The organism is Nonomuraea sp. NPDC052129 (genome assembly GCF_040680095.1).
In the GTDB taxonomy this organism is placed as follows: domain Bacteria; phylum Actinomycetota; class Actinomycetes; order Streptosporangiales; family Streptosporangiaceae; genus Nonomuraea.
On sequence record NZ_JBFAVX010000024.1, the window covers coordinates 56778 to 114448 of the forward strand.

Sequence of the window (57671 nt, forward strand, 5' to 3'; positions counted from 1 at the left end):
CACTTCCACCGCGCCGAACTCGAACGAGCCGCGCGCATCGTGGCCGTGGTCTCCAAACTGTCCTCGGTGGTCGCCTCGCCCCGCTGACACGTATGCCCAGGTTTGTCCTCGGTGGTCGGCTCAGCCCCGCTGACACGTACGGCGAGGTTTGTCCGAGGGGACGCTTCTCCAACGCGCGTATCGTTGGCCCCGGCCGTGGCAACGCTGAGGAGGAGCCGGTGGATTTCGAGCTGAGCGACGAGCAGAGGGCCTTCCGGGAGACCCTGCGGGCCTTCGTCGACAAAGAGATCATGCCCGTCGCCATCGAGTGGGAGCACTCCGGGCGCTACCCCACGGAGATCGTCGACAAGATGAAGGCGATGGGGCTCTTCGGCCTCAGCGTGCCCGAGGAGTACGGCGGACTCGGGGCGGACATGGTGTCGTTCGCCCTGGTCTTCGAGGAGATCGCCCGGGGCTGGATGGGGGTCGCGGGCACCATCGGGTCTCACTCGCTGGCCTGCTGGATGATCGCTCGGCACGGCACCGAGGAGCAGAAGTCGCGCCATCTCCCGGATCTGGCGACCGGAGCCCGCCGTACCGGGATCGCGCTCACCGAGCCCGGGGCCGGGACGGATCTGCAGGGCATTCAGACCAGGGCAGTACGCGACGGCGACCACTATGTCGTGACCGGCACCAAGACGTGGATCACCAACGCCCGCCACGCCGATCCGTTGCCCGTGCTGGTGAAGACGTCCGTCACCGAACCCGCGCACAAGGGGATGTCGGTGCTGCTCGTCGATCCGGCGGCCGAGGGGTTCGGGGTCAGCCGGGATCTGCCCAAGCTCGGCTACAAGGGGACCGAGACGTGCGAGGTCGTGCTCGACGGTGTGCGCGTGCCCGTGGACGCGCTGCTCGGCGGGGTCGAGGGGCGCGGCATGCAGCAGGTGCTCGGCGGGCTGGAGATCGGGCGGATCAACATCGCCGCCCGCGCGGTCGGTGTCGCGCAGGCCGCCTACGACGCCGCGCTCGGCTACGCCCGCGAGCGCAACGCCTTCGGGCAGCCCATCGCCGACTTCCAGGCCGTACAGCTCAAGCTGGCCGACATGGCGACCGAGATCCAGGCGGCCCGGCTGCTGACGTACTGGGCGGCGTCCCAGGCCGACAGTGGGAAGCGGGTCGACATGGAGGCGGGGATGGCCAAATACTTCGCCTCCGAGGTGGCGTTGAAGGCGTCGCTGGAGTCGATGCGCATTCATGGTGGATATGGCTATTCGCAGGAGTTCGTGGTCGAGCGGCTCTACCGGGACGCGCCGCTGATGGCCATCGGCGAGGGCACCAACGACGTCCAGCGGCTGGTGATCGCCCGTTCGCTCGTCTCCGGCAAGAACCACGTCGGGTGGTGATGGCTCGGGGGCCGCGGTAGAGCACGCGACTTGTTGGGCAAATGAGGTGCTATGACCGGTCAGCACGATTCCACCTCTTCAGGCCTTTCACCCGAACCTGCGCATGGGCACGGACACGGACACGGTCATGGGCATGAGGGCGAGCGCGGGCGGGGTGGGATCAGAGGGCTGCTGGCGAAGGCCGGGCATGCCCTCGCGCCGCACAGTCACGACAGTGCCGACAAGACCGACGCCGCCCTGGAAGGCAGCAGTCGCGGGCTGCGCGTGCTGGCCGTCTCGTTCGGTGTGCTGCTGGTCACCGCCGCCGTCCAGGCCGTGATCGTTGTTATGTCCGGCTCCGTCGCGCTGCTCGGCGACACGCTGCACAACGTCGCCGACGCGCTCACGGCCGTTCCGCTCGCGATCGCGTTCTCGCTCGGCCGCCGGGCCGCCACCCGCCGCTTCACCTACGGGTACGGCAGGGCCGAGGACCTGGCCGGCATCGCCATCGTGCTGATCATCGCCGCCTCCGCCGTCCTGGCCGGGTACGAGGCGGTCACGCGGTTGCTCCACCCCCAGGACATGCGGGCCGTCGGGTGGGTGGCCGCGGCGGCCGTGGTCGGGTTCCTCGGCAACGAGTGGGTGGCGCGCTATCGGATCGGGGTCGGCAGGGAGATCGGCTCCGCCGCGCTGGTCGCCGACGGGCTGCACGCCAGGACCGACGGCTTCACCTCCCTCGCCGTGCTCATCGGCGCGGGCGGCGCGGCGCTGGGCTTCCCCCTCGCCGACCCGATCGTCGGCCTGCTCATCACCGTCGCCATCTGCTTCGTGCTGCGCGACGCCGCCCGTGAGATCTATCACCGGCTCATGGACGCCGTCGACCCGGCCATCGTCGACGAGGCCGAAGCCATCCTGGGCGGCGTCGAGGGAGTGGAACGCGTCGGCTCCGTACGGCTGCGCTGGATCGGCCACGCGCTGCACGCCGAGGTGGAGATCCTGGTGGGCCATGAACTCTCCCTCGTGGACGCGCACGCCGTGGCGGTGGCCGCCGAGCACCGCCTCATCCACGAGCTGCCCAGACTGCGCGCCGCCACCGTACACACCGACCCGCACGGCCCGGCGGGCGCCGACCATCACGCCCCGCTGACCAGCCATCGCTGACGACAGGGCATTACCGGTGCGGGTCAGGGTAGGTTTGGGCGGGTGTCGATCGCCCCCGCCACGACCACACCCACCACGGCCCCCGCCCCCGCGCGCCTCGCCTGGCTCGACGCCCTGCGCGGCATCGGGGCGCTCGCCGTGGTCGCCGAACACCTGCTGCCCTGGTTCCTGCCGGCGCTCCGGCCCTTTTGGTTCAGTCTCGGTGTCTACGGCATTCTGGTGTTCTTCCTGGTCAGCGGCTACATCATCCCGACGTCGCTGGAGCGGCACGGCGATGTGCGGACGTTCTGGGTCAGCCGCGCCTTCCGCCTCTACCCGCTCTACCTCGCCGTGGCCGCCCTGGTGCTGGCGGCGGCCTGGTGGGTGCCGGTACGCGCGGAGGTGCCCCGCGACGGCACGGCCGTGGCGGGGCACGCGACGATGCTGCTCGACGTGGTGGGCGTCGGGGGCGTGGCCGACACCATGTGGACGCTCTCGTACGAGATGGTGTTCTACCTGCTCGTCACCGCGCTGTTCGTGACCCGGCTGCATAAGCGGAGCGGGCTGTACGCGGTGCTGTTCGCGGCCGGTTCGGTGGTGGTCGGGCTGCTGGTCGGCGGGGCGCTGCTGAAGGGCGGTTGGGTCGCGTACGCCTCCGGGGCCGCCTTCTTCGCCGGGCTGGCGTGCGTGATCTCGGGCAGGTTCCGTACGGCGGCGGCGTGCGCGCTGGGCCTGATGGCGGTGGCGCTGCTGGTCCTCGGCAGCCGGGTGCCGTGGATGGGCGTGGCCGTGCTCGGCGTCATGTTCGCCGGGACCGCGATCCACCGCTGGGAACGCGGCACGGGCGGGCTGTGGCCGGTGGCGGTGACCGCCGGATTGGTCGCGCTGGCCCCGATCTGGGCGATCGAGGCGGGATGGTGGTGGGTCGAGCCGGACGTGTGGATCACCACGATCGCGCTGGCGGCGGCCACCTTCGCGGGAGGGATGGCGCTGCGGGGGCGGCGGGTGCCGCGGGTGCTGACCTGGCTCGGGCTGATCAGCTACTCGCTGTATTTGGTGCATCATCCGCTGCTGAAGTTCTTCGTGGAGGTGAGCGGGGATCTACGGCGGTCGCCGCTGCCGCTGCAACTCGGGATGGCTACCTTGGCCATGGTGCTGGTCCTGCTGGCCAGCGCCCTGGCTTACCGCTTCGTCGAGAAGCCGATGCAGTCGTTAGGCCGTCGGGTGTCCCGTCGCGCCGCCTAGGGCGGTTCGTCACACGACCGTCTCAATCCGTGTGACGGTCCGTGGTGGCTGATGTCCTTTTGGTGGGACACCCCCTTCGGGTGAGCGGAAGGAGACGGTCCGTCGTGGCTAGGTCCTATGGAGGGACAACCCCGTCCAGGGCGGCCAGCCGGCTGGTGTTCAAGGGGCCGTGACGCACCGCTGTGGCTGGTCCAGGGCTGTGATGATCTCCGGGTGGTGGGCCAGTGCCTGCCGTACGACGGGGTCCTCAGTCGTCAGGAACGCCAGGTGCCGGATGGCGTGGGCCACCACGTTCGCCACCTCGACGCGGCCGGGCGCGGGCGTGGCGGGTGCGTCGCCGGCGACGATCTCCAGCATGGGCAGGTCGATCGCGGGTAGCCAGGGCTCCGGGTCCGGGCAGACGGCGTACGTGAGCACGATCTCGCCCTCGGGGTGGCAGCGCCAACTCGTGGAGTGCACGACGGTGGACGGCGCGTCGGCCGGGATCCCGCTGACCCGCCGCGCGGCCTGGTCGGGGGTCTCTCCGGGGGCGGGTACGGCGGTGGCGTGCCGGTACGCCCACTCACTGTCGGTGTTCGCCCGTAGCATGAGCGTCTCGACCGAGACGACGTGTCTTCCCGTCACTCCCGACAATCTACTGCCAGCAGTATGCAGAAGCGAACTATTCGCAGAAGGCCGTAAGTGGGGAGGCGCGAAGAGAGAGGCGGACAGCCATGCCCGGGTTGCTGGTGCTCATGGGGTCGGGCGAGACGAGCCCGACCATGGTGGAGGTCCACCGCTCCGCCGCGCGGCGGCTGCGGCCGGGCGCGCGGGCCGTGCTCCTCGACACCCCCTACGCCTTCCAGGAGAACGCGGCCGACATCTCCGCCCGTGCCCGCCGCTACTTCGCCCGGAGTGTCGGCCTTGAGGTCGAGGTGGCGACCGGAGCGGCCGGAGCCGACTGGGTGTTCTCCGGCCCCGGCAGCCCGACCTACGCCCTCGATCAGTGGACGGCCGCGCCTACAGCGGGCGATCTGCGGGCCCGCGTCCGCGCCCGCCAGGGCGTGACCGTGCTGGCCTCGGCCGCCGCCTGCACGGCCGGACTCGCGACGGTGCCGGTCTACGAGATCTACAAGGTGGGCGCCGAGCCGCACTGGCGCGAGGGCCTTGACCTGCTGGCGGCGCTCGGCCTGCGGGCGGTCCTGATCCCGCACTTCGACAACGCCGAAGGCGGCACCCACGACACCCGCTACTGCTACCTGGGCGAGCGGCGGCTGTGCCGGATGGAGCGGGAGCTGCCGCCGGGCACGGCCGTTCTCGGCATCGACGAGCACACCGCGGTCGTCATCGACCTCGACGCCGAGACCGTCGAGGTGGCGGGCCGTGGCGGGCTGACCGTACGACGTCCCGGCTCGCAGGCGGTCCTGCCCGCGGGCACCCACATCGGTCTGGGGGAGGTCCGCCGCCTGGCCGAAGGCGGTCGCGTCACCGCCGCGCCGTCGCCCCGCCCCGCCGCCGTCCCCGCGCCGGCCCAGATCACGCTGGAGGAGACCATCCGCTCCTGCGAGCGGCGCTTCCAGCTCGCGGCGGCGGCGCCCGACCTGGGCGCCGCGGCCCGCGCCGTCCTCGACCTGGAGGCCGAGCTGGTCAAGTGGGCGGCCGACACCGAGGAGGACGCGGGCGGCGTCGAGGAGGCCCGGGAGCTCATGCGGCTGCTGATCGCCCGGCTCGCCGAAGTTGCCACCACCGCCGACCTGCGCGCCCTCGTCGAGGCCCTCCTAGCGCTCCGCGACGACCTGCGCAGGCAGGGCCGCTACGAGGTCGCCGACGCGCTGCGGGCGGCGATGCTCATCGGCGGCGTACTCGTCGAGGACACCCCTGACGGACCGCGGTGGACCACCTCGCGGTAACCGGCCTACTGTCGGGGCAGCAGGGACACCACCCTATGCCGATCCCCACCCAGGTGGTTCAGGCGATCGTCAGCCGGAGGAGCGGTGCCACGGTTGGGGCCTCGGGCAGGCCGCGGCCCGCTGTGACGAGGGCCGCTACGCGGTCGGGATCGAGCGCCCGCCCCGCGTTCGTGCGGAACTTCACCGCGAGCTCCTCCGGCGTCAGCGGATGTTCCGGGCCACCGCGTGAGGAGTCGACCCGGTGCTCCAGCACCGAGCCGTCGCGGCGCCGTACCCGCAGCACGGCCGCGAACGCGTGCGGGAAGATCTCCGTCGCCCGCTCGTCCGCCACGCAGCGCACCCGCTCGGCCAGCGCCAGCCGTTCGGGATCGAGGGCGGCGAAGTCGTCCAGTGACAGCCCCAGCCCGCCGCCGCCGTGCAGCGCCGCCGCGACCGTGTACGGTCCCGAGAACTTCGCGTGGTACGGCGACTCCGGCCTGACCTTGTCGGCCCGGGGCTCGGCGATGGTCCGCAGCACCGGAGCCGCGACCCCAAGCTCGACCTCCTCGATGTCGTCGGGGGACAGGCCGCCGGCCCGCAGGGCGAGGGCGCAGTCGATGGCCGGATGGGTGAAGTGGTTCGTCGGATACGGCTTGTAGACCGTACGCAGGAGTTCCCACCGCTCGCCCAGATCCGACAGCAGCGCCTCGGCGTCGAACCGGCCGTCCAGCCACGCCTGGAAGAAGCCGAACCGGCCCTCCAGCACCGTGGGCGGCCCCGTCAGCCCCTCCAGCGCGAGCACGGCCGCCGTGACGCCCGAGTGGGCCGCCCAGCCGCAGTGCACCCGCTTGATCGTGCCGCCCGTGCGGTTGGCCTCGAGGACGCCGGCGCCCATGCTGGCCGCCACCCCGACGGCGTGCGCGATGCCGGCGGCGTCCAGGTCGTACAGCAGCCCGGCCGCGACCGCCGCGCCGAGCGTGCCGCAGATCGAGGTGGCGTGCTGGCCCTTCTCGAAGAACAGCGAGTTGCCGGCCTCCGGCAGGTAGGAGGCCATGCCGAGCCGGTTGCACACCTCGACGCCGGCCGCGACGGCCGCGATCAGCCGCTCGCCGGAGGCGCCCGTGGCCTCCGCGGCGGCCAGCGCGGCGGGCACCACGGGAGCGCTCGGATGCAGTACGGACGGCAGATGCGTGTCGTCATAGTCGAGCGCGTGCGCCAGCGTGCCGTTGACCAGCGCCGCCGACGGCGCGGGCAGCCGGTCGCCGCTCCCGATCGCGGTCGACTCCCCGGCCCCCTGCCACCGTCGTACGGCCCGCAGCACGGCCGGGGCCGCGTCACCCGCCGGCTCCGCGTAGGCGGCCAGGCAGTTGCCGAGCACGTCGAGCACCCGGCCCGTCACGTCGTCGCGCACCTCGGCGGGGACGCCGCGATCACGGCAATCCACGGCGAATTCCGCGAGCCGCTGAACATGAGTGGTCATTTCCGCTCCCCGATCAGGCGATGACGGCGAGCGGGCGGACCGGGGCTCCCGTGGCGCCGACGATCGGCAGCGGGTTCAGCACCAGCAGGAACTCGCGGACCCCCGAGTCGAGCAGCTCGGCCAGCCGCATCGTCTCCACGATGTTGATGCCCGACTCCACCAGCATGATCCGGTGCACGGGGAGCGTGGCATGCCCGCGGCCCGCCGCGATGTGCTCGAAGGCGATGGTCTCGCCGCCCACCACGCGTGGCCGCCGCGCGGCCAGCCAGCGGCCGGCATCGGCGCCTGGACCCGGAACGCCGTTCCGCTGACCGACGAAATCGTCCCCCGACTCCCACAGCCGTGACCAGCCGGTCCCGACCAGTACGGCGTCGCCCGCGCGGATCTCCAGGTCTCCGGCGGCCCGCTCCAGATCGTCGGCGGTGACCTCGTAGCCGGCGGGCAGCGTGGCCACCCCGTGCACGGCGGCCACGTCGAGCAGCACGCACCGGCCCACGTACGGCTCGAACCCGTCGATGCCCATGGCGCTGAAGCCGTCGTGCGACATCACCTCGCCCGCCGGCCGTCCGCCGTACAGGAGGCCCTCCTGGGAGACGTGCGCGAGGGCGTCGACGTGCGTGCCGACGTGGCCGCCCGTGACGATGATCTCGTTGGCGGCCGAGCCGCCGTCGGTCCTGACCAGGTCGCCGTGCCGGCGTTCCAGCGCCATCCGGAACGGCGGGTGGTTGGGGGACTGCGGCATGCCCTTGCGCATCGGCTGCGCCAGGTCCAGGACGCGCGAGCCCTCCAGGGCCTTCCACAACGACGACATATCCGGTGGCTCCTTGTGTTCCAATAGTAGGAATGCTGTTCCCGACAGTACACATGATTCACCGGGGAAGGCCCACCATGCCCAGCCAGACCGCCGCCACCGTCGAACGGGCCGCCGACATCCTCGTCCGGTTCGCCGAGGCGGGCACCGACACACTCGGCGTGACCGAGCTCGCCGAGAGCCTCGGCATGTCGAAGGCGGCGGTGCACCGCGTGCTGGCCTCGTTCAGGAGCCGGGGGCTGGTCGTGCTCGACGAGGAGAGCAGGCGCTACTCGCTGGGGCTGACGGCGATGCGGCTCGGCCTGGCCTACCTCGACCGCATCGACGTACGGCGGCTGGCCGCGCCCGAACTGCCCGCCCTGTCGAGGCTGACCGGCGAGACCGCCACCTTGTCGATCAGGACCGGCGACACCCGCGTCTATATCGACCAGGCGACACCCGAGCGGGAGGTGATCATGTCGGTCTCACTGGGCGTGCCGTATCCGCTGCACGCGGGCGGGTCGTCCAAGGCGTTCCTGGCCTACCTCTCGGAAGAGGAGATCACCCGCTATCTCAGCCGATCACTGGAAGCCATGACGCCCGCCACCGTCACGGACACCGGCCGCCTGCGCACCGACCTGACGCTCATCCGCCGCCGCGGCTACGCGATGTCGATCGCCGAACGGCAGAGCGGCGCGGCCTCCGTGGCGGCCCCCATTCTCGACCACCACGGCCGGCCGGCGGCGGTCATCAGCGTGTGCGGCCCGGCCGACCGCTTCATGGCCGAAGCCAACGCCTGCGCCGCCGCCCTCCTGCGGACCACCGACCGCCTGTCCGCCGAACTGGGCCACCACTGACCGACCACAACGGGCCTTCGCTTCGCTCCGGGCGTTCTTTCTCCCGCCCGTTACCTGATTCGGTGGTTGGCCGTCTGATGCCCACCCGCCCAAAAGGACCTCCGCTTCGCTCCGGGCGTCCTCCCAGGTGGGCTGACGCCCGCCCCCTGAAGGGCCCTCGCTGCGCTCGGGCTGACTTCCCAAACACGCTTCGCCGGGTCGGCTGATTGGAGTGGGCTGCCCGTAGCGGCAACACCATCGAGACCAGCACCGACTCCTACCTCCTGTCCCAGACCCAATCGCGCCACCGACCCCCACCGCGCAAGCAGCGGAGCCGAATCGCCTGATCTCAGTGGTCTTCTAGCCGGTGACCCCTGGTTGGGCCGAGTCGGCCAAGGTTGCGACCAGTTTGAGGCCTTCGTCGGCGAAGAGGGATCCTGCCTGTTCTCCCTCGGCTCGCGTTTCTAGCAGGACCAGGCGGGAGGAACCATCGGGTTGGGGGACGAGGCGGACCTGCCGTATCTCGCTGGAGCCGACCTCCTGCAGGTCGGGGTGGATCGCCGTCGGGGTCCAGTTGATTTTCCACGCGCGGTCGAAATCGACGACCTCGAGGTGCGCGTCGTAGGAGTAGGGGACCGGCCCCTCGAGAGTGACGGAGAACATGGCGTCATAGGCGGCGGCCTGTCCGAAATTCCGGTTGGACTCGGGACGGACTCGGGTCTCCCGGATGGTGATCTTCTTGGCCTGGGAGCCCCTGGTGAAGGCGTCATAGATGCCGTCGAAGTCGCGAGGCGGTTCCAGTACCTGGGCTTTCATGGCGTTCAGGTCGCCGCGTTGCCAGGCCGTCAGGAACGCGGTCACCGTCTGCTGGGGCGAGCCTTCGGTGCGCATCGACAGGTAGACGGCAGCGCCCAGACCGAGGACGGTAGCCAGGGCTACGGCGATGGCGATCCCCGGCCGTCGCCAATATGGAGAAAATGCTGACATTATTGGTCAACTTTACTGGCGAGATGCGCTGTGGCCGCCCGAGTCGCGGCATGCGCACAAGACCCGCACTTATCGCCAGACGGCTTCAAAGCTCCCTGGCCAGATGCCGTGCGGAGTGACGCGGGTTTCGCGGCGGAAGGCGCGCAGCAGCTGGAGTCGGGGAAGGGCCGCCACACTCCCGGCTTGTTCGCCACGGTGAGCCTGCGGCCCTGCTCCGATGCCGTCCATCATGAGGGTGTCGTTGCCAGTGCCCTGCCGGCAGGCGATGACAACGTCGTGGAGGTCTTCGCCGACGCGGCCTACTCCACGGGTTCCTGCCGCCCTCAGGCCGTAACAACAGCGGATTCGCTAGAAGCGCCTGGCGACCTCGCGGGCGCGCTCGTCGGCCTGCTTCCGCTCCTCCTCGTACGACCCTGTCAGCGTCGGATGGTGGCGAATCTCCTGGACATCGCTGATCCCGGCCCAGCGCAACCACCCGTCGAAGAAGGTCGATTGGAAGTCACTCCCGAACTCGGCCCCGATCCCCGGCCCCCAGACCGAGCTGGTGTAGACGACAGCGGCCCGCTTCCCGCTCAGCAGATGCTGGTAGCCGGTCTCCGGATCCACCCCGAACACCATGCCCGGCTGGCTGACCACGTCGATGAACTGTTTGAGCTTGTACGGCACGCCCATGTTCCACATGGGCACGCTGAACAGATACCGATCGTAGGCATCGAACCGCTCGAACATCCGCACCGCCGCCTCCCAGGCCATCGCCTCCTCTCCTGCGGGCGCACCCCCTCCGAACACGGTCATCTTGGCCTTCGCCGCAGGTGGCCCGAACTCCGGCAAGCTCCCGTCCCACAGATCGAAGTGGTCAACCCGCCCTCCTGGATGCGTGGCGAGGTACTCCTCGGCAAAGGTCGAGGCGATGGCGAGCGAGATCGACTCCGCTCCTCTGGGGGAGGCGGAAATGTGCAGCAAACGGCTCATGATTGTCCCCTTCCGGACTGTGGTCCGCTTATGGGGAAGACAATACGGACCACGGTCCGGTTGGTCAAGCCGCGGGTCGTGCCCGGCCACGTGCGGGATCAGCGGCCGTCTCCCCGGAGGACTCTGCCCTTGCCTCAGCCCTCCTCGGTAGGCGGTTCCTCCTGCTCATATTGAATAAGGCGAGCGAGATACCCGTCGATCTCGGCAACGTATGGAGACCTGGCGCCGAACCTTGCCGCTCGCTCCTCGCGTATCTCCTGGAGCACCGATCGTGCTTCAGTGAAGTTGCGTGTCCGAGCGAGGAGTACGCCGATCTGAAGCCGAATCTCCTCGGTTCGAGGATCATCTTCTGCTGCGATCGGTGTCCAAACTGGCAGCAAGCTCTGGAACGCTGCGAGGGCTATCGTGTCCTCCCCCAGAAGTGACCGGCAAGTTGCCGCGTAGTAGCGGCATTCCAGGACGTCGGGATCGTTTTCCCCGTACAACTGGGTAAACGCCGCCCTCGCGGCTTCGAACTCACTGAGTGCACGCCGGTACGAGCCTGCCGTGAACAACACACCGGCCAACCGGATCCGCAGGTCCGCGGCCAGCTCCCGGTCTCCTCCACTGCGGGCGATCGCCTCGACGAGAAGATCGGTTGCCTCGGCGAACTGTTCGGCATCTGCGAGCTGAGCGGCCTGTTCTCTGATTTGCTCGGCCTCCGCAGGGGAGAGCGCCTCGCGCACAGCGGGGACCATTCGTGCTGGTCGCTGACGGGGTGTCGCCGACATGGGCCTGCTAAACGGCCGTGTCGGATCGAGGTCCGGTCGTGGCTGCGTACTCTTGCCAGAGATCGCGTACGGCAGCAGAGCATCGTAGACGGTCTCCGCATCGGGACGGGCGTCGGCGTCCTTGGCGAGCATTCGCAAGATCAACGCTTCGATCTGCGGCGGGACGTCGGAACGCAAGCCGGTGATCGCGGGCGGCGCGCTGTGGACGTGGTGATACCTGACATCGGGGCCCGACCCGAAAACAAGCTCTCCCGTCAGGAGTCCATGTAACACACAGCCCAATCCATAAACGTCGGTAGAGGGCCCGACGCCACTCGACAGGCATTGCTCAGGGGACATATAAGGAGGCGTGCCGATGGTCTGCCCCACCATGGTCAACCGTGTGTTCTCGCCGCCATCGAGGAGAGCCGCGATGCCGAAATCCAGCACTTTAACGATGCCACCCGTGGTGACGAACAAGTTGCGCGGCTTGATATCCCGGTGGACCACACCGATTCGGTGCACTTCAGCGAGCGTCGCCGCGCACTGCGCTCCGATCGCCGCCGCCCACGCGATCGCGGGTGGATGATCCAGGTAATCCTGCTCGCCGATCAGGTCGTGAACCTCGGCCCCGCTCAGCAGTTCCATCACTACGTAGAGTTGGCCCGAGTCCGGGTCCTCGCCAGCGTCGTGAACGGCAGGGATGCCCAGACAACTTAAGCTCGCGGAAGCCTTGACCTCGCGCAGGAACCGCTTGCGTGCGACTTCCGGATCCCCAAGGAGCGGATGCGGTTCCTTCATCAACTTGATCGCGACCCGCCGGTCCAGTACGGGGTCGTAACCCTTCCAGACCTCGCCCATGCCACCTTGGCCGATTGGCTCGTGCAACCGGTAACGGTGGGCGATATGCCGAGCATCGGTCATGCTTACCAGCCTGACGGTAGCGATCAGCTTCCAGCAAGCAGGAGATTACCCCTCTGATCGACCGTCTGCTGACATTTCGCCTGTATGGCGGAGCCTCCGTTCTGTTTCTCTGCGCACCGGTCGGCGAATCAGGTCATAGGCTTGTTTGCGGGCCACCTGAGTAAAGACCTCTTTGAATTCTGGATCTTCGCCGAAGAACCGTTTCACGAGCGTGTCGTTGGCCTCAGCACGTTCGCCGACCACCCGGCGCAGGTGCTTGTCGAAAACTTGGCCGAACTTGTCGAGGTCGTCGAGAACCAGCCCCGCCCGCTGGATCGCCTCGTTTTCCGCGAGCGCAATGACCTGCTGACCGAACCAGATCTGATCGCCGGTATCCAGATTCCAGCCGAACTTCTCGTTGATTTCGGCGATGACCTGTGAGAGCGGAACCTCTTCCTCCTCTCGTCCAGCGCCGCTGCCATCGGCCGAGAAGCTGGGCAGGAGTTGCGGGCCCTGAGGTTCGAGACTTACGTCCTGCTGACCAGCTTGGACGATCCGCAAGTGGGTCAGGTCAACTGGCCCAAGGTCAACCCCAGCTCCGGCATCGGGTCTGATCCGCGCCGCGAGATAGCGGGCGAACCGGTAGAGACTTTCGAGTTCCGGGTCCGGGAAGCCCGCCACCTGGGCGAGGTAGCTGTAGGCACGGACGAACTGGTCCAGGGCCTTGCGGAACTCCTCGGCCCGCTCCGGGTCCGTGGCCTCCACGTTGCGATAGCGGTCCCTGGCCGGCTCGGTCAGTCGATTGAGCAGTTCGTGTGCCTTCTCGATCTGTGCTCGGGTCGCTTCCGGTGCCTCGGACTCCACCTGAGCCCGGGCGAACGCCTCGATCTCCACGTCGTCGAGCAGTTGGTAGCCGCGTAGCTCCTGTTCGATCCGATAGAGCACGTTGACGTCCGCGGGCTGGGCGTTGGCCTCCTCGTAGTAACGCTGAAACGACTTCTGGATCCGATCGGCGTCGTTGGCGAAGTCGAGGACGAAAACGTCCTCCTTCAGTTTGAGCGGATGGGTCCGGTTCAGCCTGGACAGGGTCTGAACGGCGGCTACTCCTTCCAGCTTCTTGTCGATGTACATCGCGGTCAGCAAGGGCTGATCGAATCCGGTCTGGTACTTGTCCGCGACCACCAGGATGCGGTATTCAGCCTGATCCCGGGTGGCCGCGTGCTGGTCATCAGCCTTGACGTAGCCGAACCGGGTAGGCGTATCCCGATCGGAGAATCCGTTCAGCTTGCCTTCCGTGTAATCAGTTCCGTCGAGGGTGAGTGTGCCGGAGAAGGCCACAAGAGCACCACAGTCGGTGAATTCGCGGCGGTCAACGTAAGCACGGATGGCCTGGTACAGCCGCACGGCGTGCTTGCGATTGCCGGTCACGACCATGGCTTTGGAACGCCCGCCGAGCTGAAACCTGACATGGTCACGAAAGTGATCAACGATGACCTGCGCCTGCTGATCAAGCGCGGCCGGGTTGAGCTTGACCGCGCGCACCAGCGCAGCTCTGGCCTCCCGCGCGTCGACCGTCGGGTCCATGTCCAATTCGGCTTCGAGGGCGGCGTTACGCAGCCGGAAGTAGGTGTCGTAGGTGCTGTAGTTGCCGAGCACGTCCAGGATGAAGCCCTCGTCGATGGCCTGCCGCATCGAGTAGGTGTGGAACGGCTCCAACGTCCCTTCTGGAGACCTGGTGCCGAACAGATTGAGCGTCTTGTCCTTCGGGGTGGCGGTGAAAGCGAAGTACGACAAGTTGGGGTGGCGCCCGCGCTGAGCGGCCGCCGCCGTGAGCGGATCGTCTTCATCACCGTTGCCGCTGCCGAGCAGCCCCTTCACACCCTCGGCGGATTCGCCCGACTGCGAGGAGTGCGCCTCATCTACGATGATCGCGTAGCGCCGGTCATTGAGCCCCGACACTTTCTCCCTGACGAACTTGAACTTCTGCAGGGTAGTGATGACGATCCGTGCCGTCTGACCGGTCAGCGCCCTCGCGAGCTGGTCGGAGTCCTCATCAATGCGATCAACCACGCCGAGCACGTGGTCGAACTGGTGAATGGTGTCCTGGAGTTGCTTGTCCAGCACTCGCCGGTCGGTCATCACAATGACCTTGTCGAAGACCGGTTCGTTCGGCCCGATGCCCTTGGCCTGGGCTTCTGGGGCGATCAGCGCTGGCTCCGCCGGAGTGTGCAGCGACGACAAACGGTGCGCCAGCCAGGCGATCGAGTTCGACTTGCCTGACCCGGCGGAGTGCTCGACGAGGTAGTTATCACCGGCCCCATGGCGTGCCGCTTGATCCGCTAGTTCCCGTACGGCATGCCATTGGTGGAACCGAGGAAAGATCAGCGGTTTGCGATGGGCGTCTCCCCGCTTGGCCGCCGGCGCCCGGCCCTTCTTCAATCCTTCGTCTTCAACGTGCAGGAACCTCTGGAGTAGGTCGAGCCAGGCGTCCGGCTGCCAGACCTGCTCCCACAGATAGGACGTCCGGTAGCCGGCGGCCCCCTCGGCCAGCGGCGGATTGCCTGCCCCGCCGTACTTCCCCGGTCCCCGGCTGCCGGTGTTGAAGGGCAGGAACCGCGTCTTGTTCCCGGCCAAGCGCGTGGTGATGAACACCAGATCCTGGTCAACGGCGAAGTGCACAAGGGTACGGCGGGCGAACAGCAGTTCCTTGGGGTTTCGCTTCCGATACTGGTCCTTGGCGTGTCCGACATTGCTTGCCGTGCCGCCGTTCTTCAACTCGGCGGTGGCCACCGGAATGCCGTTGAGAAACAGCGCCAAGTCCGGGGCCTGCATCACATCGGTGGCCGAAAAGCGCAGCTGTCGCGTGACCGTCAGCCGGTTCCCGGAGTACTCCTTCAGCGCGTCGTCCGCCAGCGTGTGGCTCGGCCGGAAGTAGGCGAGCATGATCCGCACGCTTTGGTCTTTGACTCCCCGGCGCAGCACATCGAGGGCGCCACGGCCATCGATCTCCCGGGCGACCAGCCTGGCGAATTCTCGCATAGCTGAATCGGTCTCGACAGGCTGGGGATTTCTTTTCGGGTCGTACGGCTCACGCGCGCCTCGCCTGCGCAGCACCTCCTCCCATTCGTCAGGCTGCGTCGCTCCGATGAAGGCGAACATCTCGAAGGTGTCGAGCCCGAGTTCGCGGTTGTAATAGGCGGACAGGCCCTTTTGCCAGCCAGATCGCAGCAAGGACGTTTCGATCGCGTCCTCGAACGGCTTCTCGGTGTGCGCGCCGCTCATGAGCCACCTCTCAGGAGTCGTTCGACATCTCGGCAGAACTTGTCAAAAGAAGGCGCGCTCCCACGGGCCTGCTCCAGATCGAAGAGCGCCGCCAATGCAGCTTGGTCGGCCGTTTCCTTGTACGACGTGCCGTCGGCCTTGCGCGCGGTCAACCATCCTTTGGCGTCTCGAATGCCTTCAGGATCCGGCGGCGGCTCGAGTGGATCGATCAGGCCCCGACGACCGGACAGCGACTTGGCCGCAGCCAGAAACCACGCCTCGAACTCCTTGTGCGCGATGACCACGGCGATCTCCTTGTCACCGCGAGCCTCACGGGCCCTGGACAGCAGCGCGGGTCCCAACGCCGCGGGACAGTCCTTGTCGGCGTCGATCAGGACGAGGATCCCGCCGAGACCCGTCATGTGAAGGGCCGCAGCCTTTCGCACCGCTGCCTCGATCCCGCCGGCCGCAATCAGCGAGCCGCGAGGCACACGTTGCGGTTCTGGGATGCGCACTTCCCAGATGCCTGAAGCGTAGGCGATCCTGCGCAGCAACTCGGGTACGGCCGTCATCTCGCCGTGTCCTTCGACGACGGAGGCGATCGTGACCGGCCCGCTCACTCAGACCCCTTCGGACGCAGTTGCCGACTACGCATGAGTTCACCCAGGGTTGCCAGCTTGTCGTCAAGCACCCCGCGCACCATGGGATCGATCTCACCGATGACGGTGATGCCATCCTTCATGGTCGCAATGCGCACCCAGGAAGGGTCGAAGTCGTCATGGTCGAGCAGATCGGCGCTCTGCGTGGTCACGATGACCTGAACTCGCTCGCTCGCTTCGGTCAACGCGTCGAACAGCGCTCCCGTCGCGGCCGGATGAAGAGCGGTCTCCGGCTCCTCGATCGCCACGAGACTGGCCTTTCCTTCCAGCACCACGGGCTGGAAGAGGGCGGCCAGCAACCCGGCGGCGTGCAAAGTCCCCTCGGAGATCAGTTTCGGGCCGAACGGCCGGGCGGTTTCTGGCGTACGGAGCTCCACCGTCGAATAGTCACCGAGGATCTGCTGATCGATGCCGGCGACTGTCGGGACGATCGCTCGCAAATAGTCGTCGATACGCTGCTTGAAGACCGGATGCCGCTCGGCCAGCGTGCCGAGTACGGACCCCAGTCGCTCCCCTGAATAGCCGAGCTGTGTCCCGCGTCGATCGGGTTCGATCTGACGCATCTGATCGGTGTCCAAGTGATGGAAAAGCATGGAGCGCAGACTGCGGTGAACCTCACTGAACTCACTCCGTGCAGCGGCCAGCGGCAGGTAGAGCTGATCCCTTTCGATCCCGCCCTCGTTGACGATCATTCCGGCGACGACCCTGAACCCGGCCTCCTGCTCGGTTCCCGGACTGATGACGCAGTGCTCTTCCTTGATCACCAGCGGGCGGCGTCCTGTCGAGTCGCGACCGATCGTGAAGCCGTACTCGGCCGGTTGAGGACCGTCAGCGCCATCCACGGTGAACTCCAGGTGGATGCTGAACTGGTCGGTTGGTTGCGGTGCTCGACGGAGCACTTCGTCCAGTCCGCCGCGCGCGGCGACGACATCAGCGGGGGTCGACGGCCCCAGGACCTGCGCAACGAACTGTAGGGCGTCCAGGAAGTTGCTCTTGCCCGCGCCATTCGGTCCGAGCAACACGAGCAAGCGCGTGAAGGTGACGTCACACGAGGCGATGCTCTTATAGCCGGTCATCTGAACACGTCGGAGGAACGGCACCGCGTTGCCCATCACGCACCCCGAGCCATGGTCACGTCGATCTGCCCAGTCACGGCAGCCGTGATTAGCGCTTGTTTGCGTTCCGCAAGCAAATAAAGCTGTCGATTGATTGCCGATCTGAGATTCTCGGTCATGCTCCATTGCTTGGCAACGCGGGTGACCATTTGCCGCTGTTCCTCGATCTTAATCCAGGGAAGAGGCCAGTCCTTTACTTCCTCGATCTTAAGGTTGGCCATAGAAGATGATGTTCCATGTGAAGCAGCTGCACACAGTTCGCGAATTCTGGTTCCTTGAGAGACAAAGACGACGAATTGTGGATCCAAATCATGGGTCACGTCGATTCGGAAAATCTTGTCGCATAGCATGAGCTTGTCGCGCGTGTCACCCACGACAGCGGCTGCCCCAACCAGTGCCGGAGTATTTGCCCGGGTGATGAGGAGATCTCCTTTTTTGGCCTCGTAGCGTTTCTCGGGTGAGATTTCCTCGGGGAGTCGTTTGTTCTCCTCTGGCCAGAAGGCGCCTCGCTTGACGCTGCTGACTTTGAGGACGCCCCACTCGCCTTCGCTGGCTGGAACGTTGTCGCACTGAGGGCTGGATCCCTGCTCAACGCGACGGATCCACCGCCGGAAGGGTATCGATCCATGGGTCGCCTCCAGCTGATCCAATTCCAGATCCAGGACTGCTCGATCGCGCTCATCCAGTCCTGACAGAACCGACCGGTCGAGACGCTCCATCTCGGCAATCCTGGCGGTCTCTCCATCGAGGAAGTCGGCGATTCGCTGCTGCTCGTCCAGGTCAAACAGGGGGATTTTCAGGTTTGCGTAACGTTCCGCGCTTACGTTTTGGATTGTGGCCTGGATCGAGTCCTGGCGCACCTGACGCCAATAATCGGCACTTCTGCAGAAGTAGGCCATAAATCGCGAATCCGCGACCTTCTTATTGACGTGGGCACGAATTAGGTAGCCCGCAAAAGCCGCAGGGCCCCAATTGGCATTGTATAGAAAACTCTTTCCTACGGTTGCTCCACTTCTAGTGAAGAGTAGGTCTCCATCCTGGAGCATATAACGCTCTGCAATGTCCGGCGGAAGGGACGCGAACGTTTCCTGGCGAAGGGTGCCGTCTTCGGCGATATCTGTAGTTCGTATGTAGCGGGGCCAGTCAGGTCTGGTGTGTTGCGCTGACTCGTTCGCGCCGTACTCTAGTGGCCGCGTCAGTAGAAATTTCATTCTTATGCGCTCGGCGCCACTCTGCTTCATCCTGTCACCTCACTCAGGAGCGACTGGATCTGTGTCTCAAGCTTTTTGAGTTCGGTATCGATCTCGGCGAGTGATCGCGGTGGCGTGTATACGTAGAAATGCCTAGTAAGGGGGATCTCGTAGCCGATCTTGGCGCGGGAGCCTTCCTTGGTCTTCGGGTCCTTGATCTCGGCAATCCAGGCATCGGGGACGTGGGGACGGACCTCCCGCTCGAAGTACTCGTCGATGTCTTCCTTGAGCGGAACGTTCTCGTAGTCGCGTAGGTCGGGATCGGGGAGGGGTTCGCCCTTCTTGGTCTGGACCTCGCCCACGGGATCGGACACCGCGACAGCGTTCCATATCGCTTTGTCAACAGTGGCGCCCGGCCAAATCACCCCGCCTTCGGCGGCAGCCGCCAGCAGGGCCTTGCGTGCCGCGACCCGGGTCGGCCAGGCCGTACCGATCAGTGGCTTGAAGGCCTCAAGCAGCAACTGTCCGTCGGTGTAGGCTGCGAAGGACTTTGTCTCGGCGAGGGCCTTCACGTTCTCCTCGGTCAGCTCGAACCGTTGCCGGAGCGGCCGGTCGATAGTGATCCGCTGGTAGCCGAAGTCCTCGTTGTCGAAGACCTTGACCTTGCCGTGGCCCCAGTGAGATGGGTCGGCGGCGGCATCCATCGCTTCGCCGTACAACTTGGTGATCTCAAAGGTCTGCTCTTCGGTGATCTCCTTGCGCTTCTCACCCAGAGACTTGCGCATCTTGGCCCAGTAGCCGCGGGCGTCGATCAGGACGGCCTTCCCCTTGTGCACAGGATCCTTGCGGTTGGACAGGATCCAGAAGTAGGTGGAGATGCCGGTGTTGTAGAACAGCTGGTCGGGAAGGGCGACGATCGTCTCCAGGAGGTCGCGTTCGATGATCCAGCGCCGGATCTCCGACTCGCCTGAACCGGCAGCTCCGGTAAACAGGGGCGAGCCGTTAAAGACGATCGCGAGCCGGGTGCCGCCCTGCGACGGTTGGCGCATCTTAGAGATCATGTGCTGAAGGAAGAGGAACGAACCGTCGTTGATGCGCGGCAGGCCGGCGCCGAATCGGCCAGAGTGCTTGAGAGCCTCGGCCTCGGCTTTGACCTCGTCCTCGACGTTCTTCCACTCAACCCCGAACGGTGGGTTGGCCAGCATGTAGTCGAAGGTCTTCCCATGGTGACGGTCTTTGCTGAAGGAGTTGCCGAGCTTGATGTTGGCCGGGTCGTGGCCCTTCATCATCATGTCGGACTGGCAGATCGCGTAGGACTCGGCGTTGAGCTCCTGGCCGAACACCTCGACGTTGAGGCCTGGGACGGCTTGGTCGCGGATGTGTTCTTCGGCCGCACTGAGCATGCCGCCGGTGCCGCAGGCAGGGTCCAGGATGTTGATGACATCGCCTGGGTTGAATTTCCCGAGGTCGGGGGCGAGGAGCAGGTTAACTATGAGTTCGATGACCTCGCGGGGCGTGAAATGCTCTCCGGCGGTTTCGTTGGAGGCGTCGGCGAACTTGCGAATCAACTCCTCGAAGATCACCCCCATATCGTGGTTGTCGACCTGCTCGGGGTTGAGAGGGAAGTCGGCAAAGGCTGCAATGACCTTGTAGAGCACTCCGGCGTTGTCCAGGCGGACGATCTGACGCTCGAACTCATACTTCTCCACGATCTCGCGAGCAGCGCTGGAGAAGCCCCGGACGTAGTCTTGAAGATTCTTGCGAGCGCTCGCAGGGTCGGCGGCGATCGTCTTGAAGCTCTGCTTTGACCGGTTGAAAAAGCGCACGCCGATCTGGTCGCAGATCAACTCGTCTTTGTCGGGGAAGTTGTAGGCGGCGTCCTTCTCCCAGACCAGCTCGCGCGTCGGCTCCATGACGTAGTCCATGCGTCGCAACACGGTGAACGGCAGGATCACCCGGCCGTACTCGGACTGCTTGTAGTTGCCGCGAAGGAGATCGGCTACCTTCCAGATCAGGTTCGCCAGTTGGCTGTGGCTGGTCTTCACGTCACATCGCCTTCCAAAGCATCCGGAGCAGGATCGAACAACCCACTCGTCAAACCATCATGGGCAAGCTGTACGACATCTTCACCGAGAGCCGCCGCACGATGCAGCAAGTCGGCGAACTCGGCCAGCCGTCGGAATTCCGCGCCGTAGCGCCGTTGCTCCGCCAGTGGCATCTGCGGGATGACCGCTCGCCGTACGTCGTAGCGGAACGTCCCGGTTCCGGTGACTGCCTGGCGGAGATTGGCCTCGCTGCGGAGAAAGCCCGCGACGAAGTGCGGGTTGAGGACGGCGGGCTCGCAGCGGAGTAGGTGGCAGTCGGGTGGGGGATGGTCGAGCGCTTGTCCGAGCACGGTCGGCGCCGCACTCGGGTCGAGGGCGGGCACGAGGATGTCGCCGGGTTGCGGGCGCAGGTCGGAGCGGGGAGCTTCGCGGTTGAGCACCAGCAGGATGGATCCGGTTTTGACCAGGTCCGCTATCGGCACCATCGACATTGGGACCTCGGCCCGTTCATGCCGGGCAGGGAGCGCTCGGGGCAGGCGCCGCAGTAGTGGGCTTAGCTGCTCCAAAGCCGCCGCATGATCGTCGGCGACGCTGTGAGCCGGGCGGGTCACATGCCTAGCTGGGGTGAGGTCCACCTCGTCGTCGAGCAGATCGACGACTGGGACGGCCACGCCCGCATCTACAGGGAAGCCATGGCGAAGCTGTTCCTGGTCGAAGCCGGAGGCGTCGACCATCTTCACGGCCTGGGGGACACCCTCTTCTTCGGGGCGGGTGAGGACCCACAGATGCAGCCCGAGTGAGTGGCCACTCGCCAGTCTGGGTGGCAGAGCGATGATCTGGCGGAGGGCGCCGCTGCGTAGGAGGTTGCTGCGGATTCGGCGTCCTGACCGTCGGGAGGCGGCGGCGATCGGCATCACGACGATCGCGTTGCCACCCGGAGGCACGTGGGCGTAACAGTGCTGCACCCAGGCGAGCTCCGATTCCGCGCGTGGCGGCAGGCCGAACTCCCAGCGCGGGTCGTAGCCGAGTTCCTCGTGTCCCCATTCCTTGATGCCGGTGGGTGGATCGCAGACGACCAGGTCATATGGGTGGGGAAACTTGTTGTCACGGAGCGAGTCGCCCGCTTGGATGGCGGCCTGGCGCAGCCGGAACGCGGCGATGCGGGCCAGTGCCGGGTCGATCTCCTGCCCAGTGAGCGACGTCGCCCCCTTGCCGGCCAGCGTCCAGAGCAAGGTGCCGGTACCGCAGGCAGGATCGAGAACCCGGTCGCCCGGGTGGGCGAAGGTGGAGATCAGCGCGGCGAGCTCGGGTGAGGTCGCCGGCGTGGACCGCGAGCTAGAATCGATGTAGCGGCTGTGAAGCTCCTCGAAGAGCTCGGCAGGGTTCTTGCCGGCGGCGTGTGCGAGCCGACGCCAGAATGCCACTTGCGAGGGACGCAGGCCGTGGAGGAATGGCGGGCTGCCCGGGAGCTTGGAGTTCTGCGCGACCACGGCTGGGATGCGTTTCGCAAGGGTCTCATCGGATCGCTCCTCCAGGATGGCCCCCAGGCCGGGGCAGGAAAGGAACGAGGCAACGTCGGCCAGGCCGTCGGCCAGTCGAACGTCTTCGTAGTGCACACGCAATTCCTGCCACAGTCGATCCGCCGGAGCGATCGAGGCGGGGGTGCCGCGAGCGGCCAGCCAGCGCTCGACTTCAGGGAGTGCGTAGAGCGGATTGGCTGGGGTGCCCGCAGCGGGGTCGGGGAAGTCTGGATGCCTGCGGCGCCAGTTGCTGACGGCGGCACGTTCCACTTTGGCCAGCCGTGCGATCTCGGCTGCGGTCACCATTACCTGGTCGCTCACTCGGGCCATCTCCTCATAGATCCCGTTAGCTACAACCTAGTCCATTATGACTGTTCGCGTCTATAGAACACTTGATGCATTGTTTGCGACGCTAACAGATGCTCCAATGGGACGAGAAGAGAACAGTCAGCCCCAGAGGAGTCTTCGTGCCCCCCACGCTCCACGAAACGATCCAAGCTCGGCTGGCGGGCTCGGCCTTGAGTCCCTCGGCCAAGAAACTCGTCATGGAGGCTATGGGCGCGCCTGAAGCAGGCGACCCGCAGCCGCAGCTCCCGCACGCCTACCTGAAGGCGGTGACGGTGCGGGGGTTTCGCGGCATCGGCCGTACGGCGCGACTGGAGATCTCCGAAGGCCCTGGGCTCACTCTGATTACGGGGCGGAACGGCTCGGGCAAGTCGAGCTTCGCAGAAGCCATCGAAGTCGCGTTGACCGGCGAGAACTCCCGCTGGGCCGGAAAGTCTCAGGTGTGGCAGACCTTCCAGAACGTCCACGAGGAGGGGACTGCCGAGATCGAGCTGGAGGTGCTGTTCGACGGCGACCGGGCGCCTTCGATCATCGGGCACCGGTGGATCGGCACCAAGGTCGACGAAGCGATCTCGACGCTAAGTCGCCCCGGTCATGCGACGGTGTCGCTCAAGGCGTCCGGATTGACCGGTCCGATGACCCTGTTCCGTCCCTTCCTGCCCTACTCGGAGCTGAGCAAGGTCCTCGATCGGCCGACCGGCCTGTACGAGAACATTGCGAAGATCCTCGGCATGGGGTCTGTCACCCAGGCGATCGACCAGCTCAAGCGGGAGGTCAAAGAGCTGGAGGTGGCAGTGAAACGGCCCGGCGCCCTGTTGCCCGGCCTCCTGGCCGAACTGGAGCAGATCTCCGATCCCCGCGCAGTCAAGGCAGTCGCGCTCCTTCGAAAGCCGGCTCCTGACCTGGAACGGTTGGAGGCACTGGTGAGTGGCCGGAGTGCGCAGGCTGCCGACGACACGGAGAGGCTGCGCAAACTCGCCGAACTCACTTTCCCACAGGCGCCAGCCGTACAGGAGGCAGCACAGCGGCTGCTTGCGGCAGCCAGAGCAGTCATGGCGCTCAGCGGCTCCAACGCCGAGGATGCCAGACATCGTGCCGACCTCCTTCACCGCGCCCTGGCCCACCACACTCGTCGTCCGCTGGATGACTCATGCCCGGTCTGCGCCGCACCACGGCGGATCGACACCTCCTGGGCCGAGCAGGCCGAGCGGGAGGTCCTACGGCTTCGCGACGAGGCCGCTGCGGCCGACCGCGCTCACACCGAACGACGTGCCGCACGCGAGGCGCTGCTCGGACTGGTCGGTGCGGTACCCGCAGGACTGCCCGCGCCGGTGGAGGAGGCTTGGTCCGCTCTGCAAGCCTGCCAGAAGGTCGGCGACGACACCGAGCTCGCCCGGCGATTCGAGGAAGGGGCAGGACAACTGCGGGTGGTAGGCGCCAACGCCGCACAGGAGGCGCGGTCGCGCCTGGCTGAGCTGGATGAGGTGTGGCGGCGTGGGTCCGTCACTCTCGCCGCCTGGGTAAGCGCGGCTCGTGCGGGCGTCGCCGCCAAGCCCAAGTACGCCGAGGCCAAGAAGGCCGTGGTATGGCTGCGCCGCGTCCATGACGAGATTCGGGATGAGCGGATGACGCCGCACGCCCAGCAGAGCGCGCTCTACTGGCAGGCTCTGCGGCAGGAGAGCAATGTCAGTCTCGGACCGATCCAGCTCACCGGCACCGGCAACATGCGCCGTTTGCAGCTCGACGTGACGGTCGATGACGCCCCCGCAGCGGGCTTGGGCGTGATGAGTCAGGGCGAACTGCACGCATTGGCCCTGTCGTTGTTCCTGCCGAGGGCGGCCACACCGGAGAGCCCGTGCCGCTTCGTGGTCATCGATGATCCGGTGCAGTCCATGGATCCCAGCAAGGTGGACGGTCTGGCCAAGACGCTGTCCATGGTCGCGCAGACTCGTCAGGTGATCGTGTTCACCCATGACACGCGGTTGTCCGATGCCATCACGAGACTCGCGCTGCCTGCCACGATCTTGGAGGTCATGCGGAAGGAACGCTCGATCGTTTCGGCGGTGGAAACGAATGACCCGATAAAGCGGGCGCTGCGCGACGCTCGCGACCTGGCCCGCACTCCCGGACTGCCGAGTGGCGTGGCCGACACCGTGGTACCCGGACTGTGCCGGGTCGCCATAGAAGCGGCCTTCCTCGGCCTGGCCAGGCGCAGGCTCGTCGCCGCTGGCATCGGCTACGACGAGATTGAAAGCGCGGTGGCTTCGGCCAGGAAACTCAACCAGATCGCCGCGCTCGCCTTGTTCGGTGACATTCGCAGAGCTGGCGATGTCATCGGCTGGCTGCGCCAGACCTACGGCGGATGGGCGGCCACCGTCTACGCAGCCTGCCTCCACGGAGCCGGGCGTGACGGGCTACGGGGGACCGGCAACGACCCGATCGAGCTGGTCGGGCGGTTGACTCGCAAACTCAAGGAGGAGCGCTGACATGGACTTGCTGAACCATGCGGGCCTACTACTTCGCGGACGCTCCACCGACACCTCGCCAGGTGTTCCCGGGCTGTGGCCCCGTGCGGCGGCCTTCCTCATCCGGCTCGCGTTTGAGGAAGCCTTGGCTGCCTTCTGGAAACGGGTGGCTCCCGGCGTCGAAAAGTGCACAATGCGAGCGCAACTGTTGTGCCTCACGTCCTACACGGATGCGGAGACCGCACGGACTGCGGCGGGAGCCTGGGGAGCTCTCAGCGCGGCCTGCCATTACCACTCGTACGAGCTCGCGCCTACTGGGGACGAACTGCGGACGTTGCACCGCGAGGTCACCGCACTCGCGACGCGCTTGTCCTCGTAGTCTCGAAGCCTGCGGTATAGAACCCAGGCATCGGGTTCGGGCCGATGGGGTGCGGTCAGCGGCGGGGTGGGTCGATGCGGGCGCCGTCCGGGGTGAAGATCATCAGGCGGCTCTGGTCGATGGCCACCTTGGCCGGCTCGCCGGCGCGCCAGACCGGGCGCCCGCCCAGCCGGACGATGATGTCGGAGCGGCGGTGGATGCCGCTGCCGACGTTCTGGCCGACTTGTTCCTGTTCCTCCCGCTCCTCGCGGTTTGAGAACATCCGGCGGACCAGTCCGCCGAGTCCGGCGGAGCCGTTCTTGCGGCCGTTGACCTGGACGCGCCGGTCCGGCGGCTCAGGCACCGGTACGGCCGGGACGCCGCACTCGATGTAGGCCAGCCACTCGTGGCCGTGGTACTCCAGCGCCCGCACCCGGCCGAAGAACGACGGCCCCTCGTACGACTCGGGCACCGGCGCCAGGCCGTCGGGACGCAGGCCGACCAGCACCTGGCCGCCGGTGTGCTGGGAGATGGCGTAGGCGCGGGGATCGCTCCATGGGAGCGTCAGCCGGTGCGGGCCGAAGTCGAGCATGACGTACTGGTTCTGCGGCGTGCGCACGGTCGCGGCCAGGAGGTTCAGCTGCTGGGAGTTGAGGAAGGCCGCCACGAACGCCGTCGCCGGGTCGTTGTAGATCTGCGCCGGAGTGCCGACATCCTGCAGGACGCCGCGGTTGAGTATGGCGATCCGGTCGGCCAGAGTGAGCGCCTCGACCTGGTCGTGTGTCACGTAGATGGTGGTGACGTTCAGCGATCTGACCAGGGCGGAGATCTCCATGCGCAGCTCGGTGCGCATGCCGGCGTCGAGGTTGGACAGCGGCTCGTCCATGAGGAACAGCTTGGGCTGGCGGACGATCGCCCGTCCCATCGCGACGCGCTGGCGCTGGCCGCCGGATAAGGTGCCTGGGCGGCGTTCCAGCGTGTCGTCGATGTGCAGCGCCTTGGACAGCTCGGTGACGCGCTCGCGTACCTGTGCCGGGTCGGACTTGGCGATCTCCAAGGGGAAGGCGATGTTGCCGCGTACGGTCCTGTGCGGGTAGAGGGCGCCGTTCTGGAACACCATGGCGACGTCGCGATCACGTGGCGCCAGGTGGTTGGCCAGCTGGCCGTCCAGCCAGAGGTCCCCCTCGGTGATCTCCTCAAGGCCCGCGATCATCCGCAGCAGCGTGGACTTGCCACAGCCGGAGGGGCCGAGCAGAACGAGGAACTCGCCATTTTCGGCCTTCAGGCTCAGTCGGTCTACCGCCAGGTAGCTACCCGGGTACACCTTGGTCACTTTGTCGAGAACGACCGAGCTCATGGGCCCAACACCTTGCGCACGTGTCACCTGTGACGGGGCTGATTGAAGGGGTAGTACATCGCGCCTTAACGCTACATGTCCACCCTTGTCATAAAAGATCTCTGCCCAATCGGGTTTCGGCTAGGGGTTTTGGGCGTCCGATGGCGGAATCATCCGGAAAAATCGTGACTTGGAAGGGCTTGCGGGAAATTGCGGCAAGAGCTTTCATTGTCGGGACCGTCTTAGGGGCTGCGGAGCATGATCAGGGGTGGCGCGAGGCTGTGACGTACTCCGTGTACAGGCGCGGCTTCGCCGCCTCCTACGCCCCGCGCGCGTCACATCCGGCGGCCCGGCGGAAAGTACAGTGGCGCGCATGACCGGTCACGCGCGCCTCGCCGACATCGCCGCCCAGGCCGGGGTGAGCGAAGCCACGGTCAGCCGGGTGCTCAACGGCAAGCCCGGCGTCTCCGCCGCCACCCGCCAGGCCGTGATGACCGCGCTCGACCTCATGGGCTACGAACGGCCGCCCCGGCTGCGGCAGCGCAGCAACGGGCTCGTCGGCCTGGTCACCCCCGAGCTGGACAATCCGATCTTCCCGGCGTTCGCCCAGTCCATCGAGAAGGCGCTGACCCAGCATGGCTACACGCCCGTGCTCTGCACGCAACTGCCGGGTGGCGCGCCCGAGGACGAGTTCACCGAACTGCTGGTCGACCGTGGGGTGAGCGGCATCGTGTTCGTGTCGGGGCTGCACGCCGATACCACCGCGCGGATGGACCGTTACACCAGGCTCACCGACCGCGGGCTGCCGATCGTGCTGGTCGACGGCTACAGCGAGCACATCGACGCGCCGTTCATCTCGCCCGACGACCGGCTCGCCGCGCGGCTGGCCGTACAGCATCTCGTGGACCTCGGACACGAGCGGATCGGGCTGGCGCTGGGTCCGCGCAGGTTCGTACCCGTGATCAGGAAGATCGAGGGCTACCGGCAGGCCATGGCCCAGCTCCTCGGCACGAGCGCCGTCGACGAGCTGATCGCGCACTCGCTGTTCTCCGTCGAGGGCGGGCAGGCGGCGGCCATGCAGCTCCTGTCGCGCGGCTGCACCGGCATCGTGTGCGCCAGCGACCTGATGGCGCTGGGGGCGATCCGCGCCTGCCGCGAGAAGGGGCTGGCCGTGCCGGGCGAGGTGTCGGTGGTCGGCTTCGACGACTCGCCGCTGATCGCGTTCACGGATCCGCCGCTGACCACCGTACGCAAGCCGATCGGCGCGATGGCGACGGCCGCGGTGCAGACCCTGCTTGAAGAGGTCAACGGGGCGCCCGCCAAGCACGTCGAGCTCGTCTTCCAGCCCGAGCTGGTGGTCCGCGGCTCCACGGGCTCCGGCCCGCTGGTGAACCGATGACCCCGGGGTACGCCCGTCCTGCCCGCCCCAGTGCCGATGACCCTCTCTCCGACCGGTGAGCCGATGATGCGCGATGTTCTGGTCCTCGGCGGCGCCGGGGTCGACACCACCGTGTACGTGCCCGCGCTGCCCCTCCCGTACGAGGACACCTACTCCGTCCCGCCGGTGATCGACCGGATCGGCAACACCGGCGCCGGTGTCGCGCTCGGCTGCGCGGCGCTCGGGCTCGACGTCACGTTCGCCGATCTGATCGGCGACGACCCGCAGGGCGCGCTGATCCGCCACGCGCTGCGCGGCCTCGACTTCACCTGGGCGCCAGCGGGGGCGGGCACCCGGCGCAGCGTCCTGCTGGTCGATCCGGACGGCCGCCGCACCTCGCTGTTCGACCCCAGGGCCACGCCCGGCGAGCGGCTCCCGACCCACCTCTATAAGGGCGTCCGCGCGCGGCACGCGCACGTGTCGATCACCGACTTCTGCCGCCATGTGTACCCGGACCTGGACATGCCCGTCTCCACGGACCTGCACGACTGGAACGGCGTCGACGACTACCACGAAGACTTCGCCTACCGCTCCGACCTCGTCTTCCTCTCGGCCGCCGCGCTCGCCGACCCGCCCGCCACCATGGCCGCCATCATCGAACGCGGCCGTGCCCACACGGTCGTCTGCACGCGCGGCGCCGACGGCTGCCTGGTCCTCACCCGCGACGCGCCGCTGCGCGCCTTCCCGGCCGCGCCCCTGCCCGGTCCGGTCGCCGACAGCAACGGCGCGGGCGACGCGTTCGTCTCTGGCTTCCTGTACGGCGCTCTGCGCGGACTACCCCTGGAGCAGCGCGTACGGCTCGGCGCCACCGCCGGAGCCCACGCCTGCACCGTCCTCGGCACCCACGAGTCCCCGATCACCGAGCCCACGCTGCTGAGCCGCGCGAAGGAGCCGAGCCCTAGCGATACTCCGTGACCGCGTCCTGGCCGATCGCCCACAGCGGCTTCCTGCCGGGGAGCGCGGTCATCGCGGTCACGGGGGCGGGAGGTGTGACCCGCGACCACCTTCCGCCCGCTTCGGCCAGCAGCCGGTAGGCGTCTTTCGCGTCCTCGGAGATGGACTTCCGGGAGGCGACCCACACCACGCCATCACTGTCGCGGGCGACCCCGGTCAACTGCCCGCCGTCGATGGCGACCGCCCGCCAGGCCGTGCCGTTCCACCGGTAGGACAGAGGGCGGAACGCGCCGTCCGACGTCTCGTAGCCGCCCACGGCCCACACATCGTCGGCGGCCACGGCCAGCACCGCCGAGACCCGCGAGTCGACCGAGCCGGACGGCGAGGGCGCGGGCGGTGTCGGCGCGGGCAGCGGTACGCGCCGCCAGGCGCGGCCGTCGAAGCGCGCGACGGCGGGCTCCGACTGCACGTAGCCGTCGTCCGGCAGCGGGTCCACCTCGCCGACCGCCCAGATGTCCTGCGGCGACACGGCGACGGCCGCGTACGTCGCGATGGGGATCGCCTGGCTCGTCCAGCGCTGCCCGTCGAAGTGCCGGGCCCACCCGTCACCGAGCGCCCACACCTGCCCCCCACCCACAGCGACCACCTCTGACGGACTCGCGGTATCCCCCTCGGACGTGATCACCGGATCGGGGATGAACGACCAGCGCTGCCCGTCGAAGCGCAGCAGTCCGGACTCACCGCCCTCCTTGTCCTCGGCGATGACCCACACATTGCCGGGATCCGACGCGTCTACCTTGGTGAGCGTGACGTACCGGGCCTGCTTCGGCAGCTCTTTGGCCAGCCGTCGCCAGCGCTCGCCATCCCAGTGGACCAGCAAGGCCTCGTGGCCGTCGGTGCCGAACGTCCGCTCACCGACCGCCCACGCGTCGGCCTCGCCCGTGGCCGCGATGTCCAGGAAGTCGGCACCGTAGTCCAGCCCCTTCTGCCGGTAGACCACCCGCCAGCGGCCCTTGGGGCGCGTCGCGACCGGGGTACTGTCACTCGGGCTGGGCCGGGAGGTGACGCGATCAGTCGGGCCGGGCTCGCGGCCGGTAGCCGAGACGACCGAACATCCGGTCAGTGCCACCATCACCAGGGTGACGGCTGCCAGTCGCAGGCCCACCATGCCTCCTGTGCGCGTCCGTCTTGGGTGATCTCCGTGGGCACGGGCCAAAAGGAGCGGCGTTCACACTACCGCGAGGCACCGGCGACCGGTCAGGAACGGGAGCCACATCTAAGCAGCGGCATCTCCGGCGAGCGGACGGCGACTTCGTCCACCATCGATCCGATCGTCGCGCGGATGGCCGTCCACGCCTGCGGGGCGGAGAAACCCTTAACATTTCGCACGTGACCACCTACGACGGCCCTGACACGTTCGAGCACCTGGGCGCTTCGGCGCTGCCGCAGCGCCAGCAACGGATCCTGGCCACGATCCGGGACTGGGTGGTCAGATACGGGTACCCTCCGAGCACCCGCGAGATCGGCCACGCCGTCGGGCTGCGGTCGTCCTCGTCGGTGTCCAAGCACTTGAGGAGCTTGGAGGAGAAAGGGTTCCTCCACCGGGGCACGACGATGACCCGGCCGATCGACGTACGCCTGTTCCTGGGGGCCTCGGCGCCGGAACCGGCCGGTGACCTGGTGACCGTGCCTGTGGTCGGGGACATCGCCGCGGGCACTCCCATCCCGGCCGACGAGTACATGGACGACACACTGACCCTGCCTCGTGACCTCACCGGGCGTGGCAACGTGTTCGGCCTGCGGGTGCGGGGCGATTCGATGATCGACGCCGCGATCTGCGACGGCGACATCGTCGTCGTACGGCAGCAGCCCGAGGCGCATTCGGGCCAGATCGTCGCCGCGATGATCGACGGCGAGGCCACCGTCAAGGTGTACCGCCGCCGCGACGGGCACGTCTATCTCGAACCGCGCAATCCCGTCTACGACATCATCGACGGCGACGGCGCCGTGGTGCTGGGCATCGTGGTCTCGGTCCTTCGCAGCCTCTGAGCAGCGTGCGGCGACCTTCACCGGCGCTCGCCACCTCCGCGATCACGAGGACAGGCCTGACGGTCGTGACCTGAACCCGGCGAAAGGCGCAGCCACGAATTTTTCGAGAGCGACCCGAGCGGGCGCTCGATCCGGCCGCCTGGTAGTTCCCACTGCTGACGGAAGCGGTCGAAGACCAGCAGCAGGTGCCGGCCGTACCAGACCACGACCAGAGCCGCCGCGAGGGTCATCGCGGATGCGGGGCGGCGGAGCGCGGGGTCAGGGTTCCGCGTGGCGGTCGATGCCGAGCGTGGCGATGAGGTCTTCGTGGAGCTCGAACCAGACACGATGGCAGGAGTCGACATCGGTGCGGTCGACCCAGGCGCCCTGCCCGGCTCGGGCGCGCGCCAGGGCCGCGCCGAATCGTGCGTCGTATCCGCGGAACCGGGTGAGCACGCCCCGGAGCCGGTCCGCGAGTGGCAGGAGCGCACGGTCGATGCCGGCGAGCTCGTCGAGGATCCGCGTGTCCCAGACGGGATCGGAGTGGTCGTTGACGGCGAGCCGATCGCCGGCGGTGGGCCGGAGCTGCCAGTCGGTGCAGGCTCGCAGCAGGAGGGCGTTCAGCGGGAGGAACTCGCGGTAGGCGTCACGGACCTCGTCGGCACCGCCGACGCGGGCGAGCTCGGCCGCGAGCAGGCGCTCGTTCTCGGCTCGGCCCGTTTCGGTCAACGACCAACCCCCGCTACCGGCGAAGGCGGTGTGCTCGACCCACCCACGTGCCTCGGCGTCGTGCAGCACCTCTTTCGTCTCGGCCGCGTCGAGCCCGTACCGATAAGCGATCACCGGGGTGTCCGCGAACCCGGTGATGCGTACGGAGTGCAGGACCAGGAGATCGGTCGCGGAGTCCCGTGTCATGAGCCGGCCTCCGATCGTCCTGCCAGGCGGGTGTAATGCTGCTGGCATGCCTGCGGGGAGTTGAACCCCATCGCCTGCGCCATCTGTGCCCAGGTCAGCCCTGCGCTCCGGGCCGTGAACAGCAGGCCGGCTTCGAGTCCTTCGACCTCGGCGCGTGCGGCGGGCAGGAGGGCGAGCGCGCTCAGGATGTCCTCCGGGTCCAAGTCGGCGTTGCGCCAGACGGCGAAGTGCACGAGGTCGACCGCCGACAGCGGGGCGGGCGAGGGTCGCCATGGACGGGCGTCGAGCTCATCCGCGCCCAGATCCAGAAGACGCTCACGCGCGTCCTGCTCGCGGTGGGCCTGTACGTGATCGGTCTGCATGTTGTGAGCGATGTCCTGCTTGCGTGGCATGCGCTTACCCTGCACAATCAACAAAACATTGTCAATCATTTGTTGAAGGGTAAGGGTGGATGATCGTACCCCTCATGGAGGCTGCCGCCGATACCTGCGGAGGTAAGGCCGGCGCGCTCGGCGCGTTGCTCCGCGCGGGCCTGCCGGTTCCTGACGGCTTCGTCGTCTCGTACGCCGCGTATCTCGCCGCCGTCCGCGACCTGGACGTCGTCCGGCTCGCCGGCGAGCCGGACGTGGCGCGGCAGGTGCTTGAGTCCCGCCCGGTCCACGCCACCGTGGTCGATGCGCTGCGCCGCGCACTCGACGAGCTCGGCGATCCGCCCGTGGCGGTCAGATCGTCGGCGGCGGACGAGGACACCGGCCAGGCATCGGCGGCCGGTCAGTACGAGAGCTTTCTCGCCGTGCGCGGAGTCGGTGAGGTCGCCGATGCCGTACGTGCCTGCTGGGCCTCGTTGTTCTCCGCACGTGCCATCGGCTACCGGCGCGACGACCAGCCGTCCGACGATCTTGTGATGGCCGTCCTCGTCCAACGCCATGTAGATGCCGAGGTGTCCGGGGTCATGTTCACACCCGCGGGCCCGGACGACGCGACCCGGATCGAGGCGTCCTGGGGGCTCGGCCCCAGCGTCGTCGGAGGCACGGTCACCCCGGACGCCTACCGTGTCGCCGAGGACGGGTCGGTCACCCGTACCGTCGCGGACAAACGGACCCGCCTTGACCGGCACGGCACGCGGCTCGTCATTGGCGACGTGCCTACTGGTACCCGGGACCAGCCCACGATCGACGACGCGACCGCCACGCAGCTGGCCGAGCTGGGCAAAGACATTGCTGCCGTACGCTGTGAACCGCAGGACATCGAGTGGGCGATCGTCGACGGCCGCGTCTGGATTGTGCAAGCACGGCCGGTCACCGCCGCACCCCCACCGCCGACCTCGCCTTCCAGCGCCTCGCACACCCCAGCCACCGCACTCACGGAGACCTCAGCCACCGCACTCACGGGAACCCCAGCCGCCACGCCCCCCGGAGCCCCCGGCACCCACGGGACCCACGGGACCGTAACCGGCACGCTCATTGGTACTCCAGGCAGCCACGGGACCGTAACCGGCACCGCGAGAATCGTCCGCGGCCCCGGCGACTTCGCGCGCGTGCGCCCGGGCGACATCCTCGTCTGCCCCTTCACCGACCCCGCTTGGACGCCGCTGCTGCGCGTCGCAGCCGGTGTCATCACCGAGATCGGAGGCGTACTCTCCCACGCCGCGATCGTCGCTCGTGAGCACGCCATCCCCGCCGTCCTCGGCATCCCGAACGCGACGAGCACGCTCCACGACGACACCGTCATCACCCTCGACGGCACCAACGGCACCGTCACGGCGGCACACGCGTGACTGATCACTTCCGTCCCTGACCGGTCTATGTCAGGCCAAGAGCCGAGCCCACCCAGGCATCCCGCCACCGAACCCACACCTACGGATCCAAATCGAAGGAGATGGGAAGCGGGCCCGCACGGGCACCGCGTTCCTGACCACTCATGGCAACGCGACACCTCTACCTGGCACGCCACGGCGCGGCCAACGCGTTCGGGGAGCTCACCGACATCGGGCACCAGCAGGCGGGCCTGCTGGGCGAACGGCTCGCCGGCGTGCCGGTCGACGCCGTGTGGCACTCTCCGCTGCCACGCGCCGTAGCGAGCGCGCACGAACTCGCCCGGCGTCTACCGAACGTGCCCGTGGCCGAGGCCGCCGAACTCATCGACCACGTGCCCTACGTTCCCAGTAGGGCCGAAACGCCTCCGTCGTGGGTCGGCTTCTTCGACGGCTACGACGACGCCGAGGCAGCCTCGGGCCAGAGGCTCGCCGAGGCTCTGGTCGCCCGCTTCGCGAAGGTCCCCGAGACGACCACTGAGACGACCGCCAAAGGGACCCAGCGTGACACACACGAGGTCCTGGTGACGCACGCCTATCCGATCGCGTGGCTGGTGCGGCACGCGCTGGACGCGCCGCCAGCCCGATGGCTCGGACTGAACAGCGCCAACACCGCACTGACGGTCATCGAATACCGCGACGGCCTGCCGCCCACGATCGTGATGTTCAACGACATGAGTCACCTCCCGACCGGCCTGCGCTGGACCGGGTTCCCCGAAAGCATCAGGCCGTGAGGTAGCTCCTGCTGTCCGTACGGCCGAGGCGTTCTAGGGTCGACATCGTGAACCTCATCGGTGCGGTGCTGCAGCTGTGCGCGCTGGTGGTGGCGTTCCGGCCGCGCGTCCCTCCCGCGTACTCGGCCGTGGGCGGGGGAGCGCTCTCCCTGGCGATCACCGCCTACCATCCGCTGACCGGCACCCGCGGCGACGCCACGTTCTGGCTGTTGATCGAGGTGCCGGCACTCCTCGCTCTGACGATGCTCGCGGCCCGCCGCGCGCCTCTCGCAGCCCTCGTACCCGGTCTCGCGGTTTCGACCATCTTGCTGAGAATGGTCTGGCCCGGCCCGCCCTCGCTGATACTGGCCGGTTGCGCGGGGTGGTCGTTGGGGGCGGTCGGGGTCGCCGCGGCCGGGCTCTACCTGCGTTCACTCGACGGCAACCGGCGTCGGGCGGTGGCGCAGGCCGTACGGGATCAGCGGCTCGCTCTGGCGCGCGACCTGCACGATTTCGTGGCGCATGATGTCAGCGGCATGCTCGTACAGGCCCAGGCCGCCCGGCTCGCCCCAGAGCTGCCGCCGCGGATCGAGGACGCCCTGAGGCGCATCGAGGAGGGCGGCCAGCGGGCCCTGACGTCGCTCGACCGCACGGTCCACATGCTCAACGAGCCCGCCCGAGGCCCCGCACCCGGCATCGACGGGCTGCAGGACCTGGCCGATGCTTTCTCGCCGACCGTCCGGGTGAATCTCGCCGTCGAGGCGGAGCAGATCTCCCGCGAGGCGTCGGCAACCGTCTACCGGGTGGTGACGGAGGCGCTGACGAACGTACGCAGGCACGCGCCGCGGGCGACCACTGTCGACATCGCGGTGACGAGAGACGGGGACATGGTCCACGTCCGGGTGCAGGATGATGGCGGCAGCGGCAGCGGCAGTGGCGGTCAGGCGGAAGCTGGCGATCGTGGGGTCGGCCGTTCAGCGCAGGGCGATCGCGCTGATCATTCAGGCACTGACCGTTCCGGCGGCGGTCGTTCGGGCGCTGACCGTTCGGGCGGCGGTCGTTCGGATGGGAATCGTTCGGGCGGCGGCCGCTTCGCCGGGCTCGGCCGCAAGGGCGGCTTCGGCCTGGCGGGACTCGCCGAGGTGCTCGGCACAGTCGGCGGCTCCCTTTCAGCGGGTCCGCACGGCGCGGGCTGGCGTGTCACGGCGACCATCCCCGTCTGACCTGGCCCGTCTGACCTCGTACGAGCCGGTCTGGGCTGGGTCCGGGCCGGTCCGAGCTCATGAGGGCGTCCGGGGCGCTGTGAGGGCGTGCATCCGGAAGGCGCGCTACCCGTGAGGCGTGACATGGGTGGAAGAGCGAGATGACGGGTGACGCGGGTGGGAAGCTGGCGTGACGTGCGTCCGGCTGGAAGGTGGGGAGCGATGCGTGCGATGGGTGACCGGTCTGATGGCAAGCGGCTGGTGGAGGCGGTGGCGTGACGACTCGGGTTCTCGTCGCGGACGATCAGGATGACGTACGGATCGGATTCCGGCTGATTCTCGACTCGCAGCCCGATATGACGGTCGTGGGGGAGGCGGCTGACGGGCAGGCGGCGGTGGTGCTCGCCCGGCATCTCAAGCCCGACGTCGTACTGGCCGACATCCGCATGCCCAAGCTCGACGGGCTCGAGGTCACCAGGGTGCTCGCGTGGGAGACGCGGGTGATCGTGGTGACCACGTTCGACCTTGATGACTACGTGCACACCGCGCTACGCAACGGTGCCTGCGGGTTTCTGCTTAAACGGTCGGGACCGACGCTGCTCGTCGAGGCCATCCGTGCCGCCATGGCCGGGGACACGCTCATCAGCCCGCAGGTCACCGTGCGGCTGTTGCGCCACCTCCGCGCCTCCCGGCCGGAGCCGCTGGGGGAGCCGCTCACGGAACGCGAGGTTGAGGTCGCGCGCCTGGTCGCGCATGGGCGGACGAATGGTGAGATCGCCGCCGAGTTGTTCATCAGCGCCGGCACGGCGAAGACGCATGTGGCCAACATCCAGCGCAAGGTGGGAGCGGCCAATCGGGTCGGGATCGCGGCCTGGGCTTGGAACTCGGGGATCGCCTGAGGCTGCGTAAGATCTCACGGGTGTCTTCTGCGACCTACCTTGCCCAGGGGCCACGCGTGGCCATTCGTCACCTCTCCCTCCAGGACTACGAGGAATATACGGCGCTGGTGCGGGAGAGCGCTGAGCTGCATGGCCCCTGGATGCCCGGCCGCCCCATCACCACCCGCGAGGCGTTCGAGAGCTACCTCACGCGGTTCGAGCAGCCCCTTCATGAAGGCCTCGTCATCTGTCTGCGGGACACCGGTGCGATCGTCGGCCGGGTCAACGTCAACAACATCGTCCGGGGCACGAACCAGAGCGGAACCCTGGGCTATGCCGCCTACGCGTCCACGACCGGCTGTGGATACATGACCGAGGGGCTGGGCCTGATCATCCAGTTCGCCTTCGGCGAGTTGGGGTTGCACCGCTTGGAGGCGAATATTCAACCGGCCAACACGCCCTCGTTGAACCTGGTCAAGCGCCTCGGCTTTCAGCGGGAGGGATACTCGGCCAATTTCCAGTTCATCAACGGCGCCTGGAGAGACCACGAGCGCTGGGCCATCACCATCGAGATGACCGGCGCCGTGGCCATTCCGGAGACGAGCCTCTGAAGACCCCGGGAGACGATCGGCCGGTCGGGCCGCACCCAGCGTCAGGGACACGACGGCACCGGTCGATCAGAGACTTTCGGATGCTCGCGGGTGTCTCATCAACGGCTTTTCACCTCGGTACATCCGCGATCGCGAGGACTCGAAGACCGGTCCGAAAAGGCGCCCGCGGCTCAGGTCAGGAACGCTGGGCGGAGCATGGCGAAGGCCCGGTCCACCAGGGCCAGGCGGTCGGTGGAGCCGTCGGTGCGCAGCCATTCGCGCGCCACCACGTCAAGCGCCGCTCCGGCCGCCGCCGCCGCCAGGTCGGCCTCCAGAGCGGACACCCCACGATCCGTCAACGCCTGAATGATCCGGGAGCGGGCCTCGTCGCGTTTCTGCAGGAGCCTGGTGCGCAGAGCGGGAGTGGACTCGATGAGCCGCATCCCGTCTACTTGCGCGTTGATCCGTGACTCCCAGTCGCGCAACACCGCGTGCAGGCACTCCCACGGCCCCTCTTGCGGAGGCTGGGTGGCGAGTTCCTGGGCAACCTGCTCGCCCATCGCCTCGAGCTCTCCGAAGACCACGTCCTCCTTGGTGGGGAAGTAGCGGAAGAAGCTGCGTTTGGACATCCCGGCTGCCTTGGCGATGTCGTCGACTGTCGTGTCGTCGAAGCCATGTTCGGCGAACAGCTCCAGCGCCCGGCTGGCGAGCTCGGCGCGCACAGCGCGCCTGGTGCGATCCCGCAGACCCTCCATGCCACCATTCTACACCTGTTGCCACATGCGTCACTTGGTGTCATATTTAGGGCAATGCTCTACATGGAGGATGCCTCATGCATGGCAAGACAGTTCTGGTCAGCGGCAGTACCGGCGGAATCGGCAAGGAGACGGCGCGCGGGCTGGCTGCGCTCGGAGCCCGGGTGATCCTGGTCGGTCGCGATCCCATACGCGCACAGCGAGCGGCGGACGAGCTCAGGGCCGGCGGTGGCCAGGCCGAGGCCATCGCCGCGGACGTGACCAGCCTTCGCGAGGTGGTCAGGCTCGCCGAACGGGTGGCCGAGCGCTGCGACCGGCTGGACGTGCTGGTCAACAACGTCGGCGCGAACCCGTCACGCCGCACTCTCACTGAGGACGACGTGGAGGTCACGTTCGCCGCGCATGTGCTGGCCCCGTTCGCGCTCACCCACCTTCTGCTGCCGCTGCTCGGCGGGCGGGTCGTCAACATCACCGGAGGCATTCCCGGCGGGCCGATCGAGCTGGACAACCTGCAGGCGGAGCGGCGCTACCTGGGATGGACGTTCGGCCAGTACAACCACACCAAGACCATGCTCATGGCGATGAGCCTGCGCTTCGCGGAGAGGGTGGCCGGCACCGGCGTCACGGTCAACGTCGCCTACCCGGGACATGGCTACACGCCCATGAACCAGTCGATGACCATGGCCGGGTTCCCCTATGCCTACCGGCCGATCGTCCCGGTGCTGCGTGTTGTCGCGCCGCGGCTCTTCGGTGATCTGAGCAAGCCCGCCCGCTCCAGCGTCCATCTGGCCTCCAGCGCCGAGGTGGAGGGCGTGAACGGGGCCTACTTCAGCATGAAGTGCCGTCGTACGGACTGGCCGGCCAGCGCCCTCGACCCGCGCAACCAGGACGCGATCTGGGCACTGTGCGAGAACCTGACCCGAGAGGCGGTCCGAGGCGTCGCCTGAACGAACCCGTGGAAACAGCGTCGCGCCGGACGGTTTCAACACCAGAAAGACACCATTCGTCGCTAACAATCTGACAAATCCAGTGTTCGCCCGCCGCAAGCCGGGTACGCATGGCGCAAACCGGGTGGCGTGTGAGCCGGATCACACTGGGAGTCCCGGTCCGGGCTGAGGAGGCGCGGGTGACGCACGATCACGGGTTACCAGCGGCAGAGCACCAATCCCAGGTGAGAAGAGCGGCGACGGCGAGTGTCGTCGGTACGGCCATCGAGTGGTATGACTTCTTTCTCTATGGCACGGCCGCGGCGACCGTGTTCGCCGACGTCTTCTTCCCCAAGTCCACCCCCTACGCGGGCGTTCTGGCGTCCTTCGCCACGTACGCGGTCGGGTTCGCCGCCCGGCCGATCGGCGCGGCGATCTTCGGGCACTGGGGCGACCGCATCGGGCGTAAGGCCACGCTCATCATCACCCTTGTCATGATGGGCGTCTCCAGCGCGCTCATCGGCGTGTTGCCCGGCACCGCCACCATCGGCGTGATCGCGCCGATCCTGCTCGTCATCCTGCGCATCCTGCAAGGGATCGCGGTCGGCGGCGAGTGGAGCGGCTCGGTGCTGCTGTCGATGGAGTGGGGTGACCAGCGCAGGCGCGGCCTGATGGCCAGTTGGCCGCAGGTCGGCGTGCCCATCGGTCTCATACTCGGCACCGGCGCGATGTCGCTGGTGGCTCTCGCAGCCGGCGACTCGTTCAAGGACTGGGGCTGGCGGATTCCGTTCCTGGCGAGCCTGGTGCTGGTCGCCATCGGTCTCTGGGTGCGGTTGCGGGTCATGGAGACGCCGCTGTTCGCCAAGCTCCTCGAGACCAGGCAGGTGGCCAAGCTGCCGGTGGTCGAGGTGCTCAAGAGGCACCCGAAGGAGGTCGTGCTCAGCGCGCTCCTGCGCATCCCGGAGCAGATGCCGTTCTACCTCTACACGACATTCGTGATCACCTACATCACGTCCCCGACCATCGGGATGTCGCGAACGTTCGCGTTCGCCGCCGTCAGCGCCGCGGCGGCCGTCGAGCTCTTCGCGATCCCGTACTTCGGGCATCTCAGCGATCGAATAGGCCGCCGCAGGCTCTACCTCATCGGGGCCGCGCTGCTGGCGGTGATCGCGTTCCCCTACTACGCGCTGCTCAACACCGGCATCGCCGTCGTCATCCTGGTCACGATGATGGTCACGCAGCTCCAGCACTCCATGGAGTACGGTCCGCAGGCGGCGCTCATCGCGGAGAGCTTCCCGACCAGTCTGCGGTACGGGGGCGCCGGGCTGGGCTATCAGCTGGCCTCGGTCATCGCGGGTGGACCGGCACCGCTGATCGCCACCTGGCTGCTGCACGACTACGGCTGGCAGGCCATCTCCGTGTTCATGATCATCGGTGCGGTGATCGGCTTGGTCGCGACGTACGCGCTGCCCGATCGGTCGAAGGTCGACATCTCCGACCCCGCCTCGTACAGCACTAATCGAGCCTGAGCCGCACCCCGTCGCCTACAGCATTAATCGAGCCTGACCCGCACTCCGGTGCTCAGGCCGGAGTCATGCAGCTCCAGGCCCGCGGGCTGGGCCTCCTTCGGCAGTTCGAACAGCAGCGCGCCGCTGAAGGACTGGCCCGGCCCGATGCGGACCGGCGTGACCTCGGCGCCCGCTTTGTCGAGCAGCTTGGTGCCGCCGTGTAACGCGTCGTCCCCGTCCAGCAGTTTCTGCTGGCCGGGGTAGAGGACCCTGGCCTCCTGGCCGACGTTGTTGACCTTGAGGCTCACCTGGCAGGTGCGCTGCTTCGCGCCCTTGGCCGGTTTGGGGCACTTGGTGCCTGTCACCGCGAACTTCAGCTTCCCGTCCTGCACCGGGCTGTCCGCGCCGACCGCGTCGGGGGACCTGAGCGCCCACACCAGTACGGCCAGCAGCAGCACCAACAGCACGATGGCCACCACGACGGCGGTCACACAGCCGCTGAACACACTCCTCTTCCGCTTGACCGGGAACGCCACCGGGCCCCGCGGCAGTGGCGCTTGCCCTGTCTGATGGGCGGAAAGCGGCACTTGTCCCGTCTGATGGGCGGAAAGCGGCACCTGTCCCGTCTGGAGGGACGGTGGCACCTGGCTCGCCGGACCAGGAGGTGGCGATGCCTGGCGGGGCGATGCCTGATGGGGTGGCGCCTGGCGAGGTGACTGGCGGGGCGGCGGCGGGGGTGGCGCCTGGGCGGGCGGGTGTGGTGCCGGCCCGCGTCCCGGCAGCGGCCCCATACCGGTCTGCTGGTGCGCCTGAGGCTGGTGAGATGACGGTTGGTGAGACGACGGTTGGTGGCTCTGGGGCTGGTGGGCCGACGGCTGGTGGGCCTGCGGCGGCGGGGTCCAGCCCGGCGGCGCCTGGCGTACCTGCGGATTGTTCGGGAACTCGGCCAGCGGCGGGAACTCCGACGGGTTCCACGAGCTGGTGAGGTGGCGGGTCGCGGCGAGCTGGGCGGCCGGCTCGTCGGCCGCGCCCACGAGTTCGAGCAGGAGTTGCTTGGCCGCCGGTCGGCGCGCGGGGTCGGGGTGGATGGCCGCGGCCACCAGCCGGTCGAGCGGTGCGGGCAGGCCGCGCAGGTCCGGCGGGGCGGTGCGGGCGCGCGCCGCCATGACGTAGGCGTCGCCCTCGCCGAACGGATGGCCGCCGAGCCCGGCGTAGGCGATCAGCGATCCCCAGGCGAACACGTCGCCCGCCGGGCTGGTGCGGCCCTCGAAGACCTGCTCGGGAGCGATCCAGCCGGGCGTGCCCATCACCATGCCCGCGTTGGTGTGGCGGGTGGAGACGTGGGACGAGCGGGCCAGCCCGAAGTCGATCACTCGCGGGCCGCCCAGCGTCAGCATCACGTTGGCGGGCTTGAGGTCTCGGTGCACCAGGCCGACGGCGTGGATCGCGGTCAGCGCCGCCGCCACGCCCACGGCCGCCGAGTGCAGCACGGACGGCGTCAGCGGGCCGTGCTCGATCAGGTGGTTCTCGAGGGAGACGCCCTCGATGTATTCGGTGACGAGGTAGAGGACCCCGTCGTGCTCGCCATGGTCGAGGACGCGGGCCGTGCAGAACGAGGCGACCTTGCGGGCGTTGGACACCTCTTCGTGGAAGCGCGCCCGGTAGACCGGGTCCGTGGTGTAATCGCGGCGGATCGCCTTGAGCGCGACCTGTACGCCGTCGGCGGCCTTGGCCAGGTAGACGGTGCCCATGCCGCCCGAGCCGAGGCGGCTGATCAGCTCATAGGGGCCGATCGCCGACGGGTCTTCCGGCGTCAGCGGAGTGCCTGCGGAGCGCCCCTGCTGCCCCAACGTCGCTTTCCTCTCGCCTTCGTTGCCGTGTTGCCTCAACCGACCGATCCTCCGCCCGGCATGCCCGTTCCCCAAGACTCTAACGGAGGAACGGGTCACCCGGTGGCCACTGAGTTTGGACGGGTTTGGGGCTCGCCTCCTGGAACGCGTGGGGCGGCGGCTCGGGATTGCCCGCGACCTTCTCAGCGGCTCCTGGCGACGAGGTGGACCAGCACGGATTCGTCGGGGAACAGCGGCGGCACGGCGATGCCCGAGCCGGCCAGCGCGGAGCCGGGCAGGGCGAAGTCGCCGGTCGTCCAGGCCGGGGCGGTCCCGTGCGAGGTCACGGGCATGAGCGGGCGGACCGAGTAGACGGTCGCCGGGTCGAGCCCGGGCAGCCGGAGCCGGCCCGGCGGCCAGGTGGACGGGCGGTCCAGCATGGCGATCTCATAGACGGCCTCGGAGGCGTCGGTGGCGACGACGCCATGGGCCCGCACACTCTCCGGAGCGTCGTCCACGCGGACCACCACGCCCGTGTGCAGCAGATGGCGGTGCCGTTTGTGCAGGGCGACCCACGAGGCCAGGTCGTCCAGCTCGCCGTCGGTGAGCGTGGTGAGGTCCCATTCGATCCCGTAGTGGCCGAAGAACGCGGTGGCGGCACGGAAGGCGAGATCGTGGCGGCGGCCGGTGAGGTGGGAGCGGCCGGCGCCGATGTGGCTGCCGATCAGCTCGGGCGGCAGCAGTTGCCCGGTCCAGCGCATGATCTGCTGGCGTTCCGCGGGGTCGATGCAGTCGCTGGCCCAGATACGGTCGGTACGCTCCAGGATGCCGAGGTCCACCCGGCCGCCGCCGCCCGAGCAGGACTCGATCTCCAGGCGCGGGTGCTCGGCCCTGATCTCGTCGAGCAGCCGGTAGACGGCGTGGGTCTGGGCATGAACGGAGGCCCGGCCGCCTCTCGCCGTGGAGCCCGCGTCCACGAGGTCGCGGTTGTGGTCCCACTTGATGAAGTCGAGGTCGTACTCGCGGATCAGGGCGAGCAGCCGCGTCCTGACGTAGGCGTAGGCCTCGGGGTTGGTCAGGTCCAGCACCTGCTGATCGCGGGCGAGCGGCGGCAGACGGTCGCCGGTCTGCATGATCCAGCCGGGCTGGGCGCGGGCCAGGTCGGAGTCCGGGCTGACCATCTCCGGCTCGAACCAGAGCCCGAACTGCATGCCGAGCTGTCTGACCTGCTTGACCAGCGGCGTCAGCCCGTCCGGCCAGACAGTGGCGTCCACGGTCCAGTCACCGAGCCCGGCTCGGGCGTCGCGGCGGCCGTGAAACCAGCCGTCGTCCAGCACGAACCGCTCCACCCCGACCCTGGCGGCCCGGACGGCCAGCTCCAGCAGGCGGTCGAGGTCGTGGTCGAAATAGACGGCCTCCCACGTGTTGAGCATCACGGGCCGGGGCCCGGACGGGTGCGCGGGCCTGGCACGCAGGTGCTCGTGGAAGCGGCGGGCCGCGGCGTCCAGGCCGCGCCCGTAGGTGGCGTAAAGCCAGGGGCTCCGATAGCTCTCACCCGGCGCCAGGATGATCTCGCCGGGCAGCAGCAGCTCGCCGCCGCCCAACATGGTCCGGCCGCTAGAGGTGCGCTCGGCGTAGTGGCGGTGGTTGCCGCTGAAGCCGACGTGCAGGCCCCATGCCTCGCCGCGCCGGAAGCCGAGGTCGGAGGTGCCCGCGAAAAGGACGGTGGCGGCGTCGGGGCCGGTCCTGCCGCGGCGGTTCTCGCGCAGGTGGATACCGGTGGTGAGGGGGCGGCGCTGCGGGATGCGTTCCTTGGCCCACCGTCCGGCCTGGTCGAGCAGATCCGTGGGGGTGCCGGGCACGGGGAAGGCGAGGTTGAGCGCTTCCAGGGTGTAGGGGGACTGGGACTGGTTGCGCAGGTCCGCCCGGGCCTTCAGGAGGCCTGAGTCGCCGAGCTCGATCGTGATCGTGAGGCCGAGGCGGGCGTGCTCGTCCCTGGCGGTGGCGGTGAGGGTCTGCCCGGTCCGCTGGTAGGCGACGCTGGTGAAGGCGGGGGACCAGTTCTGTCCCAGGTGATGCCCGGACAGGCCGGGCAGGCCCATCCAGCCGGTACGCGCTTCGGGCACCAGCGGGATCCGTACGGGCACGTCGACGCTGACGTCGAGCCGCGGACGGAGATCGGCCGCCAGGTGGGCCAGTGCCTCGTCCTCGAGCGGGCCCAGGTCCGGACCCCAGTGCAGGATCGCGGGCAGGGCATCGGGCGGACACTCGATCACCACGGACACGCCGGCGGCTCTGAAGTGCAGAATCTCCATGGACAGCGGTTTCATCCTTTCAGGCCTCCGCTGAGCAGGTCCAGCCGCCAGAAGCGCTGCAGGCTCAGCAGCAGGACGATGAGCGGGATCACCGACACGGCGGCGCCCACGATGGCGATGCCGTACAGGGCGGGCTGGCCCGAACCCTTGCTGAGCACGGTGTACAGGCCCACCGTGATCGGGAATTTGGTGTCATCCGACAGCATGATGTAGGGCAGCAGGAAGTTGTTCCAGATCCCGACGAACTGCAGCAGGAAGATCGTCACCATGCCGGGCACCATCATGGGCAGCCCGATCGAGCCGAAGATGCGATACTCGCTCGCTCCGTCGATCCTGGCCGCCTCCATCGTCGCGTCCGGGACGGAGGCCAGCGCGTAGACCCTGGCCAGGTAGATGCCGAACGGGGAGATGAGGCTGGGCAACAGGACCGACCAGTAGCCGCCCACCAGGTCGAGCTCGGACATGATCAGATATTGCGGGATGGCCAGTGTCATGCCGGGCACGAGCACGCCGGCCAGAATGGCGTAGAACAGCAGGTTCCGGCCGCGAAACTCGTACTTGGCCATGGCATACCCGGCCAGCGCCGAGATCAGCGTCGAGGCCGCGGCGCCGGCGACCGCGTAGAGGGCGCTGTTGGCCGTCCACCGCAGGTAGAGGCCGTTCCCGTAGGTGAACAGGTCGCGCAGGTTGTCCAGCAGGCCCGTCCCCGGCGCGAAGGTGAACGTCGAGAACAGCTCGCCGCTCGACTTGGTCGAGGCCACGAGCACCCAGGCGACCGGCACCAGGCAGTAGATCGAGCCGAGGAGCAGGACGATGGTGGGCAGGATCTGGGCGCGCCGGTGCGTGAGCACGCTGTTGGCGGCACTCATTGCATACCTCCGAACGCGCGCTTCTGGGTGACCTTCAGGAGCAGGACCGAGACCACGAGCGTGCCCACCGCCAGCAGGACGGAGGCGGCCGAGGCCAGCGCCAGGTCGTCGCGGACGAAGGCGTCGCGATAGATGTGCATCAAGGGCACCCAGTCCCCAGAGATCTCCGGCGTCATCGGTTTCACGGTGGTCGGCTCGCCGTACACCTGTAGCGTTCCGATCAGTGAGAACAACCCGGTGAGCACGAGGGCGGGCGCCACCAACGGGATCTTGATCCGCCAGGCGATCTGCCAATCGGAGGCTCCGTCGATGCGCGCCGCCTCGTACAACTCTGACGGGATGCCGCGCAGCGACGTGAAGATGATGATCATGTTGAAGCCGACGCCGCCCCACACCGCGATGTTGGCCAGCGACGGGTAGATGCCGCCCGCCCCGAGAAACGGGATCTCGCCCAGCCCCAGCTCCCGGGTCAGGTAGCTGAACGGGCTGGTCGAGGGCAGGTACATGAAGCCCCACAGCAGCGAAGCCGTCACGCCGGGTACGGCGTACGGGATGAAGATCGCCGTGCGCGAGAACCTCTTGGCCCGCGAACCGGCGTGGTCGAGGAGCAGCGCGAAGAGCAGCGCCAGCCCGAGCGTGAGCGGCACGCTGATCAGGCCGTAGAGCGCGAGCCTGCCGAAGCCGGCGAAGAAGTCGGGGTCGGTGAGTGTCTTGACGTAGTTGTCGAGCCCGACGAAAACCTCTTCGCGCGTGCCGAAGATGCCCTTGCCGGTCAGCCTCAGGCCACGCGCGCTGAGGTAGATCGCGTAGCCGATGGGGACCGCCAGGAAGGCGACGAAAAGCAGCACGGCGGGCGCCACGAAGAGATATGGAGCCCGGGATCTGCGCTCCGCCCTGAGCGGGGCGGTCACGGGCCGGCGACCTTGAAGCCGGTGGTCTTCATGTCCGCCACCACGAGGTTCTGCGTCTTCGTCAGCGCGTCCCGCAGTGGGGTGTGATCACGGACCGCGGTGGCGACGGCGTCCTGGAAGGCGCTGCCGGCGGTGCTGACGTTCGGGCCCCAGCTGATGTGCGGAATCGTGCGCTGAGCCGCCTTCGTGGCGATGTCCCAGTAGTCCTTCTGGTTCGCCGTCAGCTTGGGCGGCGCGCTGGTTCTCGCGGCCTCCTGCCCGGCCAGCGACGCCGGGTACTCGCCCAGCTCGATCTGGACAGCGTTCGCCGCCTTGTCGGTGTTCATCCACTTGGCGAACGTGGCCGCGGCCTCGGCGTGCTTGGAGGTCTTCGTGACGGTCAGCGCGGAGCCGCCCTGGAAGGCCACCCGGTCGTCGCCCTCCTTCCACTGAGGGAGCGGCGCGATGGCCCAGTCGCCCGCCTGCTTCTCCGCGACGCCGTACAGCACGCCCGGCGCCCACAGCGCGCTCGGCCAGGTGAGGATCTTGCCCTTGTTCAGCTTGTTGTTCCACTCCGGGGTGAGCAGCGGCTCGGCCTTGACGAGGTCCTTGTCGATGAGCCCCTGCCAGAAGTCGGCCACCGCGAGGGAGGCCTGGTCGGCGATCCCCACGGTCCACGTCTGGTCCTGGACCTTCCACCAGGACGCGCCGGCCTGCTGGGCCAGCCCGGCGAAGTTGCCGAACTCCGCAGGTGCGAAGGTCGCGAGGTAGGTGTCCGGGTCCTTCTTGCGTACGTCCGCCGCGACCTTCGCGAAGTCCTGCCACGTGGCCGGCGGCTCGATCTTCAGCTCCTGGAAGCGTTTCTTGTTGTAGACCAGGACCATCGGGCCGACATCCTGCGGCACTCCGTACACGGCGCCGTCGAAGCTGGTCAAGTTCCACACTTCCGGGCTGAAGGCGGTCTTGACGTCGCCGGTGTGGGCGGAGATGTCGGCCAGCGCACCGGCCACGATCATGGAAGGCAGGGTCTCGTATTCCAGGCAGGCGGCGTCGGGGCCATTGCCCGCCCGGGTCGCCGTGAGCAGCTTGGCGGCGGTGTCCGTGCCGCCTCCCACGTCGGTGTGCTTGACCTGGATGTCCGGGTGGGACTTGTTGAACGCTTCGACCTTGGGCTTCTGAGTGGTGCCCCAGCACCAGAACTCCAGCGTGACCGGCCCACTGGCCGCTGCCGGCGTGCTGGCGCTCCCGGACGTGCCCGATGAGCAGGCCGCGAGGACGGCGGCCGTGCTGAGCGCCGCGATCGAGCCGGCGAGCCTCGTGATACGCATTCGTGCCTTCTTCCTACAAAGCGGGCTGGCTTTGTAACAGAGCCAACCTAGGGAGAAGGTGAGAGCCATGTCACTACTTGTGCACAGATTTCTTGCGTGTTATGTGAACACGCTGTGACGTAGTGGACATGCTAGCTTTGCCACGAAATCAAGTGAGAGAGGCTGGCGCTGATGCGGGTGGAGCCTCAAGGATGGTGCGGCATGTGGGACGTCTTGCCCGACGCGGCACGCTCCATCGTCAAGGAGCTCATCATCCACGGTCCGCAGTCCAGGACCGCGCTGGCCAGGATCCTGCGCCTGTCCACCGGCAGCCTGACGCGGCTGACCAAGCCCATGGTCGACGCCGGGCTCCTTGTCGAAGGCGACGTGGTCCACGATCCGGTCAACGGCCGCCCGACTCGCCCGCTGGACGTGGCCGCGGGCGAGCACTGTTTCTTCGGCGTCAAGCTGACCGCGGACCGCGTCCACGCGGTCGTCACCGACCTGCGCGCCCAAATCGTCGCGGCTCGCGACGAGCCGATCTCCGACCACCGCCCCCAGGCCGTGTGCCGCCAGGTCAGGGAGCTGCTCGATGAGCTGTCCGACGGCGAGCGGACGCCTGTCGGGGCCGGTGTCACGCTCGGCGGCGACGCCCGCTCGGCGGTCCAGCTCGGCGGTGAGCGGCTGGTCGACTCCTCGTATCTCGGCTGGCGGCAGGTGCCGCTCAAGTCGCTGCTGGAGCAGGCGCTGGGTGTCCCGTGCGTGGTCAAGAACGACGTGGCGGCGCTGGGCCACCAGCATCACTGGTTCGGGGCGGCCCGTGGGCTGCGCGATTTCGCGCTCGTCTCGATCGGGGCGGGAATCGGCTACGCCTTGGTCGTACACGATCATTTGGTGACGGCGGCCGAGTCGGACCTCGGCATGTTCGCCCACCTGGTGCTGAACGCGGGCGGGCCGATGTGCGGGGACGGCCACCGCGGCTGCGCCTCCGCCTACCTGGCCAGCGGGTCCATCGTGACCGCCGCCGGGCAGGGGCTGCGGCGGCCGGTGACGTACGAGGAGGTGATGCGCCTGGCCGCGGAAGGGGACAAGGCCTGCCTCGGCGTCGTCACCGAAGCCGCGGCCGCGCTCGGCAGGCTCATCGCCCACGTCGCGACGTTCTCCATGGTCAAGACGGTGATCGTGGCCGGTGAGGGCGTGGAGCTGGCCCGCGTCGCCAAGGATGGTCTCGACCGGGCGCTCAGCGCGAACCGGCGCGGCCAGGCGAACTCGGTCGACGTGCTGATCGAAGTGGACGACTTTCGCGAATGGGCCCGTGGCGGCGCGGTCGTGGCCATCCAGAGTTTTGTAACCGGCAGCGACTGATCAGCGGCCGTGACACCCCCAGTTGGAGAGAGCATGTACTTCGGCGGAGACTACAACCCCGAACAGTGGCCAGAGGACGTCTGGCTGGAGGACGTCCGGCTGATGCGGGAGGCGAAGGTCAACCTCGCCACCGTGGGGGTCTTCTCCTGGGCTCGGCTTGAGCCGTCGGCGGGCGTCTGCGACTTCGGCTGGCTCGATCGCGTCATGGACCTGCTGCACGACAACGACATCCAGGTCAACCTGGCGACCCCGACGGCCTGTCCGCCGCCCTGGTTCGGCCTGGCCCATCCGGACGCGATGCCGGTGCGGGCCGATGGGACTCGGCTCACACATGGCAGCCGTGACACGTACTGCGTCAACGCGCCCGCCTACCGGGTGGCCTCGCGCCGCATCGCGACGGCGCTCGCCGAGCGGTACGGCGCCCACCCGGCGACGGCCATGTGGCACGTGCACAACGAGTACGGCACGACCTGCCACTGCGATCACTGCGCGACGGCCTTCCGCGCCTGGCTGCGTGACCGGCACAAGTCCCTCGACGCGCTCAACGACGCGTGGACCACGGCCTTCTGGAGCCAGCACTACTCGGCGTGGGAGCAGATCATGCCACCGCGGACCACCCAGTACCGGTCGAACCCCGCCCACCTGCTGGACTACCGCCGCTTCTGCTCCGACGCGCTGCTCTCCCACTACCGCGAGCAGCGTGACATCCTGCGCGTCCATGGGCGGCAGCCGGTGACCACCAACTACGTCATGGCCGGGTGGACGCCGCTGGACCACTGGAAATGGTCGGCCGAGGTCGATCTCGTGGGCATCGACCACTACACCGACGAGCCCGGCGACGGCGGGCTCGCCCAGGTCGCCTTCGCCGCCGACCTGGCCCGCTCCTGGGCGCGCGGGAAGCCGTGGCTGCTGATGGAGCAGGGCGTCGCGGCCATGTACGTCCCTGATGGGACGCTCCCGTTGGAACCGGGAGAGCACACGCGGCGCAGCCTGGAATACGTGGCCCGCGGGGCCACCGGAGTGCTGCATTTCCAGTGGCGCGCCTCCCAGGGCGGGGCGGAGCAGTGGCACCAGGGCATGGTCCCGCACGCGGGCGCCGACAGCCGGGTCTTCCGCGAGATCGCCGACCTGGGCCGGACGCTCAGCGCCCTTCCGCCTGCGGAGCCCGCCGAGGCCGAGGTGGCCATTCTCTGGGACGACGAGGCCGCCTGGGCCCTGCGGAACCCGGCCCTGCCCGTGGCCGGGCTGGACTTCCGCGCGTCGGTGGAGCAGGTGCACCGGGGGCTGTGGCAGCGGGGCCTCGCCACCGACTTCGTCCACCCTTCTCACGATATTTCGCGCTATCGGGTGGTGCTGATGCCGTCCCTGTATCTGATCTCTGACGAGGCCGTCGCCAACCTCACCGCGTACGTCGAGGGCGGGGGCGCCTTGATCGTGTCGTACTTCAGCGGCATCGCCGACCCCGACACCCGCGTCCGGCTGGGCGGCTACCCTGGCGCGCTGCGCGACTTGCTCGGCGTCCGTGTCGAGGAGTTCCGCCCGCTGACCGGCCCCGTCGCGCTGTCCGACGGGACGGCCGGCGCCTTCTGGAGCGAGAGCGTCCAGTTGACCGGCGCCACGGCGACCGTGACCTACGCCGACGGCGGCCCGGCGGTCACCTGGCACCAGGTAGGCGCGGGCGCCGCCTGGTACGTCTCGACCAAGCTGGACGCGTCCGGACTCGCGAACGTCCTGGCACAGGCCGGCCTCTAGCAGCGGTTCGCGCGCTCGCGTCGACCTTGGCCCGCGTGCCGAACGACGGATCCGCACAGTCTGAAAACCCAGAAATCGATAAAATAAGTGGGAACTCCTCTCTGGTCACGCCAAACTGATCACGAATCAGCGAGGAGATCCATCCCATGCCGAACCAGCCCGCACCGAACCTGTTGTCGTGGGCCAGCGAGATCGACGAAGGCGCGATCACGCAGGCCGCTCGTGCTGCCCGCCTGCCATTCGTCTCCGGGCACGTCGCGCTCATGCCCGACGCCCATGTCGGCATCGGCGCCACGGTCGGTTCGGTCATTCCCACCGAGAACGCGATCATCCCCGCCGCCGTCGGCGTGGACATCGGCTGCGGCATGGTCGCCACCGAGACGACGCTGACGGCCGCCGACCTGCCCGACACCCTCGCCGCCCTGATGCCGATGGTGGAGCACCGCATCCCGGCCGGAGTCGGCAAGGGCCATGACGACCCGTCGATGGACCGTGCCCTCAGCGATCTCGGCCTGCCGCACACCGATCTCAACCCGAAGCAGACCAAGAAGGTGTCCGACCAGTTCGGCACCCTCGGCTCCGGCAACCACTTCGTCGAGGTCTGCCTGGACGAGCGCGATCGGGTCTGGACGGTGCTGCACTCGGGTTCGCGCGGCATCGGCAACCAGCTCGCCCAGGCGCACATCACGGGCGCGAAGAAGCTGATGAAGAAGCAGGAGATCGGCCTGGAGGACCCGGATCTGGCCTACCTCGTGCAGAGCACGCCGGAGTTCACCGCGTACATCGAGGACATGCTGTGGGCCCAGCGCTACGCCATGGCCTCGCGTGCCCGGATGGACAAGGTACTGGTCAACGCCCTGTTCTGGGTCGCGGGCCAGGGTGAGCGGGTTCGTACGATCAACTGTCACCACAACTTCACCCAGCAGGAGACCCACTACGGCAAGTCCCTGTGGATCACCCGTAAGGGAGCCATCAAGGCCGACACCGGCGACGAAGGCGTGATCCCCGGTTCGATGGGCACCCGCTCGTACATCGTGCGCGGCCGGGGGAATCCCGAGTCGTACAACTCCTGCTCGCACGGGGCGGGCCGCCGCATGTCCCGTACGAAGGCGAAGCGGGAGCTGTCCGCGGCCTCCCTGACAGCGGCGATGAGCGGGCGGATCTGGAACGCGGACCGGGCCGCCGCGCTGGTCGACGAGCATCCCGAGGCGTACAAGTCCATCGACCAGGTGATGGCGGACCAGAAGGATCTGGTGGCGGTTCAGCACACCCTCCGCCAGATCTTCAACTACAAGGGGTGACTCACCCGCGCGCCCTGGCGACCAGCGAGGTCGCCAGGGCCGCGATCAGCGGGATGAGCGTGAGCCCGACCAGGTACAGCAGGCCGACCGGCCAGAGACCCTGGCCACCGCCCCGAAGTTCCCTGACCACGCCCGACGCGAAGTAGACGTAGAACGGAGCGGCGGCGAGCGGGCCCCACAGGAGGCCCACCTGAGGGGCGAACCACCCGGCCAGACCGGCCAGCACCGCCAGGACGAGGAACGCGGGCAGCAGGAAGGGCGAGTCGAAGAACTCACGCGGGGCCTCGGCGGAGGCCACGGGTGAGGTGGCGACGCAGAGCGCCACGGCGACGGCTCCTACGACGACGAGGACCAGGGCCCACACAAGGACGGAACGGGTCATGAGACTCCCCAAGATGAGGTGTGAAGGCCATCCTGATCGGCGACGGACCTTCCCACCATCCGCCGTGATACTCATCCGGCCTAGGTAGCTCCCGTGATCGCGGTCGCCTCACTGCGGGCGGCGGCGGCCGCCGTGAGGTCGCCGGCGGCGGTGTAGGCCTCCGCGAGGTCGGCCAGCGCGCCCGCCAGGAACTCCTGCCACCCCCGGGTACGCCAGAGCCTGACCGACTCCTCCAGATGGGCGACCGCCTCGTCGATCCTGCCCTCCGCCAGGTCCACCCCGCCGAGCACCCAGAGCGCGTCGGCCTGGTGGTGGGCCAGGCGGTGTGAGCGGCTCAGCATCTCGGCGGCCTCGGCCGCGGGCCGCGCTCTCGGGTCGTGGTGTCCGGCGTACAGCCTGGCCAGGGCGACCAGGCCCATCGCCTCCAGCAGGGGATCGCGGATCTGGCGGTAGATGGCCAGGGCTCTGACCAGGTATTCCAGCCCGGCGTCGAACTCCTGCGCATGCGCGTGCGCCAAACCCAGGAACTGCAGCGTCGTCGCCTCGAAGCGCGGATTGCCGAGCTTCTCGGCCAGCTCCAGGCCCCGCAGCAGGTGCACGATGGCCATCTTGATGTCGCGCGTCCCGTACGCCACCGCCATGCACACCAGCGCCCTGGCCTGCCCACTCTGGTGGCCGCTGCTCTCGGCCAGGCTCAAGGCGATCTGCCCGGACCGCAGGCCCTCCGCCATGTCGCCCCTGGCCGCCTCGCCCCAGGCCCGCAGCACGTACGCGTCGGACAGCCCGCGTTCCTCGCCCAGTTCGGAGAACAGGGTGATCAGCCGCTCGGCTCCCTCGTACTGCGCGGCCATGGCCTCGCCGCCGGTCTCCATCCACGTGGTGGCGTGCATGAGCCCGCGCCGGATCACCGCCTCGCCGAGCCTGTTGCCCGTCGCGAGGCAGACCTCCAGGACACGCTCGTGCAGCCCGCGCCAGTCGTCGAACTGCCCGCACACGTCGAAGTAGCGCTCCACGCAGCAGGCGGTGTCCCAGGCGACCTCGGCCAGACCCAGCGAGCACGCCTGGCGGATCGCCGCGATCAACGCCGTCCGCTCGGTGTCGAACCAGGCCATCGGATTCTGTACGGCCGGCCCGTCCCAGGGGGCGCCGTCGGGGGAGTTCCAGCGCGGGGCGGTGCCGTGGATGATGGCCGAGGAGGTGCCCGGCACCCGCTCGGTGGCGCGTTCGGCCAGCGCGAGCCAAGCGCCGAAGGCCCTGCTCAGGGCCGCGGCCACGGCCTCCGGCTCGTCCTCGAGCTCACCGCGCTCGCGGGCGTACAGGCGGACGAGGTCGTGGAAGCGGTAGCGCGGCTGGCCCGCCGCGTCCATCCCGCTGAACAGCACCAGCTGCGTGTCCACCAGCGTCTCGACCAGCTCCTCGCCGGCCGCCACGGGAAGGTCGAGCAGCGCCCCGGCCACCCAGCCCGCGAAGTCGGGCACGTCCAGCGAGCCGAGCAGCCGGAACGCCCGGCGCGCGTCGGGATCCAGCCCCACATAGCTGAGCGCCAGGCTGGCCCGGACGGCCAGGTCGCCGGTGGTGAACTGGTCCAGCCGCCGCCGCTCGTCGGTGAGCTGCCCGGCCAGGCGAGTCAGCGGCCAGTGCGGCCGGGCCACCAGGCGGGCGCCCGCCACCCGGACGGCCAGGGGTATGCCGTCCGACAGCCGGACGAGCTCGGCCGCCGCCTCCGGCTCGGCGGCCACCCGGTCGGCGCCGACGATCCTGGAGAGCAGTTGCACGCCCTGTTCGGGGTGGAGCACCGAGAGTTCGACCACTGCCGCGCCGGACAGCCCGGTCAGCCGGGTTCTGCTGGTGATGATGACGGCGCAGCCGGACGTACCGGGGAACAGCGGGCGAACCTGCTGCTCCGAGGCGGCGTTGTCGAGCACGATGAGCATCCGGCGCTCCGCCAGCCGGCTCCTGAAGACCGCGGCCCGCTCCTCAAGGGTCTCCGGCAGGGTGGGCCGCGGCACGCCGAGCGCGGTGAGGAAGGCCGCGAGCACCTGGGCGGGATCGGCGGGGGAGGACTCGGCGCCGTGCAGGTTGGTGTGGAGCTGCCCGTCGGGGTAGTGCTGGGCGATCAGATGGGCCGCGTGTACGGCCAGCGTCGTCTTGCCGACCCCGCCCATCCCCGCGATGACGTACACGCGCATGGGCCCCGGCCCCGGGGGCGGGCCGTCGCCGAGGAGGTCCGTCAGCTCGGCGAGCTGCTCGCTCCGCCCGGTGAAGTCGGAGATGTCGGCCGGCAACTGGGCGGGGGAGCGGGGAGAGGGGTCCTCCAGTGGCACGGTGGCGGACTCGACGGGCAGGGTGCCCGTGAGGATGGCCTGGTGCAGGCGCCGGAGCTCGGCGCCGGGATCGAGGCCGAGCTCGGCGGCGAAGACCCGGCGGGCGTCCCGGTAGGTGGCCAGCGCCTCCGCCTGGCGGCCCGACCTGGCCAGGGCGAGCATGAGCTGCCAGCGCGGCCGTTCCCGCAGGGGGTGCTCGCCGACCAGCCCGGTCAGCTCGGCGATGAGCGCGGCGTGCATCCCGCGGGCCAGGTCCGCCTCGATCCGGTTCTCCAGCGCGATCAGTCGCTCCTCCTCCAGGCGGTGCGCGTGGTCGCTGAGCCCGACGGTCAGGTTCAGCTCCGCGTACGCGGGACCGCGCCACAGGTCCAGCGCCTGCTTGAGCAGCTCGGCGGCCCGTTCGTGCTCGCCGGCGGACAGGGCGCTCCTGCCTTGCTCGGCCAGCTCCTCGAACCTGTCCGCGTCGAGCTCGCCCGGATGGAGGGTGAGTACGTAGCCCGCGGCGGTGCGGGTGATCCGGTCGTGGCCCAGCGTCCTGCGGAGCTGGTGCACGTAGAGCCGGAGGTTGTCCGGCGCGGTGCGGGGCGGGCTCTGGCCCCAGAGCGCCTGGATGAGCGTGGCGGGGGAGACGGGGCGCCCCGGACGGCAGAGGAGTTCGGCGAGCAGGGCACGCTGTTTTCCGGCGCCGAGCGGTAGGGACCGGGCATCGGCCGAGATGTCAAGCGGCCCCAGAACGGCGAACTCCATCGCGCCCCCGGACAAGACTAAAGTGCACAAAGAAGATCAAAGTCGCTTAAATGTGCACGATGGTTCTTTTCCCGTCAACCCATGCAACGCCAACATCGACGGAAGCCTTTATGACGGCTCCCGCCGATGTCAAGCCCGATTGTCAGCCGAAGGCGGCGGGCACGGCGAGGAAGAAGTTCAGGGCGATGGAGTCGCGGGTTCCCTTCCGGAAATCAGCTGCGGCGGCTGAAGGGGTCGTAGGTGTAGCGAGGAGTGATCACTATGCTCTCCGAGTAGGCACCGGGCGTCAGCGGCGGGGCGACGGAGAGCGGTGGCCCCCAAGGCTTCTTGAACACCGTCCACCTCCGCTGCGACGCGATAAGCCAGTCAGGCTCAGGCTGCTCAGCGGCCGTATAGGTGCCGTATAGATCGCGTTGGGGGCGCGATGCCTCAGCGGAGGGCGGCGGCCTCGGAGGCCAGCTTCTCCACGCGGCCCCAGTCACCCGCGGCCAGGGCGTCGGCCGGGGTCAGCCAGGTGCCGCCGACGCAGCCGACGTTCGGCAGCGCGAGGTAGTCGGGCGCGGTGGCCGGCCGGATGCCGCCCGTGGGGCAGAACCGCACGTCCGGCAGCGGGGCCGACAGCGCCTTCAGGTACGCCACGCCGCCCGCGGGCTCGGCGGGGAAGAACTTCAGCTCCTTCAGCCCCCGCTCGGCCAGCGCCATCGCCTCGGAGGCGGTCGCCGCGCCCGGCAGGTACGGCAGCCCGCTCGCGTCCAGGGCGTCGGCCAGGGTCAGCGTCGTCCCGGGCGATACCAGGAACTTCGCCCCAGCCGCCAAAGACGCCGCAATATCAGCAGAAGTCCGGATTGTTCCGGCGCCGACCGTGGCCTCCGGAACCTCGGCGGCGATCCTGGCGATGGCCTCCAGCGCGCCCGCCGTACGCAGGGTCACCTCGATGACCGGCAGGCCGCCCGCGACGAGCGCCCGCGTCAGCGGCACGGCCGTCTCCACGTCGTCGATCACCACGACGGGGATGACGGGGGCGAGATCGAGCAGGCTCATGAAAGTTCTCTCCTCAATGGGTACAGCTCAGTGACATGGGGCAGCCGCTCCCCTGCGGCGCGCTGCGCCAGCCAGGCGGCGGCGCCCGTCAGCGCCGGTTGCGGGGCGACGATGAGCGTGGTCGCGATGGCCGACAGGTAGCCGGCCATGTCCGGGTTGTCGGCGAACCTGGCTCGGAAGTCGCTGGTACGCACGCGCTCCACGATACGGGGCAACACTCCGCCGCCGAGATAGACGCCACCCCGGGCGCCGAGCGTCAGCGCCACGTTCCCGGCGAAACTCCCCAGCATCCCGCAGAACACCTCGACCGTCTCCGCGCACAGCGAGTCGTCCAGCCGCGCCACGATGTCCGCCGACGACAGGCGAGGCGCGTCGACGCCGTTGACCTCGGCGAGCGCCCGGTGCAGCACCACCAGGCCGGGGCCCGACAGCACGTGCTCGGCCACCACGTGGTCCAGGCCCCCGGCGCGGAGCACCCGGACGATCTCCCGCTCCCGGTCGTCGCGCACCGGTATCGTGACGTGCCCGCCCTCGCCGGAGACCGGCGTCCAGCCGCCGTCGGTGGGCACCAGCCCGGCGACGCCGAGCCCGGTGCCGGGCCCGAGCACGGCCTTGACGCCGTGGGCGGGTTCCGGGCCGCCCAGGGACGCCAGGTCGCCGGGCTCCAGCCGGGGCAGCGAGACGGCCAGCGCCTCGAAGTCGTTCAGCATCATCGTGTAGGGCAGGCCGAGGTCGTTCGCCGAGCCGCTCCAGGCCGAGTTCGTCAGCGCGTAGCGCTCGCCCTCGACGGGTCCGGCCACGGCCAGGCACGCCGCTCCCGGCCGCACTCCGCCCGCGTGCTGCGCGAGGTAGGCGGCTACGGCTTCCGGGAGAGTGGCGTAGTCGGCTCCCGCCAGGACCGCGACGTGCGACGGCCGCGCTCCCGGCGAGGTGACCAGCCCGAACCGGGCGTTGGTGCCGCCGATGTCGGCGACCAGCCACGGCAGATCGAACGCGCTCACGACAACTCGCCGACGCGCCGCGAAGAACCAAAGAGCACAGTGTTCACCTGGCGATGCTCGCGTGCCGCCCGCGAGGGGCGCCCGACTCCAGGTGCGAGGCGCCCGCCTCGGCGGGGAAGCCCAGCCCGGGGCCGTGGTCCGGCGACTCGGCGCCGCTGATCCCGAAGATCCCCGCCCCCTGCTCCGCGTGCCCCGCCATGCGGCGGAACGTCGCGAACAGCTCGCGCCCGGTCCCCACCCACTGCGCGTCGCTCAGCGGCCGG

48 protein-coding genes (2 of these 48 cut by a window edge) are annotated in these 57671 nt (G+C 68.5%); 20 read left to right on the forward strand and 28 right to left on the reverse strand.

The window, feature by feature from the left end; translation table 11 throughout:
- From AB0L53_RS39045 to AB0L53_RS39060, 4 genes are all read left to right on the forward strand, one after another.
- Positions 1 to 87 carry the end of an amino acid-binding protein gene (locus tag AB0L53_RS39045; RefSeq protein ID WP_364005345.1) on the forward strand. Its footprint begins 528 nt before the window's first position, so 87 of the gene's 615 nt are visible here — the last part of the coding sequence; its start codon lies off the left edge, out of view; the stop codon is at positions 85 to 87.
- A 131-nt stretch (positions 88 to 218) separates the two neighbouring features.
- Positions 219 to 1382: an acyl-CoA dehydrogenase family protein gene (locus tag AB0L53_RS39050; RefSeq protein ID WP_225294962.1), complete on the forward strand. Its 1164-nt coding sequence runs from the start codon at positions 219 to 221 to the stop codon at positions 1380 to 1382.
- A 51-nt stretch (positions 1383 to 1433) separates the two neighbouring features.
- Positions 1434 to 2522: a cation diffusion facilitator family transporter gene (locus tag AB0L53_RS39055; protein ID WP_364005348.1), complete on the forward strand. Its 1089-nt coding sequence runs from the start codon at positions 1434 to 1436 to the stop codon at positions 2520 to 2522.
- A gap of 42 nt (positions 2523 to 2564) precedes the next feature.
- Positions 2565 to 3746 carry an acyltransferase gene (locus tag AB0L53_RS39060; protein ID WP_364005351.1) on the forward strand — a complete coding sequence of 394 codons (1182 nt, stop codon included), beginning with the start codon at positions 2565 to 2567 and terminating at the stop codon, positions 3744 to 3746.
- 159 nt (positions 3747 to 3905) lie between these two features.
- On the opposite strand, the gene AB0L53_RS39065 is transcribed toward AB0L53_RS39060, so the two are convergent.
- On the reverse strand, positions 3906 to 4370 hold the full coding sequence (locus AB0L53_RS39065; protein WP_364005354.1) for a hypothetical protein: 465 nt from the start codon (positions 4368 to 4370) through the stop codon (positions 3906 to 3908).
- An 89-nt stretch (positions 4371 to 4459) separates the two neighbouring features.
- Here AB0L53_RS39065 and AB0L53_RS39070 point away from each other — a divergent pair, with 89 nt between their 5' ends.
- Positions 4460 to 5635, forward strand: coding sequence for a hypothetical protein (locus AB0L53_RS39070; RefSeq protein WP_364005357.1), 1176 nt, complete (start codon positions 4460 to 4462; stop codon positions 5633 to 5635).
- A 58-nt stretch (positions 5636 to 5693) separates the two neighbouring features.
- On the opposite strand, the gene AB0L53_RS39075 is transcribed toward AB0L53_RS39070, so the two are convergent.
- Both AB0L53_RS39075 and AB0L53_RS39080 read right to left on the reverse strand, forming a co-directional pair.
- Entirely contained in the window at positions 5694 to 7094 is a 1401-nt protein-coding gene (locus tag AB0L53_RS39075; protein WP_364005360.1) for an MmgE/PrpD family protein, read from the reverse strand.
- A 13-nt stretch (positions 7095 to 7107) separates the two neighbouring features.
- A complete protein-coding gene (locus AB0L53_RS39080; protein WP_364005363.1) occupies positions 7108 to 7905 on the reverse strand; it encodes a cyclase family protein in 798 nt (265 codons plus the stop codon).
- Between the two features lie 77 nt (positions 7906 to 7982).
- Between AB0L53_RS39080 and AB0L53_RS39085 the strand changes: the two genes are divergently transcribed.
- On the forward strand, positions 7983 to 8741 hold the full coding sequence (locus tag AB0L53_RS39085) for an IclR family transcriptional regulator (protein WP_364005366.1): 759 nt from the start codon (positions 7983 to 7985) through the stop codon (positions 8739 to 8741).
- A 339-nt stretch (positions 8742 to 9080) separates the two neighbouring features.
- Here the strand turns inward: AB0L53_RS39085 and AB0L53_RS39090 are convergent, their stop codons facing one another.
- From AB0L53_RS39090 to AB0L53_RS39130, 9 genes are all read right to left on the reverse strand, one after another.
- Positions 9081 to 9707: an NTF2-like N-terminal transpeptidase domain-containing protein gene (locus AB0L53_RS39090; protein ID WP_364005369.1), complete on the reverse strand. Its 627-nt coding sequence runs from the start codon at positions 9705 to 9707 to the stop codon at positions 9081 to 9083.
- Between the two features lie 348 nt (positions 9708 to 10055).
- Positions 10056 to 10679, reverse strand: a complete 624-nt coding sequence (locus AB0L53_RS39095) for an NAD(P)H-dependent oxidoreductase (RefSeq protein WP_364005372.1) — start codon at positions 10677 to 10679, stop codon at positions 10056 to 10058.
- A gap of 134 nt (positions 10680 to 10813) precedes the next feature.
- A complete protein-coding gene (locus tag AB0L53_RS39100; RefSeq protein ID WP_364005375.1) occupies positions 10814 to 12352 on the reverse strand; it encodes a protein kinase in 1539 nt (512 codons plus the stop codon).
- 45 nt (positions 12353 to 12397) lie between these two features.
- Complete coding sequence (locus AB0L53_RS39105; RefSeq protein WP_364005378.1) at positions 12398 to 15613, reverse strand: DEAD/DEAH box helicase family protein; 3216 nt, start codon at positions 15611 to 15613, stop codon at positions 12398 to 12400.
- Entirely contained in the window at positions 15610 to 16212 is a 603-nt protein-coding gene (locus AB0L53_RS39110) for a DUF4276 family protein (protein ID WP_364005381.1), read from the reverse strand. Before AB0L53_RS39110 ends, AB0L53_RS39105 begins: the two co-directional genes overlap by 4 nt.
- Positions 16209 to 17363, reverse strand: a complete 1155-nt coding sequence (locus AB0L53_RS39115) for an AAA family ATPase (RefSeq protein WP_364005384.1) — start codon at positions 17361 to 17363, stop codon at positions 16209 to 16211. Before AB0L53_RS39115 ends, AB0L53_RS39110 begins: the two co-directional genes overlap by 4 nt.
- Entirely contained in the window at positions 17363 to 18607 is a 1245-nt protein-coding gene (locus AB0L53_RS39120) for a restriction endonuclease subunit S (protein ID WP_364005387.1), read from the reverse strand. Before AB0L53_RS39120 ends, AB0L53_RS39115 begins: the two co-directional genes overlap by 1 nt.
- Complete coding sequence (locus AB0L53_RS39125) at positions 18604 to 20601, reverse strand: class I SAM-dependent DNA methyltransferase (protein ID WP_364005390.1); 1998 nt, start codon at positions 20599 to 20601, stop codon at positions 18604 to 18606. Before AB0L53_RS39125 ends, AB0L53_RS39120 begins: the two co-directional genes overlap by 4 nt.
- Complete coding sequence (locus tag AB0L53_RS39130) at positions 20598 to 22442, reverse strand: N-6 DNA methylase (protein WP_364005392.1); 1845 nt, start codon at positions 22440 to 22442, stop codon at positions 20598 to 20600. The genes AB0L53_RS39125 and AB0L53_RS39130 overlap by 4 nt, the downstream gene beginning before the upstream one ends.
- Positions 22443 to 22675: 233 nt before the next feature.
- On the opposite strand from AB0L53_RS39130, the gene AB0L53_RS39135 reads away from it, so the two are divergent.
- On the forward strand, positions 22676 to 24952 hold the full coding sequence (locus AB0L53_RS39135) for an AAA family ATPase (RefSeq protein ID WP_364005641.1): 2277 nt from the start codon (positions 22676 to 22678) through the stop codon (positions 24950 to 24952).
- A gap of 413 nt (positions 24953 to 25365) precedes the next feature.
- Here the strand turns inward: AB0L53_RS39135 and AB0L53_RS39140 are convergent, their stop codons facing one another.
- Complete coding sequence (locus AB0L53_RS39140; protein WP_364005394.1) at positions 25366 to 26646, reverse strand: ATP-binding cassette domain-containing protein; 1281 nt, start codon at positions 26644 to 26646, stop codon at positions 25366 to 25368.
- A 352-nt stretch (positions 26647 to 26998) separates the two neighbouring features.
- Here AB0L53_RS39140 and AB0L53_RS39145 point away from each other — a divergent pair, with 352 nt between their 5' ends.
- Both AB0L53_RS39145 and AB0L53_RS39150 read left to right on the forward strand, forming a co-directional pair.
- A complete protein-coding gene (locus AB0L53_RS39145; protein ID WP_358556928.1) occupies positions 26999 to 28024 on the forward strand; it encodes a LacI family DNA-binding transcriptional regulator in 1026 nt (341 codons plus the stop codon).
- 63 nt (positions 28025 to 28087) lie between these two features.
- Positions 28088 to 28978: an adenosine kinase gene (locus AB0L53_RS39150; protein ID WP_364005397.1), complete on the forward strand. Its 891-nt coding sequence runs from the start codon at positions 28088 to 28090 to the stop codon at positions 28976 to 28978.
- Here AB0L53_RS39150 and AB0L53_RS39155 read toward each other — a convergent pair.
- Positions 28962 to 30125, reverse strand: coding sequence for a hypothetical protein (locus AB0L53_RS39155; protein WP_364005400.1), 1164 nt, complete (start codon positions 30123 to 30125; stop codon positions 28962 to 28964). The two genes, AB0L53_RS39150 and AB0L53_RS39155, sit on opposite strands and share 17 nt — an antisense overlap.
- A gap of 221 nt (positions 30126 to 30346) precedes the next feature.
- On the opposite strand from AB0L53_RS39155, the gene lexA reads away from it, so the two are divergent.
- Complete coding sequence (gene lexA, locus AB0L53_RS39160) at positions 30347 to 31006, forward strand: transcriptional repressor LexA (RefSeq protein WP_364005403.1); 660 nt, start codon at positions 30347 to 30349, stop codon at positions 31004 to 31006.
- Between the two features lie 258 nt (positions 31007 to 31264).
- On the opposite strand, the gene AB0L53_RS39165 is transcribed toward lexA, so the two are convergent.
- Positions 31265 to 31900, reverse strand: a complete 636-nt coding sequence (locus tag AB0L53_RS39165) for a transcriptional regulator (protein WP_364005406.1) — start codon at positions 31898 to 31900, stop codon at positions 31265 to 31267.
- A complete protein-coding gene (locus AB0L53_RS39170; RefSeq protein WP_364005409.1) occupies positions 31897 to 32292 on the reverse strand; it encodes a DNA-binding protein in 396 nt (131 codons plus the stop codon). Before AB0L53_RS39170 ends, AB0L53_RS39165 begins: the two co-directional genes overlap by 4 nt.
- Positions 32293 to 32351: 59 nt before the next feature.
- On the opposite strand from AB0L53_RS39170, the gene AB0L53_RS39175 reads away from it, so the two are divergent.
- From AB0L53_RS39175 to AB0L53_RS39195, 5 genes are all read left to right on the forward strand, one after another.
- A complete protein-coding gene (locus AB0L53_RS39175; RefSeq protein WP_364005411.1) occupies positions 32352 to 33677 on the forward strand; it encodes a PEP/pyruvate-binding domain-containing protein in 1326 nt (441 codons plus the stop codon).
- A 143-nt stretch (positions 33678 to 33820) separates the two neighbouring features.
- On the forward strand, positions 33821 to 34447 hold the full coding sequence (locus tag AB0L53_RS39180; protein ID WP_364005414.1) for a histidine phosphatase family protein: 627 nt from the start codon (positions 33821 to 33823) through the stop codon (positions 34445 to 34447).
- Positions 34448 to 34494: 47 nt separating this feature from the next.
- Positions 34495 to 35649, forward strand: a complete 1155-nt coding sequence (locus tag AB0L53_RS39185; protein WP_364005417.1) for a histidine kinase — start codon at positions 34495 to 34497, stop codon at positions 35647 to 35649.
- Between the two features lie 254 nt (positions 35650 to 35903).
- On the forward strand, positions 35904 to 36527 hold the full coding sequence (locus AB0L53_RS39190) for a response regulator transcription factor (RefSeq protein WP_364005420.1): 624 nt from the start codon (positions 35904 to 35906) through the stop codon (positions 36525 to 36527).
- Positions 36528 to 36583: 56 nt separating this feature from the next.
- Entirely contained in the window at positions 36584 to 37117 is a 534-nt protein-coding gene (locus tag AB0L53_RS39195; RefSeq protein ID WP_364005423.1) for a GNAT family protein, read from the forward strand.
- A 170-nt stretch (positions 37118 to 37287) separates the two neighbouring features.
- Here the strand turns inward: AB0L53_RS39195 and AB0L53_RS39200 are convergent, their stop codons facing one another.
- Positions 37288 to 37851, reverse strand: coding sequence for a TetR family transcriptional regulator (locus tag AB0L53_RS39200; protein ID WP_364005426.1), 564 nt, complete (start codon positions 37849 to 37851; stop codon positions 37288 to 37290).
- A 77-nt stretch (positions 37852 to 37928) separates the two neighbouring features.
- On the opposite strand from AB0L53_RS39200, the gene AB0L53_RS39205 reads away from it, so the two are divergent.
- Both AB0L53_RS39205 and AB0L53_RS39210 read left to right on the forward strand, forming a co-directional pair.
- A complete protein-coding gene (locus tag AB0L53_RS39205; RefSeq protein WP_364005430.1) occupies positions 37929 to 38798 on the forward strand; it encodes an SDR family NAD(P)-dependent oxidoreductase in 870 nt (289 codons plus the stop codon).
- Positions 38799 to 39022: 224 nt separating this feature from the next.
- Complete coding sequence (locus tag AB0L53_RS39210) at positions 39023 to 40306, forward strand: MFS transporter (protein WP_364005433.1); 1284 nt, start codon at positions 39023 to 39025, stop codon at positions 40304 to 40306.
- A 23-nt stretch (positions 40307 to 40329) separates the two neighbouring features.
- Here the strand turns inward: AB0L53_RS39210 and AB0L53_RS39215 are convergent, their stop codons facing one another.
- The 5 genes from AB0L53_RS39215 to AB0L53_RS39235 all read right to left on the reverse strand — a co-directional run bounded on the left by AB0L53_RS39215 (position 40330) and on the right by AB0L53_RS39235 (position 47516).
- Positions 40330 to 42135: a protein kinase gene (locus AB0L53_RS39215; RefSeq protein ID WP_364005436.1), complete on the reverse strand. Its 1806-nt coding sequence runs from the start codon at positions 42133 to 42135 to the stop codon at positions 40330 to 40332.
- A gap of 182 nt (positions 42136 to 42317) precedes the next feature.
- Positions 42318 to 44429, reverse strand: a complete 2112-nt coding sequence (locus AB0L53_RS39220) for an alpha-galactosidase (RefSeq protein ID WP_364005439.1) — start codon at positions 44427 to 44429, stop codon at positions 42318 to 42320.
- Positions 44430 to 44440: 11 nt separating this feature from the next.
- Positions 44441 to 45298, reverse strand: coding sequence for a carbohydrate ABC transporter permease (locus AB0L53_RS39225; RefSeq protein ID WP_364005442.1), 858 nt, complete (start codon positions 45296 to 45298; stop codon positions 44441 to 44443).
- Complete coding sequence (locus tag AB0L53_RS39230; protein ID WP_364005445.1) at positions 45295 to 46209, reverse strand: sugar ABC transporter permease; 915 nt, start codon at positions 46207 to 46209, stop codon at positions 45295 to 45297. Before AB0L53_RS39230 ends, AB0L53_RS39225 begins: the two co-directional genes overlap by 4 nt.
- The gene (locus AB0L53_RS39235) at positions 46206 to 47516 is read right to left on the reverse strand and encodes a sugar ABC transporter substrate-binding protein (protein ID WP_364005448.1); all 1311 of its coding nucleotides are present in this window, start codon (positions 47514 to 47516) and stop codon (positions 46206 to 46208) included. Before AB0L53_RS39235 ends, AB0L53_RS39230 begins: the two co-directional genes overlap by 4 nt.
- 201 nt (positions 47517 to 47717) lie before the next feature.
- Between AB0L53_RS39235 and AB0L53_RS39240 the strand changes: the two genes are divergently transcribed.
- The 3 genes from AB0L53_RS39240 (at position 47718) to AB0L53_RS39250 (ending at position 51913) form a co-directional block, all read left to right on the forward strand.
- Positions 47718 to 48860 (forward strand): ROK family transcriptional regulator, encoded by a 1143-nt coding sequence (locus AB0L53_RS39240; RefSeq protein WP_364005451.1) that lies wholly within the window; start codon positions 47718 to 47720, stop codon positions 48858 to 48860.
- A 33-nt stretch (positions 48861 to 48893) separates the two neighbouring features.
- Positions 48894 to 50612: a beta-galactosidase gene (locus AB0L53_RS39245; RefSeq protein ID WP_364005454.1), complete on the forward strand. Its 1719-nt coding sequence runs from the start codon at positions 48894 to 48896 to the stop codon at positions 50610 to 50612.
- A gap of 146 nt (positions 50613 to 50758) precedes the next feature.
- Entirely contained in the window at positions 50759 to 51913 is a 1155-nt protein-coding gene (locus tag AB0L53_RS39250) for an RtcB family protein (RefSeq protein WP_364005457.1), read from the forward strand.
- A 1-nt stretch (position 51914) separates the two neighbouring features.
- Here the strand turns inward: AB0L53_RS39250 and AB0L53_RS39255 are convergent, their stop codons facing one another.
- From AB0L53_RS39255 to edd, 6 genes are all read right to left on the reverse strand, one after another.
- A complete protein-coding gene (locus tag AB0L53_RS39255; protein ID WP_364005460.1) occupies positions 51915 to 52295 on the reverse strand; it encodes a hypothetical protein in 381 nt (126 codons plus the stop codon).
- An 80-nt stretch (positions 52296 to 52375) separates the two neighbouring features.
- Positions 52376 to 55381, reverse strand: coding sequence for a BTAD domain-containing putative transcriptional regulator (locus tag AB0L53_RS39260; protein WP_364005463.1), 3006 nt, complete (start codon positions 55379 to 55381; stop codon positions 52376 to 52378).
- Between the two features lie 197 nt (positions 55382 to 55578).
- Entirely contained in the window at positions 55579 to 55701 is a 123-nt protein-coding gene (locus AB0L53_RS39265) for a hypothetical protein (RefSeq protein WP_364005466.1), read from the reverse strand.
- Positions 55702 to 55795: 94 nt separating this feature from the next.
- The gene (eda, locus tag AB0L53_RS39270; protein ID WP_364005469.1) at positions 55796 to 56407 is read right to left on the reverse strand and encodes a bifunctional 4-hydroxy-2-oxoglutarate aldolase/2-dehydro-3-deoxy-phosphogluconate aldolase; all 612 of its coding nucleotides are present in this window, start codon (positions 56405 to 56407) and stop codon (positions 55796 to 55798) included.
- Positions 56404 to 57408 carry a glucokinase gene (gene glk, locus AB0L53_RS39275; protein WP_364005472.1) on the reverse strand — a complete coding sequence of 335 codons (1005 nt, stop codon included), beginning with the start codon at positions 57406 to 57408 and terminating at the stop codon, positions 56404 to 56406. The genes eda and glk overlap by 4 nt, the downstream gene beginning before the upstream one ends.
- A 43-nt stretch (positions 57409 to 57451) precedes the next feature.
- A protein-coding gene (gene edd, locus AB0L53_RS39280; RefSeq protein WP_357952639.1) for a phosphogluconate dehydratase crosses the window boundary here: on the reverse strand, positions 57452 to 57671 show its 3' end. The gene runs 1721 nt beyond the window's last position; only the last 220 of its 1941 coding nucleotides appear in the window; the start codon falls outside the window, past its right edge; the stop codon is at positions 57452 to 57454.

Bases quoted from the DNA above. Each gene is read 5' to 3' on its own strand.
- AB0L53_RS39055 (WP_364005348.1), top strand. From the start codon at position 1,434: ATGACCGGTCAGCACGATTCCACCTCTTCAGGCCTTTCACCCGAACCT.
- AB0L53_RS39070 (WP_364005357.1), top strand. From the start codon at position 4,460: ATGCCCGGGTTGCTGGTGCTCATGGGGTCGGGCGAGACGAGCCCGACC.
- AB0L53_RS39075 (WP_364005360.1), bottom strand. From the start codon at position 7,094: ATGACCACTCATGTTCAGCGGCTCGCGGAATTCGCCGTGGATTGCCGT.
- AB0L53_RS39080 (WP_364005363.1), bottom strand. From the start codon at position 7,905: ATGTCGTCGTTGTGGAAGGCCCTGGAGGGCTCGCGCGTCCTGGACCTG.
- AB0L53_RS39085 (WP_364005366.1), top strand. From the start codon at position 7,983: ATGCCCAGCCAGACCGCCGCCACCGTCGAACGGGCCGCCGACATCCTC.
- AB0L53_RS39090 (WP_364005369.1), bottom strand. From the start codon at position 9,707: ATGTCAGCATTTTCTCCATATTGGCGACGGCCGGGGATCGCCATCGCC.
- AB0L53_RS39095 (WP_364005372.1), bottom strand. From the start codon at position 10,679: ATGAGCCGTTTGCTGCACATTTCCGCCTCCCCCAGAGGAGCGGAGTCG.
- AB0L53_RS39100 (WP_364005375.1), bottom strand. From the start codon at position 12,352: ATGACCGATGCTCGGCATATCGCCCACCGTTACCGGTTGCACGAGCCA.
- AB0L53_RS39105 (WP_364005378.1), bottom strand. From the start codon at position 15,613: ATGAGCGGCGCGCACACCGAGAAGCCGTTCGAGGACGCGATCGAAACG.
- AB0L53_RS39115 (WP_364005384.1), bottom strand. From the start codon at position 17,363: ATGGGCAACGCGGTGCCGTTCCTCCGACGTGTTCAGATGACCGGCTAT.
- AB0L53_RS39120 (WP_364005387.1), bottom strand. From the start codon at position 18,607: ATGAAGCAGAGTGGCGCCGAGCGCATAAGAATGAAATTTCTACTGACG.
- AB0L53_RS39135 (WP_364005641.1), top strand. From the start codon at position 22,676: ATGGGCGCGCCTGAAGCAGGCGACCCGCAGCCGCAGCTCCCGCACGCC.
- AB0L53_RS39140 (WP_364005394.1), bottom strand. From the start codon at position 26,646: ATGAGCTCGGTCGTTCTCGACAAAGTGACCAAGGTGTACCCGGGTAGC.
- AB0L53_RS39145 (WP_358556928.1), top strand. From the start codon at position 26,999: ATGACCGGTCACGCGCGCCTCGCCGACATCGCCGCCCAGGCCGGGGTG.
- AB0L53_RS39150 (WP_364005397.1), top strand. From the start codon at position 28,088: ATGATGCGCGATGTTCTGGTCCTCGGCGGCGCCGGGGTCGACACCACC.
- AB0L53_RS39155 (WP_364005400.1), bottom strand. From the start codon at position 30,125: ATGGTGGGCCTGCGACTGGCAGCCGTCACCCTGGTGATGGTGGCACTG.
- AB0L53_RS39165 (WP_364005406.1), bottom strand. From the start codon at position 31,900: ATGACACGGGACTCCGCGACCGATCTCCTGGTCCTGCACTCCGTACGC.
- AB0L53_RS39170 (WP_364005409.1), bottom strand. From the start codon at position 32,292: ATGCCACGCAAGCAGGACATCGCTCACAACATGCAGACCGATCACGTA.
- AB0L53_RS39175 (WP_364005411.1), top strand. From the start codon at position 32,352: ATGATCGTACCCCTCATGGAGGCTGCCGCCGATACCTGCGGAGGTAAG.
- AB0L53_RS39180 (WP_364005414.1), top strand. From the start codon at position 33,821: ATGGCAACGCGACACCTCTACCTGGCACGCCACGGCGCGGCCAACGCG.
- AB0L53_RS39200 (WP_364005426.1), bottom strand. From the start codon at position 37,851: ATGGAGGGTCTGCGGGATCGCACCAGGCGCGCTGTGCGCGCCGAGCTC.
- AB0L53_RS39205 (WP_364005430.1), top strand. From the start codon at position 37,929: ATGCATGGCAAGACAGTTCTGGTCAGCGGCAGTACCGGCGGAATCGGC.
- AB0L53_RS39220 (WP_364005439.1), bottom strand. From the start codon at position 44,429: ATGGAGATTCTGCACTTCAGAGCCGCCGGCGTGTCCGTGGTGATCGAG.
- AB0L53_RS39225 (WP_364005442.1), bottom strand. From the start codon at position 45,298: ATGAGTGCCGCCAACAGCGTGCTCACGCACCGGCGCGCCCAGATCCTG.
- AB0L53_RS39235 (WP_364005448.1), bottom strand. From the start codon at position 47,516: ATGCGTATCACGAGGCTCGCCGGCTCGATCGCGGCGCTCAGCACGGCC.
- AB0L53_RS39240 (WP_364005451.1), top strand. From the start codon at position 47,718: ATGTGGGACGTCTTGCCCGACGCGGCACGCTCCATCGTCAAGGAGCTC.
- AB0L53_RS39245 (WP_364005454.1), top strand. From the start codon at position 48,894: ATGTACTTCGGCGGAGACTACAACCCCGAACAGTGGCCAGAGGACGTC.
- AB0L53_RS39250 (WP_364005457.1), top strand. From the start codon at position 50,759: ATGCCGAACCAGCCCGCACCGAACCTGTTGTCGTGGGCCAGCGAGATC.
- AB0L53_RS39255 (WP_364005460.1), bottom strand. From the start codon at position 52,295: ATGACCCGTTCCGTCCTTGTGTGGGCCCTGGTCCTCGTCGTCGTAGGA.
- eda (WP_364005469.1), bottom strand. From the start codon at position 56,407: ATGAGCCTGCTCGATCTCGCCCCCGTCATCCCCGTCGTGGTGATCGAC.